This is a genomic window from Pseudoalteromonas sp. DY56-GL22 (assembly GCF_041414715.1).
Lineage (GTDB): Bacteria > Pseudomonadota > Gammaproteobacteria > Enterobacterales > Alteromonadaceae > Pseudoalteromonas > Pseudoalteromonas simplex.
The window spans coordinates 57,672-115,342 of sequence record NZ_JANHZR010000008.1; the positions used below are offsets into that span (position 1 = coordinate 57,672).

Annotated in this window: 58 protein-coding genes (2 of these 58 cut by a window edge); 20 read left to right on the forward strand and 38 right to left on the reverse strand. The window is 42.2% G+C overall.

All coding sequences use genetic code 11. The features are described 5' to 3' along the window. The 5 genes from NO991_RS16500 to rppH form a co-directional block, all read right to left on the reverse strand. Positions 1-3, reverse strand: the 5' portion of a protein-coding gene (locus tag NO991_RS16500; protein WP_289097925.1) for a thymidylate synthase. 570 nt of this gene lie to the left of the window's left edge; the window shows 3 of its 573 coding nt (coding positions 1-3); it begins with the start codon at positions 1-3; its stop codon lies beyond the left edge, outside the window. 13 nt (positions 4-16) lie between these two features. Next, on the reverse strand, positions 17-820 hold the full coding sequence (gene lgt / locus NO991_RS16505) for a prolipoprotein diacylglyceryl transferase (protein WP_138618689.1): 804 nt from the start codon (positions 818-820) through the stop codon (positions 17-19). Positions 821-834: 14 nt separating this feature from the next. Beyond that, entirely contained in the window at positions 835-1,644 is an 810-nt protein-coding gene (locus NO991_RS16510) for a sulfite exporter TauE/SafE family protein (RefSeq protein ID WP_300357117.1), read from the reverse strand. A 338-nt stretch (positions 1,645-1,982) separates the two neighbouring features. Then, a complete protein-coding gene (gene ptsP / locus NO991_RS16515; protein WP_138600284.1) occupies positions 1,983-4,259 on the reverse strand; it encodes a phosphoenolpyruvate--protein phosphotransferase in 2,277 nt (758 codons plus the stop codon). Positions 4,260-4,292: 33 nt separating this feature from the next. Next, the gene (gene rppH / locus NO991_RS16520; RefSeq protein ID WP_054554350.1) at positions 4,293-4,811 is read right to left on the reverse strand and encodes an RNA pyrophosphohydrolase; all 519 of its coding nucleotides are present in this window, start codon (positions 4,809-4,811) and stop codon (positions 4,293-4,295) included. Between the two features lie 540 nt (positions 4,812-5,351). Between rppH and mutH the strand changes: the two genes are divergently transcribed. After that, on the forward strand, positions 5,352-6,023 hold the full coding sequence (gene mutH / locus NO991_RS16525) for a DNA mismatch repair endonuclease MutH (protein WP_063707194.1): 672 nt from the start codon (positions 5,352-5,354) through the stop codon (positions 6,021-6,023). Positions 6,024-6,073: 50 nt separating this feature from the next. Here the strand turns inward: mutH and eno are convergent, their stop codons facing one another. The 5 genes from eno to rlmD form a co-directional block, all read right to left on the reverse strand. Then, positions 6,074-7,372: a phosphopyruvate hydratase gene (eno, locus tag NO991_RS16530; protein WP_062566760.1), complete on the reverse strand. Its 1,299-nt coding sequence runs from the start codon at positions 7,370-7,372 to the stop codon at positions 6,074-6,076. 100 nt (positions 7,373-7,472) lie between these two features. Then, positions 7,473-9,107 carry a CTP synthase gene (locus NO991_RS16535; protein WP_054554346.1) on the reverse strand — a complete coding sequence of 545 codons (1,635 nt, stop codon included), beginning with the start codon at positions 9,105-9,107 and terminating at the stop codon, positions 7,473-7,475. A gap of 157 nt (positions 9,108-9,264) precedes the next feature. Continuing rightward, positions 9,265-10,065 carry a nucleoside triphosphate pyrophosphohydrolase gene (gene mazG / locus NO991_RS16540; protein WP_371352214.1) on the reverse strand — a complete coding sequence of 267 codons (801 nt, stop codon included), beginning with the start codon at positions 10,063-10,065 and terminating at the stop codon, positions 9,265-9,267. Beyond that, a complete protein-coding gene (relA, locus tag NO991_RS16545) occupies positions 10,065-12,224 on the reverse strand; it encodes a GTP diphosphokinase (protein WP_054554344.1) in 2,160 nt (719 codons plus the stop codon). Before relA ends, mazG begins: the two co-directional genes overlap by 1 nt. 7 nt (positions 12,225-12,231) lie before the next feature. Next, positions 12,232-13,557, reverse strand: a complete 1,326-nt coding sequence (gene rlmD / locus NO991_RS16550) for a 23S rRNA (uracil(1939)-C(5))-methyltransferase RlmD (RefSeq protein ID WP_235377486.1) — start codon at positions 13,555-13,557, stop codon at positions 12,232-12,234. 80 nt (positions 13,558-13,637) lie between these two features. Between rlmD and barA the strand changes: the two genes are divergently transcribed. Next, a complete protein-coding gene (barA, locus tag NO991_RS16555) occupies positions 13,638-16,406 on the forward strand; it encodes a two-component sensor histidine kinase BarA (protein WP_371352227.1) in 2,769 nt (922 codons plus the stop codon). A gap of 28 nt (positions 16,407-16,434) precedes the next feature. After that, positions 16,435-16,761 (forward strand): hypothetical protein, encoded by a 327-nt coding sequence (locus tag NO991_RS16560; RefSeq protein ID WP_166341790.1) that lies wholly within the window; start codon positions 16,435-16,437, stop codon positions 16,759-16,761. A 70-nt stretch (positions 16,762-16,831) separates the two neighbouring features. Here NO991_RS16560 and pdxJ read toward each other — a convergent pair whose 3' ends face one another. The 10 genes from pdxJ to rpoE all read right to left on the reverse strand — a co-directional run bounded on the left by pdxJ (position 16,832) and on the right by rpoE (position 25,353). Continuing rightward, positions 16,832-17,563, reverse strand: a complete 732-nt coding sequence (gene pdxJ / locus NO991_RS16565; RefSeq protein ID WP_300357099.1) for a pyridoxine 5'-phosphate synthase — start codon at positions 17,561-17,563, stop codon at positions 16,832-16,834. A 43-nt stretch (positions 17,564-17,606) separates the two neighbouring features. Further along, positions 17,607-18,293 carry a DNA repair protein RecO gene (gene recO / locus NO991_RS16570; RefSeq protein WP_138600276.1) on the reverse strand — a complete coding sequence of 229 codons (687 nt, stop codon included), beginning with the start codon at positions 18,291-18,293 and terminating at the stop codon, positions 17,607-17,609. A gap of 17 nt (positions 18,294-18,310) precedes the next feature. Continuing rightward, positions 18,311-19,243 carry a GTPase Era gene (era, locus tag NO991_RS16575; protein ID WP_054554338.1) on the reverse strand — a complete coding sequence of 311 codons (933 nt, stop codon included), beginning with the start codon at positions 19,241-19,243 and terminating at the stop codon, positions 18,311-18,313. Further along, positions 19,233-19,910, reverse strand: coding sequence for a ribonuclease III (rnc, locus tag NO991_RS16580; RefSeq protein WP_054554337.1), 678 nt, complete (start codon positions 19,908-19,910; stop codon positions 19,233-19,235). The genes era and rnc overlap by 11 nt, the downstream gene beginning before the upstream one ends. A gap of 2 nt (positions 19,911-19,912) precedes the next feature. Further along, entirely contained in the window at positions 19,913-20,848 is a 936-nt protein-coding gene (gene lepB / locus NO991_RS16585) for a signal peptidase I (protein ID WP_054554336.1), read from the reverse strand. Between the two features lie 26 nt (positions 20,849-20,874). Then, complete coding sequence (gene lepA / locus NO991_RS16590) at positions 20,875-22,662, reverse strand: translation elongation factor 4 (RefSeq protein ID WP_054554335.1); 1,788 nt, start codon at positions 22,660-22,662, stop codon at positions 20,875-20,877. A gap of 70 nt (positions 22,663-22,732) precedes the next feature. Next, the gene (locus NO991_RS16595) at positions 22,733-23,182 is read right to left on the reverse strand and encodes a SoxR reducing system RseC family protein (RefSeq protein ID WP_054554334.1); all 450 of its coding nucleotides are present in this window, start codon (positions 23,180-23,182) and stop codon (positions 22,733-22,735) included. A 3-nt stretch (positions 23,183-23,185) separates the two neighbouring features. Then, the gene (locus NO991_RS16600) at positions 23,186-24,139 is read right to left on the reverse strand and encodes a MucB/RseB C-terminal domain-containing protein (RefSeq protein WP_054554333.1); all 954 of its coding nucleotides are present in this window, start codon (positions 24,137-24,139) and stop codon (positions 23,186-23,188) included. 4 nt (positions 24,140-24,143) lie between these two features. Continuing rightward, positions 24,144-24,770 (reverse strand): sigma-E factor negative regulatory protein, encoded by a 627-nt coding sequence (locus NO991_RS16605; protein WP_138600274.1) that lies wholly within the window; start codon positions 24,768-24,770, stop codon positions 24,144-24,146. 1 nt (position 24,771) lies between these two features. Next, entirely contained in the window at positions 24,772-25,353 is a 582-nt protein-coding gene (gene rpoE, locus NO991_RS16610) for an RNA polymerase sigma factor RpoE (RefSeq protein ID WP_036969086.1), read from the reverse strand. A gap of 393 nt (positions 25,354-25,746) precedes the next feature. Between rpoE and nadB the strand changes: the two genes are divergently transcribed. Next, the gene (gene nadB, locus NO991_RS16615; RefSeq protein ID WP_054554331.1) at positions 25,747-27,369 is read left to right on the forward strand and encodes an L-aspartate oxidase; all 1,623 of its coding nucleotides are present in this window, start codon (positions 25,747-25,749) and stop codon (positions 27,367-27,369) included. On the opposite strand, the gene NO991_RS16620 is transcribed toward nadB, so the two are convergent. Together NO991_RS16620 and NO991_RS16625 are read right to left on the reverse strand one after the other, a co-directional pair. Then, positions 27,344-27,751, reverse strand: coding sequence for a protein YgfX (locus NO991_RS16620; RefSeq protein WP_138600272.1), 408 nt, complete (start codon positions 27,749-27,751; stop codon positions 27,344-27,346). The genes nadB and NO991_RS16620 overlap by 26 nt on opposite strands. After that, on the reverse strand, positions 27,744-27,995 hold the full coding sequence (locus NO991_RS16625) for a succinate dehydrogenase assembly factor 2 (protein ID WP_054562257.1): 252 nt from the start codon (positions 27,993-27,995) through the stop codon (positions 27,744-27,746). The genes NO991_RS16620 and NO991_RS16625 overlap by 8 nt, the downstream gene beginning before the upstream one ends. 120 nt (positions 27,996-28,115) lie before the next feature. Between NO991_RS16625 and ygfZ the strand changes: the two genes are divergently transcribed. Then, positions 28,116-29,027: a tRNA-modifying protein YgfZ gene (gene ygfZ, locus NO991_RS16630; protein WP_371352215.1), complete on the forward strand. Its 912-nt coding sequence runs from the start codon at positions 28,116-28,118 to the stop codon at positions 29,025-29,027. Positions 29,028-29,039: 12 nt separating this feature from the next. Beyond that, complete coding sequence (locus NO991_RS16635) at positions 29,040-29,525, forward strand: peptidylprolyl isomerase (protein ID WP_054554327.1); 486 nt, start codon at positions 29,040-29,042, stop codon at positions 29,523-29,525. 36 nt (positions 29,526-29,561) lie between these two features. Here NO991_RS16635 and NO991_RS16640 read toward each other — a convergent pair whose 3' ends face one another. The 5 genes from NO991_RS16640 to NO991_RS16660 all read right to left on the reverse strand — a co-directional run bounded on the left by NO991_RS16640 (position 29,562) and on the right by NO991_RS16660 (position 35,671). Further along, positions 29,562-30,038: a hypothetical protein gene (locus tag NO991_RS16640; RefSeq protein WP_138600268.1), complete on the reverse strand. Its 477-nt coding sequence runs from the start codon at positions 30,036-30,038 to the stop codon at positions 29,562-29,564. A 14-nt stretch (positions 30,039-30,052) separates the two neighbouring features. Then, positions 30,053-30,847 (reverse strand): YdiY family protein, encoded by a 795-nt coding sequence (locus NO991_RS16645; RefSeq protein ID WP_370316364.1) that lies wholly within the window; start codon positions 30,845-30,847, stop codon positions 30,053-30,055. Between the two features lie 59 nt (positions 30,848-30,906). After that, positions 30,907-31,227: an HI1450 family dsDNA-mimic protein gene (locus NO991_RS16650; protein ID WP_054554325.1), complete on the reverse strand. Its 321-nt coding sequence runs from the start codon at positions 31,225-31,227 to the stop codon at positions 30,907-30,909. 118 nt (positions 31,228-31,345) lie between these two features. Then, the gene (locus NO991_RS16655) at positions 31,346-34,459 is read right to left on the reverse strand and encodes an efflux RND transporter permease subunit (RefSeq protein ID WP_300542715.1); all 3,114 of its coding nucleotides are present in this window, start codon (positions 34,457-34,459) and stop codon (positions 31,346-31,348) included. A gap of 9 nt (positions 34,460-34,468) precedes the next feature. Then, positions 34,469-35,671, reverse strand: coding sequence for an efflux RND transporter periplasmic adaptor subunit (locus NO991_RS16660; protein WP_228482648.1), 1,203 nt, complete (start codon positions 35,669-35,671; stop codon positions 34,469-34,471). Between the two features lie 258 nt (positions 35,672-35,929). Between NO991_RS16660 and NO991_RS16665 the strand changes: the two genes are divergently transcribed. The 7 genes from NO991_RS16665 (at position 35,930) to NO991_RS16695 (ending at position 42,101) form a co-directional block, all read left to right on the forward strand. Then, complete coding sequence (locus NO991_RS16665) at positions 35,930-36,721, forward strand: crotonase/enoyl-CoA hydratase family protein (protein WP_138600264.1); 792 nt, start codon at positions 35,930-35,932, stop codon at positions 36,719-36,721. Positions 36,722-36,790: 69 nt separating this feature from the next. Then, entirely contained in the window at positions 36,791-37,144 is a 354-nt protein-coding gene (locus NO991_RS16670; RefSeq protein WP_138600262.1) for a CidA/LrgA family protein, read from the forward strand. After that, a complete protein-coding gene (locus tag NO991_RS16675; protein ID WP_054554321.1) occupies positions 37,134-37,844 on the forward strand; it encodes an LrgB family protein in 711 nt (236 codons plus the stop codon). Before NO991_RS16670 ends, NO991_RS16675 begins: the two co-directional genes overlap by 11 nt. Positions 37,845-37,877: 33 nt before the next feature. Next, complete coding sequence (locus tag NO991_RS16680) at positions 37,878-38,717, forward strand: mechanosensitive ion channel family protein (protein WP_054554320.1); 840 nt, start codon at positions 37,878-37,880, stop codon at positions 38,715-38,717. 100 nt (positions 38,718-38,817) lie between these two features. Then, on the forward strand, positions 38,818-39,969 hold the full coding sequence (locus tag NO991_RS16685) for a PepSY domain-containing protein (protein ID WP_138600260.1): 1,152 nt from the start codon (positions 38,818-38,820) through the stop codon (positions 39,967-39,969). Further along, positions 39,969-40,439, forward strand: coding sequence for a hypothetical protein (locus NO991_RS16690; protein ID WP_300360261.1), 471 nt, complete (start codon positions 39,969-39,971; stop codon positions 40,437-40,439). The genes NO991_RS16685 and NO991_RS16690 overlap by 1 nt, the downstream gene beginning before the upstream one ends. A 249-nt stretch (positions 40,440-40,688) precedes the next feature. Continuing rightward, positions 40,689-42,101, forward strand: coding sequence for a family 43 glycosylhydrolase (locus tag NO991_RS16695; RefSeq protein WP_300360259.1), 1,413 nt, complete (start codon positions 40,689-40,691; stop codon positions 42,099-42,101). 32 nt (positions 42,102-42,133) lie between these two features. On the opposite strand, the gene NO991_RS16700 is transcribed toward NO991_RS16695, so the two are convergent. Both NO991_RS16700 and NO991_RS16705 read right to left on the reverse strand, forming a co-directional pair. After that, positions 42,134-42,883, reverse strand: a complete 750-nt coding sequence (locus NO991_RS16700; RefSeq protein ID WP_054554316.1) for an RIO1 family regulatory kinase/ATPase — start codon at positions 42,881-42,883, stop codon at positions 42,134-42,136. 86 nt (positions 42,884-42,969) lie between these two features. Then, the gene (locus NO991_RS16705; RefSeq protein ID WP_054554315.1) at positions 42,970-43,434 is read right to left on the reverse strand and encodes a MarR family winged helix-turn-helix transcriptional regulator; all 465 of its coding nucleotides are present in this window, start codon (positions 43,432-43,434) and stop codon (positions 42,970-42,972) included. A 127-nt stretch (positions 43,435-43,561) separates the two neighbouring features. Here NO991_RS16705 and NO991_RS16710 point away from each other — a divergent pair, with 127 nt between their 5' ends. The 3 genes from NO991_RS16710 to NO991_RS16720 are packed head-to-tail and all read left to right on the forward strand — an operon-like array spanning position 43,562 to position 45,916. Continuing rightward, on the forward strand, positions 43,562-44,713 hold the full coding sequence (locus NO991_RS16710; RefSeq protein WP_138600254.1) for a hypothetical protein: 1,152 nt from the start codon (positions 43,562-43,564) through the stop codon (positions 44,711-44,713). 48 nt (positions 44,714-44,761) lie between these two features. Further along, complete coding sequence (locus tag NO991_RS16715; protein WP_138600252.1) at positions 44,762-45,652, forward strand: dienelactone hydrolase family protein; 891 nt, start codon at positions 44,762-44,764, stop codon at positions 45,650-45,652. 48 nt (positions 45,653-45,700) lie between these two features. Next, entirely contained in the window at positions 45,701-45,916 is a 216-nt protein-coding gene (locus NO991_RS16720) for a hypothetical protein (RefSeq protein ID WP_054554312.1), read from the forward strand. A 78-nt stretch (positions 45,917-45,994) separates the two neighbouring features. Here NO991_RS16720 and NO991_RS16725 read toward each other — a convergent pair whose 3' ends face one another. The 7 genes from NO991_RS16725 to NO991_RS16755 all read right to left on the reverse strand — a co-directional run bounded on the left by NO991_RS16725 (position 45,995) and on the right by NO991_RS16755 (position 53,817). Beyond that, positions 45,995-46,702 carry a TorF family putative porin gene (locus tag NO991_RS16725; RefSeq protein WP_138600250.1) on the reverse strand — a complete coding sequence of 236 codons (708 nt, stop codon included), beginning with the start codon at positions 46,700-46,702 and terminating at the stop codon, positions 45,995-45,997. 11 nt (positions 46,703-46,713) lie between these two features. After that, positions 46,714-47,931 carry a choline transporter gene (locus tag NO991_RS16730; RefSeq protein WP_054554310.1) on the reverse strand — a complete coding sequence of 406 codons (1,218 nt, stop codon included), beginning with the start codon at positions 47,929-47,931 and terminating at the stop codon, positions 46,714-46,716. Between the two features lie 129 nt (positions 47,932-48,060). Further along, a complete protein-coding gene (gene betA / locus NO991_RS16735; RefSeq protein WP_300360250.1) occupies positions 48,061-49,731 on the reverse strand; it encodes a choline dehydrogenase in 1,671 nt (556 codons plus the stop codon). After that, the gene (gene betB, locus NO991_RS16740; protein ID WP_166341810.1) at positions 49,731-51,194 is read right to left on the reverse strand and encodes a betaine-aldehyde dehydrogenase; all 1,464 of its coding nucleotides are present in this window, start codon (positions 51,192-51,194) and stop codon (positions 49,731-49,733) included. Before betB ends, betA begins: the two co-directional genes overlap by 1 nt. Position 51,195: 1 nt before the next feature. Continuing rightward, the gene (gene betI, locus NO991_RS16745; protein WP_054554307.1) at positions 51,196-51,786 is read right to left on the reverse strand and encodes a transcriptional regulator BetI; all 591 of its coding nucleotides are present in this window, start codon (positions 51,784-51,786) and stop codon (positions 51,196-51,198) included. Positions 51,787-52,079: 293 nt separating this feature from the next. Beyond that, a complete protein-coding gene (locus NO991_RS16750; protein WP_054554306.1) occupies positions 52,080-52,547 on the reverse strand; it encodes a nuclear transport factor 2 family protein in 468 nt (155 codons plus the stop codon). A gap of 88 nt (positions 52,548-52,635) precedes the next feature. Further along, positions 52,636-53,817: an MFS transporter gene (locus NO991_RS16755; protein WP_054554305.1), complete on the reverse strand. Its 1,182-nt coding sequence runs from the start codon at positions 53,815-53,817 to the stop codon at positions 52,636-52,638. Positions 53,818-53,926: 109 nt separating this feature from the next. On the opposite strand from NO991_RS16755, the gene NO991_RS16760 reads away from it, so the two are divergent. Both NO991_RS16760 and NO991_RS16765 read left to right on the forward strand, forming a co-directional pair. Further along, complete coding sequence (locus NO991_RS16760) at positions 53,927-54,814, forward strand: LysR substrate-binding domain-containing protein (protein WP_166341814.1); 888 nt, start codon at positions 53,927-53,929, stop codon at positions 54,812-54,814. Positions 54,815-54,914: 100 nt separating this feature from the next. Beyond that, positions 54,915-56,006 (forward strand): alkene reductase, encoded by a 1,092-nt coding sequence (locus tag NO991_RS16765; protein ID WP_300360243.1) that lies wholly within the window; start codon positions 54,915-54,917, stop codon positions 56,004-56,006. Positions 56,007-56,010: 4 nt separating this feature from the next. Here the strand turns inward: NO991_RS16765 and NO991_RS16770 are convergent, their stop codons facing one another. Then, complete coding sequence (locus NO991_RS16770) at positions 56,011-56,448, reverse strand: acyltransferase (protein ID WP_300360241.1); 438 nt, start codon at positions 56,446-56,448, stop codon at positions 56,011-56,013. A 238-nt stretch (positions 56,449-56,686) separates the two neighbouring features. Here NO991_RS16770 and NO991_RS16775 point away from each other — a divergent pair, with 238 nt between their 5' ends. Both NO991_RS16775 and NO991_RS16780 read left to right on the forward strand, forming a co-directional pair. After that, a complete protein-coding gene (locus NO991_RS16775; protein ID WP_235372634.1) occupies positions 56,687-57,061 on the forward strand; it encodes a type II toxin-antitoxin system RelE/ParE family toxin in 375 nt (124 codons plus the stop codon). Beyond that, positions 57,054-57,356 carry a DNA-binding transcriptional regulator gene (locus NO991_RS16780; RefSeq protein WP_138600233.1) on the forward strand — a complete coding sequence of 101 codons (303 nt, stop codon included), beginning with the start codon at positions 57,054-57,056 and terminating at the stop codon, positions 57,354-57,356. The genes NO991_RS16775 and NO991_RS16780 overlap by 8 nt, the downstream gene beginning before the upstream one ends. 38 nt (positions 57,357-57,394) lie before the next feature. Here NO991_RS16780 and hrpB read toward each other — a convergent pair whose 3' ends face one another. Further along, on the reverse strand, positions 57,395-57,671 hold the 3' portion of the coding sequence (gene hrpB, locus NO991_RS16785) for an ATP-dependent helicase HrpB (protein ID WP_371352217.1). It continues 2,144 nt past the right edge of the window; only the last 277 of its 2,421 coding nucleotides appear in the window; the start codon falls outside the window, past its right edge; the stop codon is at positions 57,395-57,397.

A 57,671-nucleotide genomic window follows, 5' to 3' on the forward strand; every position in this document is an offset into this window, starting at 1 on the left:
CATTGAATTGCTCTTGTTATGCTTTGCTTGCCACGCTTTGCTGCGGCTTTTTATAAGCCCATATTAACAAACCAAGGCCACCAATTACCATCGGCAATGACAGTATTTGACCCATAGAGATAACGCCTGCAAATAAACCTAAATGAGCATCTGGTTCACGGAAGTATTCAACAATAAATCTAAACGCACCATAGCCAAGTAAGAACACCCCAGCAACACTTCCCGCTGGACGAGGCTTTTTGATAAACCACTGTAAGATTAAGAACAGTACTAGGCCTTCTAAAAAGGCTTCGTATAATTGGGATGGGTGACGAGGCTCTGGGCCACCTGTAGGAAAAACAAATGCCCAAGGTACATCTGTCACTCGGCCCCATAGTTCGCCATTAATAAAGTTACCAATACGTCCGGCTAATAAACCAAGCGGTACGAGTGGCACCACAAAGTCACCTACCTCAAACAATGATTTTTTACGGGTCCAAGCAAAGATTGCAATGGCTGTAATGACACCCAGGGTGCCACCATGGAACGACATACCACCTTGGTCAATTCTGAATAAATACAGTGGGTTTTCGATAAAGTAGCTGAACTGATAAAACAATACATAACCAATACGGCCACCGAGTATAACCCCGAGCATGCCGTAAAATAATAAGTCACTGACTTGTTCTTTTGTCCAACCTGAGTTTGGTTTTGCTGCTTGGCGATTAGCAAGCCACATCGCCAAAGCAAAACCAATTAAATACATTAAACCGTACCAACGTACGCTGAGCGGGCCTACCGAAAAAATAACCGGATCGATATCTGGAAATTGAAGAGCCATAAAAATTAAAACCTTTAACTAAACACCATTTTAAGCGCAATTATGACAAGTAATAGCGCGAATACTTTTTTTATTGTTGCCACAGGCAAGTAATGCGTGGCTTTGGCACCTATAGGCGCAATGAGCGACGAGGTAACCACAATCCCGACTAACGCAGGTAAATACACAAATCCGGCAAATCCATCACTGAAAGATGTTAATTGCCAGCCGGCAGATACGTAACCCGCCGAGCCAAACAGCGCAATGACAATACCACAAGCAGCAGCACAACCAATGGCCTTTTTAATATCAACGGAAAAATAATGCAGTAGCGGCACAATAAGCGCCCCACCACCAATACCTATTAGTCCTGAAAGTGCCCCCATTATGGCACATAAAAAGCCAAGAATAGGCCCTGATGGAAGCGGCTTTTCACTGGCGGCTTTTTTACGTGTCGATAACACCATTCTAAGTGCGATAAACACCACGCTACCGGCAAAAACAAAGCGCAGCAGTTGCTCAGGAATAAAGCTTGCTGCAAAGCCACTGATCAATGCGCCTAGGCCAACGCCAGTCATAACCCAAGGAGCAATTTCCCATGGCACGTTAGCATTACGATGATGAGCAAAGGCTGAAGACGTCGAGGTAAAAATAATGGATGCTAACGAGGTTGCTATCGCGATAACTAATACATGGCTTGGGTCGGCAACATTGAACGACACTAATAGCGCACTAAGTACCGGCACGATAATCAGACCGCCACCAATACCTAATAATCCTGCTAAAAATCCAACCACGCTGCCCAAAATTGCGCAGTACACCATTAAAAGTATTACGTCATGCATAGCACACTCATATATTCAATTTGTTATATACATATACTAAACTAATATATATACCCAAACCACCTCAAGATGCGAGTTTCAGTTGGAATTAAAAGCGATTTAGGCAAGGCATTGATTGCAAGTAATAGTGGTTCTATTGTTAAAATCAATAACGCAGTATAAATCGCTTTTAAACCAACCCCTTGGGCGCTTCACAGGCACTTACTCTCATCGTTGTTACTTCTTAAAAGGGACTGCCATTGTTGCAAAGTAACGCCTTGATATTGAGCACCTGTGAAACGCTGAATTCTACATCTTGAGGTGGCTTGGGTATAGGAGCTTCACAGCACAATTTTCCCTCATGCTTGACCTTGGCTTGGGGTGTAAAATAGCTCACCGAGTTGATGTTCAATCATAAAGTTACGCGTTAACCTAAGTACATGTTTTGCAGTGGGTTGTAATAAGCATTCTGCAAGTAACTTTTCCATATCACTGACATTTAATCGCCTAAGCACAAACTTAATTTTACTAATCGAAGCAAAGTTCATACTCAAGCTTCGATAACCCATTGCAATAAGCAGTAATGCGCCTTCTGGATCGCCGCCTAACTCACCACACAAGCTAAATGGCAGCTCATGTTGCTGACACTCCTGTGCTATTTTTAACAACACTCTAAGAACACTTGGGTGATAAGGATTAAATAGCTCAGCAACGCGGGCATTAGAGCGGTCAACTGCCAGCATATACTGGGTTAAATCGTTGCTACCTACAGAGCAAAAATCGACTTTTTGCGACCACTCTTCAAGCATAAATACACTCGAAGGTACTTCTAACATCACCCCGATTTCAGGGCGCTCAATGGCTTGTTCGGGGTATTGCTCACTTAACTCAAAATAGGCTTGTTCGAGCAGCTTTAAAGATTCATCGACTTCTTCTGAGCCACTGATCATCGGCAGCATAATTTTTAAATTCCCCAAACCAATGTTGGCTTTTAACATCGCCTTGAGTTGATCTAAAAATAGCTCGGGGTGATCTAAGGTCACACGAATACCACGCCAACCTAAAAATGGGTTTTCTTCGGTTATATTGAAGTAATCTAAAACTTTATCACCACCAATATCGAGTGTACGCATCACCACAGGATTAGGGTGGTAACTCGTTAGCACTTCGCGATACCAGTTTTCTTGTTCTGACTGTGAAGGAAATTGGCCTTTTTGCATAAACCAGGCTTCGGTGCGATAAAGACCTACCCCATCGCAAAATGGCTTATTGTCATGCTCGGTATTTAATTCAAGACCCGCGTTTAGTAACAAGCTAATGTGTTCGCCATCTTTAGTGACGGCATCTAGGTTTTGCTCTGCAACAAAACGGTCGTTCAATAAGGCTTCTTGATATTTAAGCTGGCTGTATTCCTCTTGCAGCATTTGTGAAGGAGAAATATATAAACGCCCTGCATAGGCGTCTAATATCATTTGCTTGCTTTCAAACTGCAATAACGGCACATCTTCAATGCCCCAAATTGCTGGGATCCCCATAGCACGAGTTAAAATTGAAGCATGGCTATTTGCTGCACCATTAACACTTACAACCCCAGCAAGGTGTCCTTTAGGTACTTCAGCAAGCATCGCAGGAGTTAATGTACCAGCAATTAAAATAGTGTCTTTAGGGTAAGGTTTTGCCGCATGCTCAGTATTAACTAAATGATGCAAGACCCGTAAACCAATATCTTTAACATCAACAGCACGCTCTTTAATATAAGGGTCTTGCATGGCATTGAATTGAGTCACCAATTTCTCAATAACAATTTTCAGAGCACTTTTGGCGTTCCATCCTTGTTTTAATTGCGCTTCAACATTTTGACCAAGGCTTTTGGCATCGAGTAACTGCTGATAAACATCAAATACAGCAAGTGCCTCTTGTGGAATGGAGTCACTCAGTGTCATAGATAAGGTATTAAACTCGTTACGCGTTGCAGCAACCGCTTGTGTAAATAGCTTGCGCTGGGTGCTCACATCGTCGTCTTTTTGCAGTTCTATAGAGCTAAAGTCAAGTTTAGGGATCACTACAAAGGCTTCGCCTATGGCAATACCCGGCGCACTTGATACCCCTTTTAATACTGAGGTTTGGTGTGAAAACTCATCGACGCGTAATATTTCTTTTATTTCTGCATGCGCTAACTGAGAAGCTAGCTGGGCCGAGAGCGTAATTAAGAATGACTCTTCGTCAGGGCTAAAAACACGGGCTAGTTTTTGTTGAACAACAATAACGCCTAAAACCTTTTTCTGATGCACGACTGGCACTGATAAAAACGCGTTGTAGCCTTCTTCATTAACTTCAGGTGAGAGTTTAAAACGAGGGTGAGATTTAGCAAAAGCTATATTAATGGGCTCTTCACGCTGAGCAACAAGGCCAACGAGACCTTCGGTAAAACCTATACGGAACTTACCCACGGCATCTGGGTTGAGGCCTTGGGTGGCCATCAATACAAAGTTATCTTGGCTATAGTCGGCAAAATAAATCGAGCAGCACTGTGTTTGCATGGCATCTTTTACCATTTGCACAAAACACCCCAGCGCACTGTTTAAGTCCGCCTGTTGCGACACTGCCTCAGCAATTGATCTGAGCGTGGCTAACATGATGCTGCTCCTTTGATTTAAATAAGGTTGCCCTTATCGTTTATGTCGCCAATGATCTTTGTGTTGCTCTCGTTTATTAAACGGCATTGCAAACGGAGCAAACTCTTTCATTACTCGACGATATACATCGCGCTTAAACGAAACAACTTGCCTAACCGGATACCAATAACTCACCCATCGCCAATCATCAAACTCGGGGTGATGAGTTTTAAGTAAATTTACATCTTCATCTTTACAACGAAGTTTCAGTAAAAACCATTTTTGTTTTTGCCCAATGCACACAGGACTTGAGTCTCTGCGAATTAAACGCTTGGGTAATTTATAGCGTAACCAATGTTTAGAACTTGCGACGATCTCAACATCTTCAGGAAGCAAGCCCACTTCTTCGTGTAATTCTCTGTACATGGTTTGCTCAGCAGTTTCGCCGTCATCCACACCACCTTGGGGAAATTGCCAAGAGTGTTGACCATAGCGACGAGCCCAAAATACTTGTCCCTGATTATTGCAAATTACAATTCCGACATTGGCACGAAAACCTTCGGCATCAATCACCTTAGTGCCTCATTTGTAAGTCGATTTTTATTGATTGTTCCACATAACCTGCGATACAGCAAACACTTTACACCTAAGCCTAAATTAGATTGAAAAATTATTTTTTAACAAACATGTTTAATCAAGGTGTTACGAAGTAATTATCATAAAAATGTGCCGTTTGATTAAAATAACCATTTACAACCGTATTTTCATCACCTTACCCACAGCTTGTGCATAACTTTTGTAAATCATGCCTAAATTGCAAACAAATCCACAATCCACAGTTTAAATATCCACTTTCTCCACAGAAACTGTGGATAAACATGTTTATATATCTGTATTTATACAAACAACTGATTAATTAATGAAATAGAAACACTGTACAAAAACAGAAAAATAGATAAATATCAATTAGTTAGATTATGACACCTCAAAATAAAACTGATTATTTTTAGCCCACACTTAACGTGCGCAAAAAACACCCAAACACAAAGATATCCACTAAGGCGCGCATTTGCTATCATGAACCGGATAAATAGACAATCAAATAAACGCCTTATGCGACCTATAAAACCAGCCTCAGTAAACGAATTAATGCAACGTGTTGATGCTATAGCCGGCCTCACCTTAGGGCAATTAGCTGAGCAATATCAATTTAAAACCCCTGACGATTTACTACGTGAAAAAGGCTGGACCGGGCAACTTATTGAATATGTACTTGGCGCAACGGCAGGTTCAAAACCAACACCTGATTTTGAAGAGTTAGGTATTGAGCTAAAAACCTTACCTATTTCATTTAAAGGCAAACCTCTCGAAACAACCTTTGTTTCGGTAACGCCGCTATTAAATGTGACAGGAATGACTTGGCAGCAAAGCACGGTTCGTAAAAAGTTGAATCATGTTTTATGGCTACCGATTTTAGGCGAACGTGAGATACTGCCTTTTCACCGTACCATAGGCAGTGGCTTTTTATGGCAGCCAAGTGCAGAGCAAGATGCCCTTTTACAACGTGATTGGGAAGAACAAATGGAGCTAATCGCCCTTGGTCGCGTAGATGAAATTTCGGGTCATTTAGGCGATGTAATGCAAATAAGGCCAAAAGCTGCCAATAGCAAAGCGCTGACTGATGCAATTGGCCCGAATGGCCAGATAGTACAAACCTTACCTCGCGGCTTTTATCTAAAAACCAGCTTTACCGGCGAGATCCTAAAACAACAATTTCAGCTATAAAAAAACCTCCCGAAGGAGGTTTTTAAGGTCTTGATGAGCTAAAAGCCAGATTACTGACCTTTAACCTCTTTAAGACCATTGTAAGGTGCTTTCTCACCTAATACTTCTTCAATGCGAAGTAATTGGTTGTACTTAGCAATACGGTCAGAACGGCTTAATGAACCCGTTTTGATTTGACCCGCTGCAGTACCTACTGCTAAATCAGCAATTGTTGCATCTTCAGTTTCACCTGAACGGTGTGAGATAACAGCTGTGAAGCCAGCGTCTTTAGCCATTTTGATAGCAGCAAGCGTTTCAGTTAATGAACCGATTTGGTTGAACTTGATTAGGATTGAGTTAGCAATACCGTTATCAATACCACGCTTTAAGATCTTTGTGTTAGTTACGAAAAGATCATCACCTACTAATTGTACTTTGTCGCCAATTAGTTGTGTTTGGTGTGCGAAACCATCCCAATCAGACTCATCTAAGCCGTCTTCAATCGAAACAATTGGGTATTGCTCTGTAAGGCCTTTAAGGAAGTGGTTGAATTCTTCAGAAGTGAATTTTTTACCTTCGCCTTTAAGGTCGTAGATATTTGCTTCTTTGTCGTAGAACTCAGATGCCGCACAGTCTAGAGCTAGAGTGATATCTTTACCAAGCTCATAACCTGCATTTGCAACAGCGACCTTGATTGCAGCAAGTGCCGCTTCGTTTGATTCAAGGTTAGGAGCAAAACCACCTTCATCACCTACTGATGTAGAGTGACCTTCAGCTTTAAGTACTTTTGCTAGGCTGTGGAAAACTTCAGCGCCCATGCGTAACGCTTCACGGAAGTTTGTAGCGCCAACTGGCTGGATCATGAACTCTTGAATATCAACAGAGTTATCAGCGTGCTCACCACCGTTGATGATGTTCATCATAGGTAATGGCATTGAGTAAACACCTGGTGTGCCGTTTAAGTCTGCAATGTGCTCATAAAGCTCAACGCCTTTAGAGTTAGCAGCCGCTTTAGCTGTTGCTAAAGACACAGCTAAGATAGCATTTGCACCTAGTTTTTCTTTGTTTTCAGTACCATCTAAGTCAAGCATTACTTGGTCAACCGCTTTTTGATCCACTGCGTTTTGACCTTTAAGCGCTTCAGCGATTTCGTTATTGATATAGCCTACTGCTTTTAAAACACCTTTACCTAGGTAACGTGCTTTATCACCATCACGTAATTCAAGCGCTTCGCGAGTACCTGTTGATGCACCAGAAGGTGCTGCAGCACGGCCCCATGAACCATCAGCTAAATGTACATCAGCTTCAACAGTTGGGTTACCACGCGAGTCCATGATTTCGCGACCAATCACTTTTACGATTTCTGACATCTTGATTCCTCTTTTCCCGAAAATGGTGAGTTAGTGCCAGCTTTATTGTTGCTGGCTTTTTAAAACAAATAAGCCGTGCATATAGCACGGCCTATTTAAATTACGATGACGCTTTTTGGTGAGTGTGTGCAGCTGCAACAAACCCTTCAAACAGCGGGTGACCATCACGTGGCGTTGACGTAAATTCCGGATGGAATTGCGCGGCAATAAACCAAGGGTGATCTTTATTCTCGATGATTTCGACTAGTTTCTTATCTTCAGATAAACCAGTGAAACTTAAGCCAGCTTTTTCAAGCTGCTCTACAAAGTGGTTATTCACTTCATAACGGTGACGGTGACGTTCAACTATTTCGTCACTTCCGTATACTTCGCTTACTTTTGAACCTGGTGTTAAGTGACACTTCTGTGCACCTAAACGCATAGTGCCACCAAGGTCAGATTGCTCATCACGGATTTCAACGTTACCGTCAGCATCTTGCCACTCTGTGATTAAACCAACAACTGGGTGCGCAGAGTTTGCGTTAAACTCAGTTGAGTTTGCATCTTCAAGGCCTGCAACGTTACGCGCATATTCAATAAGCGCTACTTGCATACCTAAACAAATGCCTAAGTAAGGAACTTTGTTTTCACGTGCATATTTAGCCGCTAAGATCTTACCTTCAACACCACGGCCGCCGAAGCCACCTGGTACTAAGATAGCATCAAGGTGAGACAGTAACTCAGTACCTTTGCTTTCTAAGTCTTGTGAATCAACATATTCGATGTTCACAGTTAAACGGTTTTTCAGACCCGCATGCTTTAATGCTTCGTTTACTGATTTATATGCATCTGGTAGTTCTATGTACTTACCAACCATACCAATTGTCACTTCACCTGTCGGGTTAGACTCTTGATATAACACTTGTTCCCATTCAGATAAATCTGCTTCTGGGCACTCAAGGTAGAAACGACGACATACGAAGTTATCTAATTCTTGTGACTTAAGTAACGCAGGGATCTTATAGATGCTTTCTACGTCTGGTAATGAAATAACGGCTTTCTCTTCAACGTTAGTGAAAAGTGCAATCTTCGCGCGCTCGTTATTTGGTAATTTACGATCAGAACGACAGATCAAGATATCAGGTTGGATACCAATCGAACGTAATTCTTTTACTGAATGTTGTGTTGGCTTAGTTTTAACTTCACCTGCAGGGCCTAAGAATGGCACTAGCGTTAGGTGGATAAACAATGCGCGCTCACGGCCAATTTCAGTGCCAAGCTGACGAATTGCTTCTAAGAATGGTTGTGACTCGATGTCACCAACTGTACCGCCAATTTCAACGATTGCTACATCGCGACCTTCAGCACCGTCGTATACACGTTGCTTAATGTCGTTTGTGATGTGTGGAATAACCTGAATTGTTGCACCAAGGTACTCACCACGACGCTCACGTCGTAATACATCTTCATAAACACGACCTTGTGTGAAGTTGTTGCGGCTAGTCATCTTGGTACGGATGAAACGCTCATAGTGACCTAAGTCAAGGTCAGTCTCTGCACCGTCTTCAGTTACAAATACTTCACCGTGCTGAATTGGGCTCATAGTGCCTGGGTCAACGTTAATGTAAGGATCCAGCTTTAAAATAGTCACGTTAAGACCACGTGCTTCTAAAATAGCGGCTAATGACGCTGCTGCAATACCCTTACCCAACGAAGAAACAACCCCGCCAGTTACGAAGATAAATTTTGTACTCATGCGAACCCTAGAATATCAGGAATTAAAAGGAATAATATAGAATCAAGACGGGGCGATATTGTAGCAAAGGGACTGCTATCAATCCAGATAAAATTAGCAAATAAGTGAACAAAAAACGAGCTTGGTTACGCTGTACCCAAGCCGTATCATAACTTACTTAGTTTGCCTGCTTTTTAATGGCTTCCCATGCGTTGTCCATTTCTTCGAGGCTAGCCGTCTCTAAACTTTGACCACGTTCACCTAAGTAAGCAGCCACTTTTTCAAAGCGTGACGCGAACTTAGCATTGGCACTTCGTAATAATTGCTCAGGGTCACGTTTAATATGACGGGCTACATTTACCGTTGCAAAAAGTAAATCACCCAACTCCTCTGCACTATGATCAGAGTTAGGATCATGAGCCAGTGCTTCTTTAACTTCGTCTACTTCTTCAGCAACTTTATCGAGTGCCCCATGATAACTTGGCCAATCAAACCCTAGGCTTGCTACACGCTGTTGAATCTTCTTCGCTTTTGATAAGCCCGGCATCGCATCAGGAATATCTTGCCATAAACTCATTTGTGGAGAGGCGGTTTTTTCTGCTCGCTCTCGTGCTTTAATAGCTTGCCACTGCGCTGAAAGCTCAGCGTCCGACAGCTCACTTTGCTTTGCAAAGATATGGGGATGACGACGAACTAATTTATCATTAAGCGTATTAGCCACATCGGCAAAATCAAATAAGCCCTGCTCTTTAGCAAGTTGAGCATAAAAGATGACTTGAAAAAGTAAATCGCCAAGCTCACTTTTAAGCTCAGTGAATTCACCTTTTTCAATGCAGTCTGCTACTTCATAAGCTTCTTCAAGGGTATGCGGCACAATCGATTTAAAGTCTTGTTTTAAATCCCACGGGCACCCAGATTCTGGGTCCCGAAGTTTGGCCATAATTGCAAGCGATTGCTCAATTGCCTGTTTATCACTCATTACGAATGACCACGCTTTGCATCATGCACACCTTCGATTTGGTGTAGCTTAGACAATAAGCGGTTGGTGCTTGATAAGTCATGTACTTCAACCTGCATTGAAAACAGCGCAAGTTGCTTATCTTCAATTGTGTTGACGTTCATGTTCAGCACATTCACTTTTTCGTTTGCAAGCACTGAGCTGATATCTCGAATAAGACCTGAGCGGTCAGTGGCTTCAACTTTAATCGTTAATGAGTAAGAGCCATTAATGTCGTCTGACCAACTTACTGATATCACCCGCTCAGGATGCTTCTGGCGAAGTTTCTCAAACGAATCACAATCCTCTCGGTGAACTGCAATCCCTCGGCCTTGCGTAATGTAGCCGATGATTTCATCACCCGGCACGGGCCGGCAGCATTTAGCAACATGGCTCATTAAGCTACCTACCCCATCAACAACAATACCGTTCTTATCGCCAGTGACACTTTTTGGTTTTTTAAACTTAATTTGTGGTTCGTCATGCTCACGGTCACTAATAAAGTTTAATAACTGGTTTAAGCGAACATCCCCAGCACCTACCGCAACCATAAGGTCGTCAAGGCCTTTAAGGTTAAAACGCTCAATTGCTGGCGCTAGATCTTTGGTCGATAAATCCAGCTTTTGCAGCTCAGTTTCAAGAATTTCTTTACCGGCACTTAAGTTTTTATCGCGATCAAGCTGCTTAAACCAATGATGGATTTTAGAACGAGCTCGTGATGACTTAATATAACCAAGCGATGGGTTTAACCAATCACGGCTTGGATTAGGCTGCTTTTGAGTTAAAATTTCAACCTGATCACCGGTACTTAATTGATGAGTAAAGGGTACGATTTTGCCGAACACTTTTGCACCAATACAGCGATGCCCTACGTTTGAGTGAATGTAATAAGCAAAATCAAGTGGTGTTGCACCCAGCGGTAAATCGAAAATATCACCCTTAGGCGTAAACACATAAACGCGGTCTTCTACTACTTGGTTTTTAAGCTCTTCCGCAAGATCACTCCCATCAACAACTTCTTCTTGCCATTGCAGTAACTTACGTAACCAGCTAATTTTTTGCTCGTAGCCTGAACCACGCCCTGGCAATGCACCTTCTTTGTACATCCAATGCGCAGCAACACCTAGCTCAGCATCTTGGTGCATTTCGCTCGTACGAATTTGAATTTCAACGGTTTTACCTTCAGGGCCAAATACCACGGTATGGATTGACTGATAACCGTTTTGTTTAGGTGTTGCGATGTAATCATCAAATTCTTTATTTAAATGGCGCCAGTTAGTATGAACGATACCTAACGCCGCGTAACAATCTTGCAGGCGCTCTACCACTATGCGCATAGCGCGAATGTCAAAAAGCTGGTCGAACTCATAGTTCTTCTGTGCCATTTTTTTGTAGATGCTGTAGATATGCTTAGGGCGACCATACACCTCACCTTCAATACCCGCCTCAGCCAAGCGTGCTTTAACTAAAGCAACCATGTTCTCCATGTAAGCTTCACGGGCAAGGCGCTTATCATCTAGCTGTTTAGCGATATTTTTATAGGTATCTGGATGCAGATAACGGAACGACAGGTCTTCAAGTTCCCACTTAAGCTGGCCAATCCCTAAACGGTTAGCAAGGGGGGCAAAAATGTCGCGAGTTTCTTTAGCGGCAATAACGCGCTCTTCTTCACTGGCGTCTTTAACATCACGCAAGTGGCACACTTGCTCTGCCAGTTTAATCACTACAGCCCGCACATCTTCAACCATGGCTAATAACATGCGGCGGATATTATCAATTTGTACAGTGCCTTTCCCTTGGTGGGCTAAGGTACTGATGGTCGCCATTTGGCTTACGCCTGTTAGTAATAATGCAACGTGGTTACCCAGCTTTTCAGTGACTGTCTCTATCGAGATTTTTTCAGCTAAAAAATAAGGCGTTAAAAAAGCAGTAGCAAGGGAATCTGCGTCTAAATTTAGCTCAGCTAAAATCTCCACCATTTCAATGGCTGTGTTTTCACGTTTTGCATCATCGCAATGCAGGCACAGTTGGTGAGCCTGTTCTAATAAGGTATGTTTGTCTTCTGTTAGCGCTAACAGCTCGATACGGCTGGCAAAATCACTCGGCTTAGTTAGCTGATGTGACTGTCTAGTGGCTACCATGTGCGCTTTACCTCCTGTGAAATAACGCCATCGTTTCAATATGCCCGGTATGCGGGAACATATTCATAAGCCCAATTTTTTCAATGCTAAAGCCTGCTTGTAAAATAATTGCACTGTCACGGGCTAAAGTAACAGGATCACAAGAGACGTATAAAATCGTTTTAAACTGAGTAAGTGGTAACTGCTCTAAAATAGCCATTGCACCAGTACGTGATGGATCAAGTACTAGCACGTCAAGTTCGGCACTAAACCAAGCAGCTGATTGCAGTGATTTTGTTAAATCAAAACAATAAAAATCGGTATTCGACAATGAGTTAGTTTGCGCATTTTGTTTTGCTAATGCAACCGCAGAATCGACCCCTTCAACACCAATAACATATTTAGCATACTTTGCAATCAATAATGAAAAGTTACCAATGCCACAAAACAAATCCAATACCTGCTCATGACCTTGTAAATCAAGCCACTGTTTTGCTTGATGCAGCATAGCTTGGTTTACTTGCGGGTTAACTTGAATAAAGTTTTCAAGGCCAAACTCAAAGCGTAAATCATAAGCCGGTATCTGGTAGTACGGCATTGGATGGTCACTGTGATCAATTTCGCCACTGTGTGACTGCCACACAACACGCCAGCTATATTCATCACACGCTGCGACTACAATAGCTTTTAACTCTGCGTTAATGGCTTTGGTATGCCTAATAACCACAAAGGCCGCGTTATCAGCTTCACATAATTGTAAGTGACTAATGCTACTCAGACCTGAATGGCTGTTGATAAGAACATCAAAAACTGAAAAAACGTCTTTAAAAGTGCCGCTCAGCACATCACAGTTTTCTATGCTTACTAATTGTTTAGAACCTTGAGCCCGATACCCTACTCGCATTTTTTTTGCGGCTTTGTCGTGCATTACGGCAATGCGCGCAGAGCGACGATAATGGCGCTCTTCACTAAGCAGAGGTGCTTGCCAATTTAAGTTATCAGCTTTGGCAAACTTGCTAAACAGCTGACTCACCGCCGCTTGCTTCTCAACCAATTGCTGCTCTGCATCAAGGTGCTGTAGCTGACAACCACCACAAACCTGATAATGCTGGCAAAAAGGAGTAACCCTATGCGCTGAGGCTGATAGCACTTTTTTACAATCAGCACTGGCAAAGCGTGCCTTATCTTCAATCAATAATGCCTTTACTTCTTCACCCGGCAAAGCACCATTAACAAAACAGACTTTATTTCCCTGCTTAGCAACGCCCCGTCCTTGGTGATCCATAGCAGTGACATTCAGGGTTAGCATTTTTTGCGAAACGGATTTCTTTTTGGCTTTGAAAATCTGTGCCATTGGGCAACACCTTAATTATTGATAAAGCGGGAGTAAGTATATACTCTTAAACAACGATAATAATGATAACAACATTCTTTATGACTAAATTTGGCTTACGTGACTCAGTCTTAACCCTTACACTTATACCGACTGTGATCATAGGCTTGTTGCTGGGCGGTTATTTTACAATAAATCGTTACATTGAGCTCGATGAAATTTTGTATCAACAGGGCGTGACTATTATTGAGCCCCTCGCCATTGCTGTTGAGCAACCGCTATTAAAGCGTGATAAAGCCTTATTAACTCGCTTAGTTAGTCATACGCACAACAAACACTCCCCTGCTATCCAATCAATTGCTATTTTTGATGAAAACAATGAGTTAGTGATTTTTAGTAAATACCAAAGTGAGTTCAAAGAAATTGTTAGCAGCAATGCAAACAACATGGATGGCATCCAAGTACAAAATTCTGAGCACTATTTAACATTCTCCACTGCCATAATTAATCATAGCCGCCAAGACACGATTTGGAATCATCACAGCTATCAAGCATCACTTGGTACTGTGGTGATCATGCTTAACAAACAACAAGCCATTATTGGCCAGCAACGAGCATTATTGGTCAGTGGCGTAGTGATATTACTCGCGCTCATACTTGCTATCGTATTAGCGTTTAGACTAACTCGCATGTTTATTCAGCCTCTTAATAAGTTAGTACTAGCTACCGACAAGCTTATTGAAGGTAAAGTAGACACTGGACTTGATCAAAAAATGTTTGGTGAGTTTGAGTTATTACGCACAGGTTTAAATACCATTGCAGAAACTATGGTCGTGCAACGTGATGAGATGCAAAAGCACATTGACCAAGCAACCTCTGATTACCGCGAAACACTCGAACAATACGAAACCCAAAATATTCAGTTAAGTATTGCTAAAAAAGACGCGCAAGACGCGAACCGAGTAAAATCAGACTTTTTAGCTAAAATGAGTCACGAATTACGCACACCTTTGAATGGTGTAATTGGTTTTACACGCCAGCTTTATAAGACTCCGCTGAATAAGCATCAAAAAGATTATCTTGATACCATTGAGCTGTCGGCAAATAGTTTACTTACCATTATCAGCGATATTTTAGACTTTTCGAAATTAGAAGCCGGAGCCATGGAGCTTGAGTCAATGCAATTCCAGCTCCGTGACAATATTAATGAAGTTATGACCTTGTTGGCACCAAGTGCTCACGAAAAACAACTTGAACTATCGATATTTATCCACCCACAAGTACCCGACAACTTAACTGGCGACCCGACCCGCTTTAAACAAATTTTAATCAACCTGTTAAGTAATGCCATTAAGTTTACTGAAAAAGGCTCAATCAAAGTTGATGTTGGCTATCGCTTATTAGATGAAGAACGCGCCTCTATTTTAGTGTCTGTCACCGACACTGGTGTAGGCATCCCAATGGATAAACAAGATGCGTTATTTACCCCATTTGGCCAGGCTGACTCTAGTATCACCCGTAAATTTGGTGGCACAGGTCTTGGGCTAATCATCACTAAGCATATTGTTGAAGCGATGAATGGCCGCATCACCCTAAACTCAGCACCTGGTAATGGTACCTGCTTTACGTTCAATGCCGTATTCAGAACGCCAAGTAACTCAATTACCAGTGACTTACCGACTCAATCATTAATTAATAAACGTATTCTTTACCTTGAACCTCACGAGCATACACACCAAGCGACTCTGTCATTGCTCAATGAGTGGCAAGCACGAGTAACTGCCTGCTTAGATGAAGAAAGTTTCTTAGCTGAGATTAACAAAGACTTCAGTTACGATATTTGTATTATCGGTCATACAGCTGCAATTGATGATATGCAACAGCTCAAGAGTTATGTAAAAGCCGTTCGCCCTGTCACTGACTATCTTTACCTTATGCTCAATACAGTTTCGCATAATATGCGCGAAGCCTTTATTGGCAGCGGAGCAGATGCGTGCTTAAGCAAACCACTTAACCACCGTAAATTATGCGAAGTGCTTGCTGCACCTTATCGCCTTGATCACCCTGTACATAACATTGAACAAGGCGATGAAAAACTATTACCGCTAAAAGTACTGGTTGTAGACGATAACGATGCCAACCTTAAACTTATTTGCACCTTGCTTGATGAACAAATAGAACTGATAGATACCGCACACAACGGTTCACAAGCTTACAGCTTAAGTAAAAGCCACAAATATGACTTAATCTTCATGGACATCCAAATGCCAATTATGGATGGTATTACCGCATGTAAACTTATTCGCGAGTCATCTCTTAATGAAGATACCCCTATCATTGCTGTAACCGCTCACGCCCTAGCGGGTGAAAAAGAACAGCTACTTAAGGATGGTTTTAAAGGCTATTTAACCAAACCTATTGATGAAGATATGCTAAAGCAGATAATTAGCGATCATAGTCCACAATCACCGATTAACCGCGAACGCAACAAAGTTCCGGCAATTAATTCAGAGCCTCCATTTGAAAGTGCCCGCTTAGATTGGCAGTTAGCACTACAACGTGCTGGCGGTAAAGAAGAGCTAGCACTAGAAATGCTCAATATGTTATTACTCAGCGTGCCGGAAACCTTGCGTCTGCTCAATGAAGCTTTAGAAAAAGAAGATTGTGAACATGTGCTTAGCATTGTGCACAAGTTCCATGGCGCATGTTGTTACACTGGTGTGCCAAAACTTAAATCCCTCGCCGAAACACTCGAGACAGCACTAAAAGGTGATTGCGATTTAAATTACATTGAGCCTGAATTGTTTGAGCTTGTTGATGAGCTAAATAATTTGTTGAGCGATGCTGGAATGCTTGAGCAGCAACGTTAAAAGTTATGAAGGATATCAAGGAAGATTAATGTTTTTTATTTTATTTTTGTTTTTTACATCATTATCGTTCTTTTGGTTCATACTCAGTTCTAAAAAGCTGTGTGTGATAGCAAACGAATACGTAAAAACTAATTACACTGAACAGTGGCAAGCATACGAGAATAAAGCCCGCTTAATGAAAGTAAAACCTGACTCAATGGTTATTCATTCAATCAAGAAAGGTGAATTGTCGGCCGAAGATGATGATGTTTTGAAAAGCTTTAAGAAAAAGCATCAATATTTAGTGGTCCTACTCTGCCTTTCCCCTTGGCTATCTTCATTGCTTGCACAATTTATTGTTTATCTAAGTAAATAAAAAACGCGGTGGATATCACATCCACCGCGCTCAGTATTCAAATTTGCTGGCTCTTATTAAAGGCGTCAGCTTAAAGTCTTGCTTCAATCATTAAACGTTTCATATCGCTGACTGCTTTTTCTAAACCATCAATCGCTGCACGGGCAATAATCGCATGACCAATGTTTAACTCATAAATTTCTGGCATTGCCGCAATAGGTTTTACATTGTGATAATGAAGGCCATGACCGGCATTAACGATTAAACCTAGGCTATCGGCATATTGTACGCCGCTACGAATACGCTCAAGCTCAGTGTGAAGCTCTTCGTCATTTTCAGCATCAGCATAAGCACCGGTGTGAATTTCAACGTATGGAGCATTACACGCTTTTGCAGCGTCAAGTTGTGCGTTGTAGGCATCTATGAATAACGAGACCTTAATTCCTGCTGCTGTTAGCTTTTCTGTTGCTGCTTTTACTTTTTCAAAATTACCCACAATATCAAGACCACCCTCTGTGGTGAGCTCTTCACGCTTTTCAGGCACTAAACAAACATAAGCAGGTTTCACTTCAAGGGCGATGTCGATCATTTCATCGGTCACTGCAATTTCAAGATTCATACGTGTTTGAATCGTTTTTGCCATCACATATACGTCGCGGTCTTGAATATGACGACGGTCTTCACGCAAATGAATGGTGATACCATCTGCACCAGCATGCTCTGCAACAGCTGCAGCATGCGCAGGATCTGGGTAACTCGTGCCACGCGCTTGGCGTAAAGTGGCAATGTGATCAACGTTTACACCAAGAAGAATATCTTTCATTTTTTTACCTGTTTAAAACAACGATTCAAGGCTGAACATCAGCCTACTTAATAAATAACTCACGGCTTTTTAATGGCTTTTTGCCAAGTAAAGGCTTGAGTAAGTATCGACTTAATTGCTTTGCCATATATAACACATCAGGGGCGCTAAAGTCATGAGCTGCTATGGCATTTAATTGCTTTCCTGAAAAACCACTATGGGGGTCGTCATGCAGTAAAAAACCGTATTCAGCAAAGTACTGGTAATTTGCTGCATCGATAATTTCATCACCTTCGGCATCAACACTAAAATCAACGCCATAACCAAGCATTTCAAGTAACTGAAACTCATAAGAGCGAAGCACCGCTTGCAGGTTTTTAGTGGTTGATAATTCACCTAGATGCTGTTTATAAAGATGATAAACACTTTCCATCGGCTCATTGATAGGTACGATACGATTGGTTAATTCGTTCATATAGAAGCCGCAATAAAGCTCGGTACCCTGCAACATAGTTTGCCGGCCATGGGGTTCAAAACGATTAATGTATTTTAAATCAGACTTGCCGTTATATTGTACGAGCAAAGATTGGAAAGGTTGTAATTGTGCTTTATGTTTAGTGGCCTGGCGACCACTAACACGGGCCAGCATTCTCAGCTGACCTACGCCTTCTACCAGCATATCGAGCATGACTTGCGAGTCGCTAAATGGACGTCGGTGCAGCAAGTATGCTGTGTAGAATTCGCTATCCATGGCGTGTAAGACTTTACTTAGTCTTCACCATAGCCAAGGCTACGTAGCGCACGCTCATCGTCGGCCCAGCCAGACTTCACTTTTACCCAAAGTTCTAAAAACACTTTGTTATCAAGCATATCTTCAAGGTCTTTACGAGCTTCACGGCCAATAACTTTCAGCTTTTCGCCTTTATTGCCGATCACCATACGCTTTTGCGTTTCACGCTCAACGAGGATCAAACCATTAATTTGCCAAACACCGTTTTCTTGCCATTTAAACTGTTCAATCTCTACAGTGACTGAATATGGTAACTCATCACCCATAAAGCGCATCAGCTTTTCACGGATCACTTCAGCTGCCATAAAGCGCATTGAACGGTCTGTTACGTAGTCTTCAGGGAAGTAAAACTCACAAAGCGGTAAACGCTTTTTCACTTCATCTTTGATTAAATCAATATTTTTACCCTGCTTCGCAGAGACCGGCATAATAGCCACAAAATCAAATTTACCACCTAAAAACTGCATGTGCGGTAGCACTAAATCACGGTCTTTAACTTGGTCAATTTTATTCATAACTAATAACACTGGGCGACCGCTCTGACGAACTTTATTTAGTACCATCTCATCGTCTTCGTTCCAGTGTGTGCCTTCAACCACAAAGATGATCAGTTCGACATCGCCAATTGAGCTTGATGCAGCACGGTTCATTAAACGGTTAATAGCGCGTTTTTCTTCTACGTGTAAGCCTGGTGTATCCACATAAACAGCTTGGTATTTACCTTCGGTATGAATACCCATGATACGGTGTCGTGTGGTTTGTGGCTTACGCGAGGTAATAGACACCTTTTGCTCAACAATATAGTTAAGTAAGGTTGATTTACCTACATTTGGGCGGCCAACAATGGCAACCATACCGCAGTGCGTGTCTAGCTCTGCAGGTTCTTTGCTAATTAAATCATCAAGATTCATTTTTAAGTATCTTTAAGGCTTTTTCAGCGGCTTTTTGCTCAGCTTTACGACGTGAGCTACCTACTGAGATAATGCTATCCATCCCTTCAACAATACATTCAACCGTGAATGTTTGATTGTGCGCTTGGCCTTTTGTATCAATTACAGTGTAGCCAGGTAACGATAATTTGCGCGCTTGTAAGTATTCTTGAAGTAATGTTTTCGGATCTTTTTGATTTAAGCCCGGCGAAATTGCATCAAGACGCGACTCGTACCAGCTTAAAATTAACTCACCACATTGCTCAATGTTTGAGTCTAAGAACACCGCACCAATAATCGCCTCAACGGCATCAGCAAGGGTTGATTCACGGCGAAAACCACCGCTTTTAAGCTCGCCTGGACCTAAGCGTAAGTAATCGCCTAAGCCAAACTCTAGGCCAAATTCAGCCAACGTTTGACCACGAACTAGGGTCGAACGCATGCGGCTTAAATCACCTTCGCGTGCTTTTGGAAATTTAGTGTAAAGCGCATTCGCAATCACAAAGCTCAAAATCGAATCGCCCAAAAACTCTAAGCGCTCGTTATGTTGGCCTTTATGACTGCGGTGCGTCATTGCCTGCTCAAGCAAAGCTTGATCAGTAAATGTATAACCTATTTTGTTGTATAACTCTGTTACGTTTTTTTTCATCGTTACTGAATATTACCTAGGCGTTCAAAACGAACACCAGTTGGAACCCAGCCTGGTAAAAAGTCATCTGGGCCATTCTCAAATTCAAAACTCATCCATATAAAGACGGCTTTACCTACCAAGTTTTCTTTAGGTACAAAGCCCCAAAAGCGACTGTCTTGGCTATTATCACGGTTATCACCCATCATGAAATAATGATCGGCAGGAACAACCCACTCATCAGAGCGTGTACCTGGTTGTTGATAATAACGGCCTTTCATTTCAGGAGCTTGCGGGTTAATTAAAATATTATGATTCAATGTGCTTAGGTTTTCTTCTAAGCGCACTAAATTCATCGAACCCTGCTTGAACTCGTCACTATTGAGGATTTCCATATCAATTTTGTTGTATTCATTACACAGCAAATCACCTTGCTGCGTTTCACCTTCGGCACATTTTGGCTGAATATAAAGGTGCTTATTGCGATAAACAATTTTATCGCCCGGTAAACCAATCGTACGTTTAATGTAATCTACACGCTCGTCTAATGGGTATTTAAATACCACAATATCACCACGTTCAGGTTCATCAACATCAACTAACTGGCTACGCCAAATTGGGTCTTTGATGCCATATGAGTACTTCTGTACCAAAATGAAGTCACCCACTAATAGGGTTGGCATCATTGAGCCAGATGGAATTTGAAACGGTTCAAAAATGAAAGAGCGAAAAATCGTGATCGCTGCAATCATCGGAAAAATTGACTTAGCCGTTTCAGTGATACTTGGCTCAGGCGCAATTAATGCGGCGGTTTCTTCGTCTAGTTCACCACCTGCTGCATTTTGAGCAAGGGCAATGCGTTGCTGACGCTTTGGCGCATACATAAAGTGGTCAATTAACCAAATTAATCCTGAGCCTAGCGTTAACAACACTAAGAAAATAGAAAAGTAACCCGCCATGCATTAATTCCTTTATTTACTTCTAATTATTTACCAACTTTAAGGATAGCTAAGAATGCATCTTGAGGTACTTCAACGTTACCTAGTTGCTTCATTCGCTTTTTACCTTCTTTTTGTTTTTGTAGCAGTTTCTTCTTACGGCTCACGTCACCACCGTAACATTTTGCGATTACGTTTTTACGTAATTGCTTAACTGTTGTACGGGCAATAACATGCTGACCAATCGCTGCTTGAATCGCAATATCAAACTGCTGACGTGGAATTAAGTCTTTCAGTGCTTCAGCTAACTGACGACCACGTGATTGTGCAATATCACGGTGAACAATAATAGCTAACGCATCAACACGCTCACCATTAATTAATACGTCAACACGTACCATGTCTGAAGCTTGGAAATGCTTGAAGTTATAATCAAGCGATGCAAAACCACGGCTTGTTGATTTTAACTTATCAAAGAAGTCCATGACTACTTCAGCCATCGGTAATTCGTACGTCACCGCAACTTGCTTACCATGGTAGCTCATTTTAGTTTGCATACCACGCTTTTCAACACAAAGCGTAATTACGTTACCTAAAAACTCTTGCGGAACTAATATGTTAGCTTCAACAATTGGCTCACGGATTTCAAGAATATTATTCACTGGCGGTAAGTCAGACGGGTTATCTATCTGTTTAGTTCCGTCTTTAGTCTCTACTTCGTAGATTACTGTTGGCGCAGTGGTAATAAGATCAATGTCGTATTCACGCTCAAGACGCTCTTGAATGATTTCCATGTGTAGCATGCCTAAGAAGCCACAACGGAAACCAAAGCCTAGTGCTGTTGAGTTTTCTGGCTCGAAGAATAACGACGCATCGTTCAAGCTTAATTTATCAAGCGCATCACGGAATGACTCATAGTCATCTGATGAAATTGGGAACATACCTGCATAAACCTGCGGTTTAATGCGTTGGAAGCCCGGTAAACGCTCTGGCGCAGAGTTACGTTGTAAAGTGATGGTATCACCTACAGGTGCACCATGGATTTCTTTAATACCCGCAATAACAAAGCCTACTTCACCGGTTTTTAGGATACCCGTGTTGGTTTGTTTTGGTGTGAAAATACCCACTTTATCTGCGATATGAACTTGATCATTCGACATGATCTTAATTTTATCGCCCGAGCGTAATTCACCATGTTTGATACGTACTAGTGATACAACGCCTTGGTATGGGTCAAACCATGAATCAATAATAAGCGCTTGTAGTGGCTTGTCTTTGTCACCTTCTGGCGGCGGAATATCTTTAACAATAATTTCGAGTACTTCTTCAATACCAATACCCGTTTTAGCACTACATTGCACTGCATCTAGGGCATCGATACCAATGATGTCTTCAATTTCTTCTGCTACACGAAGTGGATCGGCTTGTGGTAAGTCGATTTTATTTAGAACTGGAATAACTTCTAAGTCCATTTCGATTGCTGTGTAGCAGTTAGCTAAAGTTTGAGCTTCTACACCTTGACCCGCATCAACAACTAAAAGTGCACCTTCACAGGCTGCAAGTGAACGTGATACTTCGTATGTGAAGTCAACGTGTCCTGGCGTGTCGATAAAGTTTAACTGGTATGTTTCGCCGTCTTTAGCTTTATAATTTAGCGTTACACTTTGCGCTTTGATGGTAATACCACGCTCACGCTCTATGTCCATTGAGTCTAACACCTGCTGCTGCATTTCACGGTCTGTTAAACCACCACAAACTTGGATAAGACGGTCAGAGAGAGTCGATTTACCATGGTCAATATGGGCGATGATCGAAAAATTACGGATATGCTTCATAAACTGGATTCTAAACTTCTATATAAAATGGACTAAGTGTATAAAGCGACAATTTTACATTTAATTGGCTTTAATCACCATCTATTTGAGTGAAAGGAATAGTAATTGGGTGAATTTTTATTACTTTAATATCATGCTTCAGGCTCTTAACCCTTGATTTTGCTATCGCATAGCCCGTCAAACCACCAATCACGGCGGCTAAAATTTGCCAGCCTTCGGCAAGCGAAAAAGCCGAAAATGCGATTAAAGCAAACCCTAAACTAAACAAAAGGGGTAGCATGTAAACAGCCATAGCGTGTTTAACTAAGTGGCTATCATCGAGTGCTAAAGTTACTTTTTGCCCTACTTGGAGCTCTTTTTCGAAGGTATAAGGAAAGGTTTTTTTAGCTGTTCCAAACAGCTTTGCAAAAACTTGCGAACCACAACGACCATTACAGCCGGCACAGGCTTGCTTTTGTTCTGCTTCTAAATTCGCTGTCGTGCCTTTAACTGACACGACAGTGAGTGTTTGTTCAATCATGATTTAAAGAGGTCGCGCTACCGACTCAGCTATAGCTTTGGCTGTCATAGCTGGGATATTACCAACAACCGATACATCAAAGCTACCACCATTGTGCACATACACAGTCGTTGCACCTGAGGTTAAAGCGCCGCTTGCACGCTTTCCAGGTAACGGTCTTTGAATAAAAACAGACACTTCAACAAACCCATCTGAATATAAATAATAGTCAGCAAGTTCATTATTTAAATCAAGTTTATGGCGATCTGACTTTAATAACTTAAAGCCATCAGGGAGCCAACCAATTTTCCAATCATTCGCTGCGCCGTCACCATCGCTGGCTAAATCGTTAGTCGCAAGGACTGCTGGAAAGTCACGATTTTGCATTTCAACTAACATAGGTGCTGGCTGCTCTGTTACGCTGATATGAGTTAACTGTAACTGCTCAAGCATTTCACCTTTGTGATTCACATAGGCAGATTTAAGTAACAACGATGACTCAGTATCTAGCCAAATCCAGTAGTTATATTTGTATTCATCTTTTGATTCGATACGTACTAACTGTGCTGAGCGCCCTGCAATACGGCCTTTTCCGCCAAGCACAAAATCATAGTGAGCGCTTAGTCGATTAATATCTTTAAAAAGTACTTCAGGAATTGGCCCGGCGATAGAGTCTGTTTTCACTGAATAAGGCTCAGAATGAGGCTCAAAATAGGTCACTTGATCGTCAACGCGCACCATTTCTAGGCCAGCGCCGTTGAGCAAACTTAAATGCTCAAGCTCAATATCGCCTTGTTTTGCATGTAACCAGCGATAGGGTTCCATGGCTTGGCCTTTTACAACCACAAATGATGCGTCAAAGTTGCGAGTATGAACGGCCATAGCCATATCATTTAATAAAGTCTTGGCGGGATTTTCGTCGCTGGCAATGGCTGGAGCCGTTAATACCAGCGACAAAATAAAAGTAAAAACTTTCATTTAATTAGTTTTTTTCCTCGTCTGCATTTTCTGCAGTTTGCGATTTTTCTAGCGAATATGCAACACGTGCTTGACGTTGGTGCTCAAGCACTAATGCACCAATACGCTGTTGTTGTAACTCACGTAAACCTTGCTCTGCATTTTCTAATGCAGGTTGCTCAGATGAGTAACTAACAGGAGAGGCCATACCGGTTAATGGTACAGTTTGTAATGTTGGGATGTCATTTTGTGGCACTTCACTGTTTTGTGGCAAAGTTTGTACGCCCACAATAGCAAACATGGCAACACTAGCAGCAATGGCCACTTGGGCAAATGGACGACGCCAATTAAATGCTACTACGTTATCAGTGCCTGTTGCCGCCACGATTTCTTCGCTTTTTGGTGCCGTTGTTTTATTCGCGAAATCTGCGTAAACAGGTTCTTGCTCTAGTGATTCAGCCACTGCATCTGCAATGTCAAAATTAAAAGCGTTGTTATTTGCCTCAGCACGCATTACATCACCAATCATTGCGTAACGACCAAATGTAGACACATCGTCGTTTGTGATCGCTTGATCAGTTAACTGCTGCTCGCCGTCAAGTAACGCGGACAACTGCTCATTATCCAACTTGTTAACGTCTGCTTTTGTCATACTAAGACTCACCTATTAATGGATTCAATTTATTATCAATCGCCTCACGGGCACGGAAAATACGTGAACGCACCGTTCCCACAGGGCAATCCATAACCACGGCTATTTCTTCATAGCTCATACCTTCAATTTCACGAAGGGTAATCGCGGTTTTTAGATCTTCAGGCAAACTATCAATCGTATTAAAAATTACAGCACGTACTTCGTCACTTAATAACAGGTTTTCTGGCGATGCGTTTGAACGCATTGCATCTGCACTGTCATAAAATTCTGCTTCTTCGGCATCAACATCGTTAGCTGGGGGTTTGCGCCCCTGCGCAACTAAGTAATTTTTAGCACAATTTACGGCGATACGGTACAACCAAGTATAAAAGGCGCTATCACCTCTAAAGTTAGGTAAAGCACGGTAGGCTTTAATAAAAGCTTCCTGTGCGACATCAGCAACATCACCTTGGTTCGATACATAACGTGAAATCAAACCTGCAATTTTATTCTGATATTTTCTAACTAATAGGTTGAAGGCGTTTTTATCTCCTTGCTGGACCCTTTTAACTAGCGCTAAATCCAAATCCTGCTCGCTCATTCGAGCCGGTACTCCTCTGTTTGATTCTTGCTTGCTATTCATATACTCGCCATTGTTTACACAAACTCTGACTGCACCATGAATATAAAAGTTCAGTTTAAAATGATTTTTTTATAAAATAGCACGCAAATAAATTGAGTCATACCAATCTTATTACACGACAACCTCAATAATTGCTTAAGAATCAACGGTTATCTAAATTAAACTCACAATTTAAAACAGCTAACAATAAACTGTTTATGTGACGATAAAACTAATAAGATTGGTATAACGTTTTAAAATGACTAATAGTGTTAAAGCAAATATGGTACATATACGTATACCACATAAAAATTTATTTGCTCAAACTTTTAGCACTACTAGCCGAGCATTGTAACCGCAAAGACCACAGACATGAACCAAAATAAACATCACATTACTGATGTCGCTATCATTGGCAGCGGCGCCGCTGGCCTTTCTCTTGCTTTATCGCTTGCAAATCACTGTAAGGTGACGGTACTTAGTAAAGGCGCATTAACAGAAGGTTCTACCTTATATGCTCAAGGTGGTATTGCAGCAGTATTTGATAAAAAGAATGACAGCATTGAATCTCATGTTGAAGATACTCTCGATGCAGGCGGCGGATTATGTGACCGTGATGCGGTTCACTACACAGCAAGCAATGCTAAAAAATGTTTAAAGTGGCTGATTGAGCAAGGCGTACCTTTTGATATGGAGTTCGATTCAAAAGGTAAAGAACGTTTTCATTTAACTCGCGAAGGTGGTCACAGTCATCGCCGTATTTTACATGCCGCCGATGCCACTGGCCGAGCAGTGCAAACAACCTTAATTAGCCAAGTACAAGCCCACCCTAACATCACCTTGTTAGAAAATTACAATGCCATTGATTTAATCACAGATAAAAGCTTAGCCAAAAAAGGCAAGCATGTTCACGGCTTGTATGTTTGGAACTGTGTTGATAAAAAAGTTGAAACTATCGCTGCCAAGTTCGTATCACTGGCAACAGGTGGCGCAAGTAAAGTGTACCTATATACTTCTAACCCAGATGTATCAAGTGGTGATGGTATCGCAATGGCATGGCGTGCGGGGTGCCGTGTAGCCAATATGGAATTTAACCAATTCCACCCAACAAGTTTGTATCACCCAGAGCTGCAAAACTTTTTGATCACAGAAGCTATGCGCGGTGAAGGAGCGTATTTAAAACGCCCTGATGGTACTCGCTTTATGAAAGACTTTGATGAGCGCGAAGAACTTGCCCCTCGCGATATTGTTGCTCGTGCCATCGATTTTGAAATGAAACGCCTTGGTGCGAATTGTGTGTACCTTGATATTAGCCACAAAGATAAAGATTTTATCATTGAGCACTTCCCAACTATCTACGCAAAATGCTTAAGTGTTGGCCTCGACATTACCAAAGAAGCCATTCCTGTCGTGCCTGCTGCACACTATACCTGCGGCGGTGTTATGACCGACTTTAATGGCCGCACAGATTTAGATAACTTATATGCGGTTGGCGAAGTAGCTTACACAGGCTTACACGGTGCTAATCGTATGGCGAGCAACTCTCTACTTGAGTGCATTGTATTTGCCCATGCAGCCGCGAAAGATATTCTGAGCAAAATCGATGCAAGCCCTGCCCTTGAAGCCTTACCATTATGGGATGAAAGTCGCGTAACAAACTCAGACGAAGAAATCGTTATTACTCACAACTGGCATGAGCTAAGGTTATTTATGTGGGATTACGTGGGTATTGTACGCTCAACAAAACGCTTAGAGCGAGCGCTTCACCGCGTTGAATTACTGCAGCAAGAAATTCACGACTATTACGCAAACTTTAGGGTTACAAATAACTTATTAGAACTTCGAAACCTAGTGCAGGTTGCAGAGCTTATTATTCGCAGCGCCCTTGAGCGTAAAGAAAGTCGTGGTCTTCATTACACGATTGATTACCCAGAGCAAAACGAAAATCCAACACCGACAATTTTAACGCCTAAGTCGGTTGCTGCACTGCAATAATCGCGCGCTTTAAACGCGAGAAACTTTCTTCATCAACACTGGCTGAGCTGATAATCAGCCAGTGTGATTGATAAAACCCAGCTAACCTCAGCACCACAAAATTAGCAAACACATAACTTTTAGCCGTTATTTGGCCTTGTACTTTCAGTTTGTCGTTTACAAATCTAAGCTCTGCTTGCTCTAAAATTATAAAACCCTTTTCAGGTTGTGCTTGTTGGACTTTTTTAAAACTAAGAATGGCTAAGAAAAAGCACGCAAAACAAGCCAACAGCTGAGCGATAACATGCTGATAAGCAAAACATAAAATAATGGCTGTTAAGCAAAAAAAGACCACAAAGGGTTTGTGGTCGGGGGTGTTATTTGTAACGGTAAACCTATACACGAACTCGGTCTAAAATTAACGCAACCATGCCGTTTAGCTCTGGGTCTTTACACTCTTCATGACCCATAAACCATGCGAATAAATCAGGATCATCGCACTCAAGTAAGCGTTGAAAAACAGCTTGCTGTTCTTTTGATAGTGAGTCAAACGCTTCTTCAACGAATGGCATAAATAAAACATCTAGTTCTAACATACCGCGACGGCATGCCCAACGAATACGTTCTTTACTGTGAATTTCAGTCATTTTAAACCTCGTACTTATTTGTCTGCAGTTTACCAAATTGCAATCGAATAAACAGCTATTTAAATTGCTACCCTAACTAAGTTATCATTAGCGCTCATTCATATCGTAAAGAAGGTTTTTATGTCGACTGTTTACGCATGTCCTTTATCTTATTCACTTATCAGCCTAACTGGCAAAGATAAGTTGTCTTACCTTCACGGACAAATTACGCAAGATATCAACAAATTAACTGATGATAACTTCCTTTGGGCTGGCCACTGTAATGCAAAAGGCAAGCTTTGGGGTGTATTTAGGTTGTTTTCACACCTTGATAGCTATTACCTTGCAGGGTCAAAACCTGAGGTAGAGCAATCGCTAGTCGAGTTAAAAAAATATGCGGTATTTTCGCAAGTAGAAATTCAGCAATCTGAAAAACCGCTAATTGGCTTACTAGGTGATGACCTAACAGCGACTCTAGAAACCTTAGCAATTAATTTTGACGACGAGCACAACGCTGTCGATTTTGCTGGCGGTAAAGCGTTAAAGCTTGCAGATAACCGCGTATTGCTTATGGTCAACGACGAGTTTAGCTTACCTGATAACGTCACAGCTCTTGATGATGACGCGTTATGGCAACAGGCAGCTATTGCCGCAGGCGAGCCATCATTAAACAGCGACGCTATTGGCGAATATGTACCGCAAATGGTTAACTTACAAGCGCTTGGTGGTATCAGTTTCAGAAAAGGTTGCTACACAGGGCAAGAAACCGTCGCCCGTATGAAATACCTAGGCAAAAATAAACGTGCTATGTATATAGTTTCGGGCAAAGCTGAAGGCTTGCTTGATGAGCTAGAACTTGAAACCCAACTGGGCGAAAACTGGCGCCGAGCAGGCAAGCTTATTAGCCAAAGTTATAATCAACAAACGCAAACCTTAATGGGCCTTGTTGTGCTTCCGAACGATAATGAAGCAGGCCAAATTTTGCGAGCTAAACACCTCCCTCAGGTAGAGTTATCTATTCAAGCTCTGCCTTACTCTCTCGAAGATGAATAAATAGGAATGACTATGATCGTAGCAGCAAACAAAGTGGTAAAAATGCATTATTCAGTATTGGATAATAACAAAAACACCATCGACAACTCTTTCGATGGCGAGCCACTGGTGTTTATCGTTGGCACGGGTTTCTTAATTCCAGGCCTCGAAAATGCGCTATTAGGTAAAGAAGCGGGCGACACATTCAGCGTAACTGTTGAGCCAGAGCAAGGCTATGGTGAGCGTCACGATGACCTTATGCAAGCAGTACCAAAATCAATGTTTGAAGGTATGGAAATTGAAGTAGGTATGCAGTTCCGCGCTACGACTGACGCTGGCGACCAATCAGTGATGATCATCGAAATTCAAGACGAAGACGTTATTGTAGATGGTAACCACCCACTTTCAGGTATTACCCTTCATTTTGATGTTGAAGTACTTGAAGTACGCGATGCAACTGAAGAAGAATTAGCACATGGTCATGTGCACGGTGAAGGTGGTTGTGGTCACAGCCACTAAACCATTACTATAAAAAAAGCGCCACTGGCGCTTTTCTTATATCTGTTCGACTACTTCTTCTGTATCCACAGAAGCGTCTGTCACAGGTTCAGCAATATGTTCTCTAAGCGCAGCCAGTAAACCTTCTTGGTCATTGGTTCCTAAGCGATAGTGCGTGCCGTCTTTCATTGCCAATTCAACAGCACTAAACCCAGATACACTGTAAACCCAGCCATCATGGGTGATACGCAGACCAATACCATGTCGAAAAGAGTTACTCACAGCCCGAACAGATTCAATCTCATCAAAAGTCACGGTTTTTCCAAATACACCCGGACCGAATGCCCAGCTTACTGTTTTATCGCTCACCTTGATGGTTAAGCCATGAAACAAAAAAGCCACCAGCACTAAGATAGCGCTAAACACCATAAGAGGAATATCTGCACCAATTAAATTCCAAGCTAAGGCGATGAAGGCGCCAATCCAGCCTAAGATAACAAAAATAAAAATAGCGTACTGTTTATGTTGATACATTCTGAAGTATTCTCTTAAAAGCTATAAACAAAGGTTGCACTCAGCTCAGAATCGTACTTGAGCTTATCTTCCTCTGGTTTTGAGTTATAGCGATACATGTAGGTAAATTTGAGTGACACATCACCCATAATTTTGCTGATCAGGGATGTTTCTGATTTTAAACGCGAGTTTAACCCTGACAATGATTGTTCATAACTGACATCTTGATTAAAGCGAGTGCGAGCAGAAACCGTACGCTCCCACTGCAGCGCTAGACGAAGCAGATAACCGGTTTTTGTTTCATCTTCTTCTGTTGCAGTCTCTTGATCAGCCACCGAGCGGTATAAACCTGGGCCCACATCGATATCGACTTTATTCTTGCTGCCTTGGTAAATGCGGTTACCGTAACCCGTCGCTATGGTGCTCTTAAACTCAAGACCACTAAACTTATCTCGCTCGTAGTCACCGTAAATGAAAAATGACTCATTTTTCACATTTAGTTTATAGTTACCTTGGCCCGATACAAAAATACGGTCAGCAGAGACTTCTTCATCACCAGTTTCTTCATTACGGTCGCGTTTGTATAAAGTATCGAGCTTAAATTGGTTACGCCACTTTTCGAAATCTTGGTATAGGTTACCTTTAAGTTTGAAGCTGGTTGAGTTGGTATTACCGCGGCTTACCATAAAACCAAACTCCATATCTCCGTACAGCAACTCGCCTTTATGAATTTTATGGATTTCTTCTTCTGATAATTGCCCGTACTCATGAAAGTCTTCAAACGGATCAACAGCAAAAGCCTGCCAACTGCAAACTAGCAGGGCGGGCAAAATAATTCGTTTTATTGAATTAAAACAACTAAAAGTAGAGTCAAACATCGGCTGGAGAGTTATTCGCTATCTTTCCAAAGAATGTGGCAAAACGGTGCATCTTTGTCTCGGCTAATTAAAATTTTCGCAAACAAGATATCTTGATTGTCGAATTCAAGTCCTACTAAGACTTGCACAAATAGCTCAGGTTCAATTTCTAGTGCAACAAAATCTTGCCACTGCTCGTCAGGCTCACCTTCTTCAATAAAGCCAAGCTCTTCTCTGTGCTCGTTAAAATCAGCAATATCTTGCTCGCTTAAATTATCAGGCGCTAATTCTAAAAATATATCATAAGCCTGATGAGTTACTTCTTCTTCACTGTATAAGCGTGGACCAGCCATTCCTTAAACCTCTGCACATGTGTATCGCTTTGAATCTGGCTATGATAACAAACCTCTTTTGAGTTTTACCAAAAAAAAAGCCAGGTTGCCCTGACTTTTTTGTAATTAATAACAGATTTTATTCCGCACTTGCTGTGCCTTTTATCTTTTCGCGCATTGATTGCACGAGCGTATAAAATAGCGGAACAAGTAAGGTGCCAAAAATGGTTGCAGCTAACATCCCGAATAACACGGTAATACCGAGCGATATTCGACTGCCAGCCCCTGCGCCACTTGCAAACACCAGCGGTAATACGCCAAGTACAAACGACAATGCCGTCATCAATACAGCCCTAAAGCGTAATCTTGCCGCATTAAGAGCCGCTTCAAAAATACCTTTACCTGCCGCACGCTCTTCCATAGCAAATTCAACAATCAAAATAGCTGTTTTGGTGGATAGGCCAATCAGTAGCACTAAACCAACCTGCGCATAGATGTTGTTTTCCATACCAATCACATACAGCGCAAGCATGGCACCAAATAACGCCAACGGTACCGCTGCAATGACCGAAAACGGAATTGTCCAGCTTTCGTATTGCGCAACCAAGAATAGATACACAAATACCACCGCTAAGCCAAATAAGATTGGCGCCATATTACCCGCTTCAATCTCTTGTTTAGACTGCCCAGCCCACTCATACACATAGCCTGTAGGTAATTGCTCAGCTAGCTCTTGCATTGCTTTAATGGCATCACCACTGGCATAACCCGCTGCAGGTTGTCCGCTAATGCTTGCACTGCGATATAAGTTAAAGTGCGTTAAGCTTGTAGGGCCTAAAATTGGCTCGAGCTTAGCCAATGTAGTGAGCGGCACCATTGCTCCCTCATCATTACGTACATAGTAGTACTGTAAGTCTGCTGGGTTTTGACGAAAACGGCTTTCCGCCTGCATGATAACGCGGTAAGTACGGCTAAATTGGTTAAAGTCATTTATGTATAACGAGCCAAGTTGCGCCTGCAAGGTTAAGAAAATATCGCTAAGCGCCACCCCTTGAGCTTTTGCCTTATTACGGTCAATTTCAAGGAAATACTGTGGCACATTTGCTCTAAATGTACTGTAAACATTTGACAGCTCTGGACGCTGGTTCGCTTCATAAATTAAGCCATTTAACACTTGTGCAAGTTCAGCAGGCTCGCGTCCTTCACTGTCTTGTAACCTAAACTCAAAGCCTGCGCTTGTGCCAAGTCCAGGTATTGAAGGCGGATTAAAGGCCATGATTTGCGCATCTGGCATCGCCCAGAACTGCCCCATCAGGCGCGTTAGTACTGCACGTAAGCCAAGCTCTGGGCTGGTACGCTCTTCCCAATCCTTGAGTACCACAATACCAAGCGCATTATTAGAACCCGCACCACCGAGTAATGAAAAGCCAGAAACCGCAATAAAGTCAGTTGCCGCTGGTTCATTTTTTACAATCTCGCCCAGCTTATGCATTACATCTTGGGTACGACCGCTAGCTGCCGCATCTGGTAATTGCACATCAACAAAAAGAAAGCCTTGATCTTCTGCTGGTACAAAGCCTGTAGGCACTGTTTTTACTAGCCAACCTGCAGCTGCAAAAATAACCACCGCAAACAATGCCATTCTCGCGGTACGTTTGAGGATAAAGTTAATAACTTTACTGTAGCCATTGGTCGAACGAGTAATGATATTTTCGAATGGGGCTAACCATTTAATCGGCTTCATGGCTTTTTCATTTAACAATAAAGCACACAATGCAGGGCTTAATGTCAGTGCGTTTAAAGAAGAAATGAGTACCGCAAATGAAATCGTCACCGAGAATTGTTTATAAAGCTCCCCGGTTATTCCCGGCATAAAGCCTACTGGCACAAACACCGCAAGCAATACTAAGGTCGTTGCCACGATTGGCCCCGATACCTGCTCCATCGCTTTGGTAACCGCTTCTTTAATTGGTAGCTTTTCTTCTTTAAGTATTCGTTCAACGTTTTCAATAACGATAATGGCATCATCGACCACGATACCTATTGCAAGCACTAAACCGAATAAAGTGATTAAGTTGATGGAGTAATCCATCATCATCATAAACGCGAAAGTCCCCACCAAGGATACCGGAATAGCCACCGTTGGAATGAGCGTAGCGCGCCAATTTTGTAAGAATAAAAATACCACTAAAATAACCAAGCCAACCGCTTGGACAAGGGTGACGACCACTTCATCAATCGAGCGATTGATGAACTCTGTGGTGTCATAAGGAATTGAGTACTCAACACCATCAGGTAGCTGTTTAGCCAGCTCAGCCATACGGGCTTTTACATCAGCAGCTACTTGCGTCGCATTCGCTTCTGTTAGCTGATAAATAACGATGAATGCAGTGTCTTGCTGGTTTAATTTTGCTGTTGTGCTGTAGCTTGCTGCACCTAATTCAATACGGGCAATATCATTTAAGCGCACAAAGTTACCATCTTTGCTCGAGCGGATAATGGTTTGGCCAAACTCTTCAGGGGTTTTTAAACGCCCTTTTGCCTGAATCGAATATTCAAATTGCTGGCTCGGTGCAGAGGGTGCAGCACCGAGTTTACCTGCTGCTACGATGGTATTTTGCTCTTGCAGCGCTGCTTGAACTTCTGACACAGTTAAACCCAGTGAAGCCATTCGATCTGGGCGTAACCATAAACGCATTGAATAGGTTTGTTCCCCCATTACTTCAGCAGAGGCAACCCCATTAATACGGCCAAGTGGCTCGGTTAAGTAGTTGGTTGCATAGTTGCTTAAGAAAATAGCGTCGATATTTTCTTGATTCGAGTACAAGTTGATACCGAGAAGCATCGAACTCGACTTTTTCTTAACCGACACGCCTTGGCGTTTAACCTCTTCAGGTAACCCAGCTTCTGCAAGTGCCACACGGTTTTGTACGTTAACTTGGGCTATATCTGTGTCTGTGCCGACTTTAAAATACACAGTGATACTTGCCGTGCCATTGTTAGACGATGTTGATTCGATATACATCATATCTTCAACACCATTAACCTGCTCTTCTATGGGCCGGATCACCGACTCTTCGACAATTTGCGCACTTGCACCTGGGTAACTAGCACTAATTTGTACTTGCGGAGGGGTTATTTGCGGGTACATATTCACTGGCAGCAAAGCCATTGAAATTAAACCCGCAATGGTAATAACAATCGAAATTACCAAGGCAAATTTTGGGCGAGATATAAAGGTTTTACTGATCATATCTCACTCCTAAGAGTTAGCTTTGCTAGAAATAGTGCCGGTTGTTTCATCGACATTTTTTTCAACAGCTTTCACTTCAGCGCCTTGGCGTACCTTTTGTAAACCTTCAATAATGACTTTTTCACCCGCCTCTAAACCAGACTCAACCACCCACATTGCATTAATACGACGACCCAGCTTAACAATCCGCATAGCCACTTTATTTTCGTCATCAACAACGAGTACAAACTTTCCTTGCTGGTTTTCTTGCACTGCAACTTGAGGAATGAGTGCCAAGTCTTGTTTATTCGTACTTTCAACGATTAAAGTGACGAATAGACCCGGCATAACGATGCCATCAGGGTTATCAAAAGCGGCTCTTAGCTCAACCGTGCCTGTATTGCGGTTAATTTTGGTATCTGCAAAATCAAGTTCGCCTTTATCAGCAAAAGTTGAGTTGTTTGGTAAACGCAAAGTTAAGTCGATAGGCACATCACGAGGGTCTTTATCTGAAGGTGCTTGATTATTTTGGCGATAAGAGATGTAGTCAGCTTCTTCAACCTGAAAACTTACATAAATTGGGTCAACATCGGTCAGCTCTGCAAGCTCATTGGATGATGGCCCAACAATATTACCCACATCATAGTTCACTTTACCGATGCGCCCTGCAAACGGTGCGCGTATCTCAGTATAGCTTAAATTAAGTTTTGCTTTTTCAAGCTCAGCTTCCGCGGCTTTTACAGCTGCTGTAGCCTGTTCAAAATTTGTGGTGAGTTTATCGAGGTCTGATTGTGAAATAAAACCTTGCGCAGCCACATCTTTACCACGTTTTAAATCTCTTTCAGCGGCGCCCGCTGCGGCAATTTTACTTTTTAAATCAGCTTCAACTTCTGCAACAGTTGAGCGATACTCAGATGGGTCAATACGTAATAAAAGCTGATCTTTCTCAACCGATGAGCCTTCATTAAAGTGGCGTTCAATGAGTTCCCCCTCAACTCGGGCTCTAATCGCAACCTCTTGGAATGCTTCAGTACGCGCGACAAACTCTCGGTAATTACCAACTTCCTGTGTGACGACATTAAATACTGATACGGCCGGTGGCGGCGTAGTTTGTTGTTGTGCTTTATCATCTGAACAGCCAACTAATGTAGTTGTTAATGCGACAGAAATTGCAGCAAAAGCCAAGGAACGAGATGATTGTTTAGTTATGCGAGCTGTTTTGCCCATCAGCATATATTTACTCCTAGTAGCGCGACTTAAAACTAAGTCTAGTCGTGTCATGAGATTTTGCGAAAGTATCTAACTAATCACAAAACAAAGCTAGCTGCGAACTAGCACCTTTGTTTTAAAAATATACACCAATTTGTAACTAAATATATGACAAGGTTACCCATTTTTGGAAAATTTAATGATTCCTTGCGACACATCAGCAATTCTTTACTTAGTTGTAATTAACTCGTAAGCTCTAGCAAACAGGTCAGAGGAGTTACCATGATAAAACTAGAAATAAAACAACAAGTCGCATGGGTTAGCCTTGCTCGTCCAGAGAAACAAAATGCGCTGAGTTTTGCCATGTTTGTCGAGCTTTCAAACGTAATCAAAAAAATTAAACGTGATCGCAGCTTACGTGCGGTGGTTATCTCTGGCGAAGGCGAACACTTTTGCTCTGGACTGGATGTTGCTGCGGTGATGAAAAAGCCGAGTAATATCATTAAACTTTTATTCAAATGGTTACCAGGAAACCAAAATCTAGCGCAAAAAGTGGTGCTAGGTTGGCAAGACTTAAGTATTCCGGTGATTGCAAAAGTAACCGGACACTGCTTTGGTGGCGGTATGCAAATCGCACTCGGCGCTGATTATCGCATCGTCGATAAAAACGCTAAATTAGCGATCATGGAAGCCCGGTGGGGCTTGTGCCCTGATATGGGGGCTAACGTGGTGCTTGCTGGTTTAATGAAGCGTGACCAAGCACTTTGGTTGGCAAGTCATGCAGGGCCTGTCTCGGCTGAAGACGCTAAAGAATATGGCTTAGTTACACAACTTACTGATGACGTTGATAAACAAACCAATGCCGTACTAGAAACCCTCATGGCGCGCTCGCCGGATACCCTTGCTGCAATTAAACGAATCACACAGCAAAGCTTTCGCTCACAGCAGCGCAAGATTCTCGCTAAAGAAACCTGGAGTCAAATTCGCTTACTGATGAATCCAAATACTAAAAAAGCGATAGCAAAAGCGAAAGGCGCAGAGGATATCAAGTTTAATAATGCCAAATCATGGTAAGCTAAAGTCGCATAGTACAACTGACAAGGGTATGATGTAATTGTACTTTATTCGCAATTATCCTGACTTATGAAATACCTTATCAGTAGCGTTATTATTCTTACCTGCTTAGCCGTTGCCAAGTTTTTAACGACTTTGCTTGAAAGCTCATTCCCTGCTCCATTACTCGGTATGGTGTTACTGCTCGTGCTACTGTTAACAGGCCTCGTTAAAGAACAGCATTTAAAACCAACAGCCAGCCCTTTACTTAATTACATGCCGTTGTTTTTCATCCCTGCAGGGGTTGGTATTATTGAACATCTGGGTTTAATTTCACAGAACTGGCCTTTATTACTGACTATTTTTATAGTCGTGCCACTGAGTAGTGTTTTAATCATAGGCGCTGTTATCGCCTATTTTAAGGGCCGTGAAAATGACAGTTAGTTTATGGTGGCTCAGCGTCCCGCTTATTATTGTACTTTTCTTAGTACTGCGATTTTTAAACACGAAAACCCAGCACGCCACTGTTAAAGCGCTTAGTAACCCTGTGTGCTGGGCAATTGTGTTAATTGCAGCGTTGTTAGTGGCACTGAAGCTCCCCTATGAGCCTTTTGCCGAGCACAGTAAAGTTCTAAGCTGGTTGCTTGAGCCTGCCATTGTGGCATTGGCTTTACCGCTTTATCAGCAATTTATCCATGTCAAAAAGAACCTGCTGCTAATTCTCATAAGTTGTAGTTTAGGGGTGATCAATGCCACCTTTGTCGCGTCGCTTATTTGTTATTTTTTTGCAGCCCCAGCACAGTTAAGCGCATCTTTAGCAAGTTTATCTGTAACAACCCCCATCACCTTGTTAGTAACAGAGTCGCTAGGCGGCATACCTTCTTTAGCGGCAGCCATGGTGATTTTTATTGGCGTACTTGGGGCAATATTTGGTAATTTGATTTTCTCGCTGATAAATATTCGCAATGCCCAAGCAAAAGGTGTTGCTATTGGTACTGCTTGCCATGCCATTGGCACAGCATCACTGATTAGTGATCAGCCAAAAGCCGGTGCCTTTGCCTCTGTGGCGATGGCATTAAGTGCGCTTCTCAGCGCGATAATAGTGCCGATACTCTATCCTGTTATTCAGCATGTTCTGGTATAGTCAGAATTCGCAGTAACCTTGTTAGGAAAACACATGATTGACTCAGAAATTCAGCAAGTCGAAAAATACTACAATCTGATTATGGAATATTTGGTCACCTACAGTATGCAAATTTTAGGTGCTATCTTAATTCTATTTATTGGCCTATGGATTGCGCAAAAAGTATCGAACATGGTTGCTGGCCTCATGCAGCGTCACAATATCGATATTACCCTCACCAACTTTGTCAGCAATGTCATCAAAGTATTGCTGATCATTATGTTCTTAGTTATTGCCCTTGGCAAAATTGGCATTAGCGTGACCCCATTTGTCGCTGCCATTGGTGCCGCATCTTTAGGTGCTGGTTTAGCAATGCAAGGCATGCTTTCAAACTACGGTGCGGGCCTTGCTATCATTGCAACAAGGCCATTTGTTGTTGGCGATACCATCGAAGTAAAAGGCGTCAGTGGGCAAGTTAAAACCATTGAACTTGGTCACACTATTCTGATTAACGAAGAAAAAGTCGAAATCACCATTCCTAACAAACATATTGTTGGCGAAATTATACATAACTCGTTTAGCTATTCGTTAGTTAAAGGTGAAATAGACATCGCTTATGATGCCAATGCAGACCTTGCAATTGAGCTTATCGAAAAGGTGCTAAACGATCATGAGCTAGTTAGTGATTCTCCTCATGCACAAGTCGGTATCGAGCGCTTTGCTGAGAGCGGTGTTACCTTGAGCTATCGCTTTTGGGTGCCAACCACCAAAATTATTGAGACTAAATTAGCGGTGAACCGCAATGTATTTAAAGTAATTCAAGAGGCGGATATCGAAATACCTTTCCCACAACGAATTGTTACCCTCAACCAAACTAATGATAAAGGCGCTTAAAGCGCCTTTTTTGCAGCTCGTCGACAGAGATTGTGTTTACTCAAAAGATTGTAGTACAATTTAAATGATAACAATTACTATCATCAATTAACGTCGGGCTATTTTTACCATGAGTAAACGTCTTTGGTTCCAACTACATGGTTGGTTTTCGCTCCCAGTATGGGTGCTATTTTGCTTTATTTGCGTCACAGGCACTGTATCTGTGATAAGCCATGAGCTTACTTGGCTGACCAACAGTGAAGCACGTGCAAACAACCCAAATGATTTACCAGCACTTGGTGTTGATCAAGTTATTAATAGCGTTGAAAAAGCCTACCCGACTGCCGATGTAATGAGTGTACTCAATTATGAGCCTTACTTGGTAAATGCGGTTATTTTCACTGATACCGACAAACCTTACGCTGTGGCTTACGTCAATCAATACACTGGCGAAGTACAAGCGGTTAATGAAACGATCTCATTCATTGAATTTATGCGTACCCTGCACGGCTGGCTATTCTTCCCTTGGCAAGAGGGTTACAGCGTAGGTTACTATCTTGTCAGCGCCATGGCTTTTGTTATTTTAGGTGCACTAGTAACAGGCTTAGTGATTTATAAAAACTTTTGGCGAGCATTTAGTCAGCCAAAACTACGTTTTAACCAAGGCAAAAAAACCTTCCTAAAAGATTTACATACCCTAAGTGGCGTTTGGTCAATTTGGTTTATGGCAGTAATGGCACTCACAGGCCTGTGGTATTTAGTGCAAGCCATCATGTGGCATAACGAAATAGACATAGAAGAGCATGCACCGCTCGTGGCGGTTTCAACTTTGCCTGCGAATAAACAAACACCGCCAACCGATTTAAAAGCGGCACTGACTATTACCAAAGAGAAATTCCCAGATTTCAAACCTAGTTATGTGATGCTGCCAGAGCATAACCGCGGCATGTTTAATATCATGGGCAGTGGCGATACTATTTTCTACGATAACTACGCTTACTCAACTTCAATCAATCCTTGGACGGGTGAAATTGCAGCAAGTAAAAGCCCAGAAACCATGTCGGGATTACTCACCCTTTCGCATATCGCCGATCCGCTGCATTACGGTAATATTGGCGGTCTGTGGACAAAGGTTATTTGGTTTATCTTTGGTTTGATTTTAAGTGGTATGTCGATCACTGGTTTTATGATGTACGCCGCAAAATTAGTAAATAACAAACCTGTAAAAGCGCGCCAATCAGCGCCAGTGAATAACGTTCAGGAGGCAAACTAATGGCTCGTTTACAAGCAACTTGGTGGCAACGTAAAAAGTATGTTTTACATGCTGTGGTACTGGCTTTACCTGTATGGTTTATTTATCAGTCATTAAACCCTCAGTTTCCTGCACTTTGGCAAGAGCAACAAGCGGGCGAATTTAAAATCGCCCCGATGCCGCTAAATGAAGATGCCCCGTACTCACACCACAATGAGTATGTGAAGGATTTCTTTATCGCCTTTAATCAAGGTGACATAAGCAATGTTCGACAGGCGTATTTAAATATTGGCCAAGCGCCTTTAGCACTAACGGAGTTTGCTAAAGATGAAGAAGGCATAATGCATGGCACCAATCATGGTCAGCACGCCCACGCAATAGCTCCTAAAACCATATCAGCAGATGATAAACTGTGGATCACCATCCAAACTTGGCAAGGCCAACTGCATACCCTCAAATGGGATATTCCCAGCCAGTTTATTACTCTATAACATTCGAAAGCCACTCACTGAGTGGCTTTTTTGTATCTCAGCTAAACACTAAAGTCCCTTCCAAAACAGTTAAAGGTAAAAATTTTGTTAATTATTTTTACCGTTCATCTTTACAAAGGTAATAATATAATAAAGTATTATAAATAGTTTTCATTTGCACCATTACTCTTAATTAATTGGTGTTGATCAAAACTCATCCAAGGAGCAGAACACACAAGGAAAGCTCAATAACAATGATTTGGAGACACAATGATACTTTCAAAAAAAGCCCTAGCTGCACTCAGCTTGGCAACAACACTCATACTGCCCAATGCTTATGCGATTGATAATGGCGTATACACCATTAAATCAAAGTACAGTGCTAAATTTCTTGAAGTAGCCAGCGCGCAAACCAACGATGGTGCGAATGTTAGTCAGTGGGCTGACACTAATCACGACACCCAGCGCTGGTTAATCACCAACATAGGTGGCAGCAACTATTCGGTTATTAACTTAAATAGTGGTAAAGCCCTAGAGGTGTTTGACTTCTCGACCGCCGATGGCGGAAATGTGGTGCAATATGAGTACGCTAATCTTGCCAGCCAACACTGGCAAATTAATGATGAAGGTAGCGGCTATTACAGCTTCATTAACGATCACAGTGGCAAGGCACTCGACCTTTATGCTTTTAATGGCAACGATGGCGCGAATATTAGCCAGTGGAGCTACAACGGCAGCGATGCACAGCAGTGGCAGCTAACCAAGCTTGCTAATGTTGAATCAACCCCTTGGGATCCATCCACAACCAATGGCGCAGCAGATCACTGGCCACTTACAGGTAATTTAGTCACCCACGATCCAACCCTTGGCTATGAAAATGGCACTTGGTGGGTTTTTCAAACAGGCCCTGGTATCTACGGTAAATATTCAAGTAACGGTGTAGATTGGAATGATGCGCAACCGATTTTCTCAAATGGTTTAAGCTGGTGGAGCAACTATGTGCCAGATCATGATGGAATTGATGTCTGGGCGCCTGAATTAAAAAGCTACAATGGTCGTAGCTGGCTTTATTATTCGATTTCGACCTTTGGTTCACGTGTTAGCGCTATTGGCCTTACCTCAGCAAGTAGTGTGGCAGCCGGTGATTGGCGTGATGATGGTTTAGTCATTAACACGACCAATAGCAATAATTATAACGCCATTGACCCTGATCTTGTGGTGGCAAAAGATGGTGCACCTTGGCTTGCCTTTGGTTCATGGAATTCGGGTATTAAACTAACACGTATTAACCCAATGACCATGAAACCATTTGGTCAAATCTACTCTTTAGCAAGTCGCTCTGGTGGCATCGAAGCGCCTACCATAGTGTATCGCCAAGGCTATTACTATTTGTTTGTTTCAGTTGGCAAATGCTGTGATGGTACGAATAGCACATACCGCATTGCGTATGGTCGCTCTAGTGACATTCGCGGTCCATACCTAGATAAAAATGGCACCGACATGCTAGCTAGCGGCGGTAGCATTCTAGATGCGGGTAACAGCCAATGGGTAGGTCCAGGGGGACAAGACATTTTAAATACCGATGTGATTGTTCGTCATGCCTATGATGCAGGTGACAATGGCACCCCTAAATTGCTCATCAGCACCCTGAATTGGGATGCAAACGGTTGGCCTAAATACTAGTTCTCCCCACTAAGCGCGTGCAAGCGCGCTTTTTACAATCTATCTAATATACTGCGAACAAATTCAGAATTAAGAATCTGAGTAACTGCTCCGCTACACCACAAATAGGCACGTTGAATCGGATAACCTTTAAAAATCCAACGCTTACGCACATGATTAAAGTCATGCAAATAATCCGCCTTTGCTTGCGGTAACGAGTCTTTGGCTAACTTCTGCCACGCCTTATAAACCCCACTCATATCGGCACCACGCATAAAACGCTGTAACCAGCGCGGAAAGCGTGCAAAGCGAATCGCTGACTGAAAATCAATAATATAAGGCTTGCCATCTTTTGAACAAATCACATTTCCCAAATTACGTAAATCCAGATGCACCACCCCGCGGCGATGCATTTTTGCTACCAAACGCTCAAACTCTTTAAAGAAATCACCCGGTAAATGCTGCTGTTGCAAGGCAAGCTGGCGAAGTGGCGTGCCTTCAATAAAATCATAAGCGATGGCAATTGATGACAAACGACAAAAGTTATCGACCACTCCGTCTACGTCTTGCAGGCGTGCCAGCCCCTTGTACTCTTGATTGATAAATAGCGGCGCGATGGTTTTTCTCACCCACCACGGGCTGTGCTGAAAGTCTTTAATAATTAGATCAAATTGCGCGTCTTTATAACGATAAACAATGGCATTGGCAAAGCGGCCTGTGTGAACAACCGACAAACCTTCTGGGCTAAATTGATGAGCTGGAAATTGAGCGTGAAGCTGCGCAAGCAAAGATGATTCAAACATAACAACCCGGACTTGTTAAAATTAAATGCCTAGGCAACTATATTATCAAAATGCATCTACAGCGACAATGTACCACTTAGAGAAATTTATGCTTTTAAATTATGAATTGCTCTAAACAGTAAGCTTGCGAGTTGCTTTTGCTCATCATCAGAGAAGCCTGTGAGTGCTTTGCGATAGATATCATTTACAGTGGGTAAAATTTCCGGGTAGAGCTGTTGGCCTTTTTCTGTGAGGCATAAAAGAGTTGAACGGCGATCTTCAACTGACTGCTTCTTAGCAACTAAGCCCTTGTCTTCTAAACGAGAAAGTAATCGACTCATGGCACCACGGTCATACACCATGTGCTCACAAAGCTCAGCCAAGGTATTTACTTTACCGCGTGCAAGTAGCACAACCACGATGTACTGAGCCGAGGTTAGCTCTTTATCCTCTAACGCATTATCAAGATGAGTCACCAGATTTGAACGTAAATAAGAGACTAAGCGACCTAAGTCTTGCACGGGATCTAAATCTTCAATACAGCACTGGCCAATTGATGCAGGTTCTTTCATATTTCCTCTAAAGCGATGAATAGCAATTCATAGACAGTTAATCGGCAAAATAATTCAATCCTATTAGATTGCTTCAACGGCTATGAATAGTGTAGCGTGAAGAAGCGTATTAACTGTCGGGGGCGTTATGCTAACTAAACAACATATTATCAAGTATTTATCTCTTACAATACTGCTACTTCTTTGTTGGCTAGAGCATTATAACCATTTCATTATGCGCTTTATCGACAGCGCCCTTGTACAATCAACCCTAGTGTATGCTTCATCTCGTACAGTTAATGCTGCTATATCGCTATTGCAATCAGCCGAAGTGGGCATTGGTATTGCCAGTATTCAACCTGCACAACTACTCGACCCAGTAAATGACCTAGCTGAATACATGTCGGATGCTATGCGCCTTGCAATAGGCTCGTTATTTTTACAGCGCATTTTATACACCATTTCTTCTGGGGTTATTTTTAGTGGTATTTTTACTGTTTCGGTCGTCGCTTACTTTATTTGTGAATGGCGTAACTATTTACCTAACTTACGTCATAAGATTATGGCGAGCCTGATTTTAATTCGCTTTTTAGTGCCTGCGGTGGTGCTGACAACAGGCCTCGTCAGCCAGATATTCTTAGATGAGCAAATTAACCAGCAAAGTGAGCTGGTGAGCGAGAAAGTCGAGACAGTGAATAGCAGTGCAAATAATACCTCGGCCATATCTGCCAAGCTAAAGGCCGAGGTCGATAGTGAAAAACAAACCATCTTCGACAAGCTCTCGCTATTAAATGAGCAGCAGATTAAGAACCACCAGCAAGCGACAGAACTCAAAGTTAAGCTAACAGAGGTCGATAACCAAATAGAAGCGATTCAAGCAACTCGCAGCTTGTCTGAGCGACTGACCTTTACTGAGCTTGAACAAGCCAAGCCATTACTTGATAAAAAGCAGCAATTAACAGCGCAGTTTAATGCGGTACTGAACCAACAAAGACAGCTAAACCTAGATAAAGACGCCTTAAACGAACAACTAGAAAACTTAAATGCATCACTCAATCAAGACCAATCGTCGCAGGTGAGTAAAATTATCGATACCGTTAGCTCTGGCATTAGCAACATGGTGGCAGCCGTCGAAGACTTATTTATCGACTTTTTGAATATCTTGTCTCTACTGATTTTAAAGCTGTTATTAATGCCGCTAATTTTTTTATACCTATTTAACAAAGCCTTTAAGGCCATTTGGCAGCGCCGCTTTATGGATGTGGTAATACAAACAAAGCAACTGGCTGTTAATCGCTGATATTTCAGCTAAAGTTATAAACCTAACTCGTTTTTAAAGGATATAAGTATGACTGAGCAACGCCACAATCACATTCCCCAAGAAGCTTTCGATTGGTACGATGAATACGCCCATGGCTTGATGGACCGCCGTACCTTTATGAAAAAGCTAGGTGGCTTAGTCGCCCTTGGTTATTCAATGGCAATGCTAAGTAGCGCTTTACTGCCAAACTACGCATTAGCTGAGCAAGTGTCCTTTAATGACCCTGATATCAAAGCCAGCTATAAAACCTTTGACTCGTTTAAAGGTCACGGCGAAGGTAAAGGTTATTTAGTCGAACCTGCTAATTTAACGGGTAAGCACCCATTAGTGTTAGTGATCCACGAAAACAGAGGCTTAAACCCTTATATTAAAGATGTTGCTCGCCGCCTTGCCAAAGCTGGGTTTATTGCCTTTGCGCCCGATGCATTACACCCTCTTGGTGGCTATCCTGGTAATGACGATGAAGGCCGCGCCATACAGCGCTCTATGGATAAAGAAAAAATCCAACAAGACTTTATTGCCGCAGCTGAATACATAAAAAGACACCCAAATAGTAATGGCAAACTCGGTGCGGTAGGCTTTTGCTTTGGTGGTTATATGGTTAACTACCTAGCAGCCGTTGATAGCAAACTAATCAATGCGGGCGTGCCCTATTATGGCACTCCAGCCGTTAAAGAACTCAGACAAAATATCAAAGCCCCGCTACTTGTACACTTAGCTGAATTTGATAAACGCGTTAATGCAACGTGGCCAGAATACGAGAGCGACTTAAAAGCACATCAAGTGCCTTACACTATGCATATGTATGAACAGGCAAATCATGGTTTTCATAACGACTCTACCTCTCGTTATGATGAAAAACAGGCGGAGCTGTCATGGCAACGCACATTGGCGTTTTTCAATGAGCAATTGATTTAAACAGAGCAATTTCATACACTCTCGAAAAAATTTTAGGCTAGAAAAGAGATGGAATCGCAAGTTAGTTATCGCTTTGACTCACAGCAAACCGCCAATCGGTTTTTAAACAAGCTTAAGCATTGGTCAGTGGCTAAGGTCACTGCGAGTCTTTGCCAAGGTGGTTATGGCGTGAAAATACGTTACGAAGTCGATAATAGTGGCTTTGATTACACCCTTGCAGAGCTTGATGATTTAGCGATGCAACACGAAGGCGAAGAGATTTAATCCCCATATTCTAAGCATAAAAAAACGGCTAACCTTGGTTAGCCGTTTCATTTTTAAAGCCGTACTATAAAACGCTACTTATAAATCAAAGCTACGTGAAATAGACGCGACAATACGCTCGTCTGCGGTATCCCAGTCTAGGCTGGTATTTTCGCCAGCAAGCTCAAAATCAAAACCTGCAAAGCTTGTTTGATAGGCTAAACGATAATGGTTGTATGACTTGTCATTACCATCCCAAGCAAACTTATTGCCATCTAATGAGTTAGATACATCAAAACTGGCACGAATTGCATGATTTGGGGCAATTTCAAAGGTATGCGCAAGCATAGAAATTACATGTCCAGCATCGGTACCGAAGTAATCCCAAGCGTACCAAAAGTTAAGTTCTGTGAAACCCAGACTATTGGTGTAACCAAACTTTGCATAAGTCTCAAAATAATTACCGTCGCTTGAGTAATCTTCACCATGGTAAGAGTAATAAGCAATACCATAATCAACACTAAGGGCATCGTTTATCTCAACATAATTACCAAAATAAGCATCCCACTCAATGTCAGTACCTTCACCAAAATCTACATTTGAAGCCCAAGTACCTACATACATGCCTGAATCGGCAAAGGCGTAATCTAAACTACCTTGAATTGCAGGATCATTCTGAGTCTGGCTTACACCATTGAAGGTGTAATCTGATGCCAATGTAACCGTAGTCGATAAGTCAGCCATCGCTGATGTCGATAGTAATGCCAATGGCAACGCTGCTGCTAATACTGTTTGTCTTGTTGTCATGTTGGTTTCCCCTAGCTAACTGTTTCTATTTTTGTGTAATCTAATTTATTGTCTTTTGGTGAGCCTTCGATATTTTTCACTGTTTTTAACTTGCTGTAGCCAATAAACGCAGCACAGCCGAAAAATAATGCAATAACGAGCGCACCAACCCATTGGATCTGTAAAAAGTCGAACTTAAACAGCAGGGTTAACAATGAAAGCGCCACCACATTTAAGGCAATATAATTAAATTTACCTAAACGTTTCACCGTTAAGTTTAGGTTATCTGTGTATAAACGGATCAAAGAATCAAGAGAGTTGATCACAAACACCACACCAACAAACACCATAGCGATGTTTTTCAGGCCTGCTGTTGCAATACCCGCTTCATGGTATTGATACAAAACACTAAACCAGATAGCGATTGGAATAGACGGGAAAATCAACATAGCTGCCAGTACTTGGTAAGTTTTTAAACCACCCACAAAGCGCGAAGTAAATTGACCAATCATGATGCTCCAAGCAAACCACCAAAACAGGTAGAAGGCATGGTAATCATTTAGTGGTAATACAAACTCATTAATGTTGCCAAAGTAGCTGCCAATTAACGCAAGATTATCAACAAATGCTGATGTTTGTGCATCAGAACCCACAAAGGCACCGAACCACATAAATGCGATTAAAGCTATAAACAACCAAGTAGTAGAAATACTTAAAAAGCGTACATACTTAATGTCTGTGCTCGAATACACAGCAAAACAAATCGCTGCAAACACCATTAAGTAGAATGTCGGAATAATTGACTCACCATCACCAAGCGACGGCAAATACCAAGGTAAATTCGACAGCAGTAAAAATGCAGTAAATGCGCATGTACCAATAATAACGATGTTATTAATTAGTTTTACCCAAGCAATTTCAAAGAATTTTACTTTGGGTTCTATTACACAGAAATAAAAGCACGTAAGGAAATAAAATCCCCAGATCAAGAAGCCCCAAAAACCAAACTCGATGGCTAATGGATTGGCAAACGCATACTCTGGGCTTGCTTTTATGTCTGCATAACCTGCAAACTCTGTCAGTGGAAACATAATCAAGCCAACATCTAGGCCCGATGTAAATAAAATTGCAATGAACGTAAACGTTCTAACCGGTGTGACGCCAACACACCTTACCGTACCCCATTTAAATAAAATAACCGCAATTGCTAACAGGGTAAAAATGATGCCAGCACTAAGCCAAAAGGTCATAGTTACCCCCCCAAAATAAGTAATAATACTTCATTGTTTCTCCAGTTTTATTCCTCGCATTAACGCATCACAAACAACTCGTGATGCGCGCCACTGCAAGCCCCACAGCCGAAACTGCGGGTGGCCTTATTAGATCTCCGAACTACGCTGCGTTGATTGCCATTGTTTTTCCATAGCAACATCTGCAGTTGATGCCGATAACACAGGCTTACCTAAGATGTGGTCCGCCGCTTTTTCTGCCACCATAATGGTTGGCGCATTTAAATTACCGTTTGGAACGGTTGGGAAAATAGATGAATCTACAACCCGTAAACCTTCGATACCGTGTACTTGAGTTTGCGAGTTAACCACGGCCATCTCGTCTTCACCCATCTTGCACGAACATGACGGATGGTAAGCACTCTCAACCGCTTGACGAACAAACGCATCGATTTCTTCATCGCTTTGAACATCTTTACCGGGTTGAATTTCACCATCGCGATACTCATCAAACGCACCTTGTTCGATAATCTCGCGAGTTAGACGTACACAAGCTCTAAAGCCTTCAATGTCATCTTGATGCTGTAAGTAGTTAAATTGGATCTTAGGTGCAACCTGTGGATCCGCCGACTTAATCGTTACTGCACCACGGCTTTTTGGTTTGTTATGCCCAACATGAACTTGGAAACCATGACCATCAAAGGCACTTTTACCGTCATAACGAATTGCAGCTGGTAAAAAGTGATACTGAATATCTGGCCATTCAACACCCGGTTTTGAACGAATAAATGCACATGATTCAAAATGGTTCGTCGCCCCTAAACCTGAGCGATTTAATAACCAACGAGCACCAATTAGCCCTTTTGAAACAAGGCCTAATTTGCCGTTTAAAGTAATTGGTTGCTTACACTTATATTGGAAGTAAAACTCCAAGTGGTCTTGTAAGTTTTGGCCAACACCTGGTAAGTGGTGTTTAACCTCAACACCCGCTTCGCTCAGGATATCTTTATCACCAATACCTGATAATTGCAGAATATGCGGTGAACCAATTGGGCCCGCACTTAAAATAACGTCTTTTGCTGCAAATGCCTGCTGCTTAGAGCCAGACACTGAAAACTCAACACCAACGGCTTTTTTGCCTTCGAGCAATACTTTTTCAGCTAAAGCACCGGTGATTAGCGTTAGGTTTTTACGTGACTTAACTGGGTCTAAATACTCACGGCTAGCAGAGCTTCTTACGCCATCTTTAACTGTCATATGCATTGGCCCAAAACCTTCTTGCTGGGCTGCATTGTAGTCATCAGTTTGCGCATAACCTGCTTGTTGGCCCGCTTTGATAAAGGCTTTATAAAGCGGGTTAGCCATTTCATTACCGTTATTAACCCCTAATGGGCCGTTATCGCCACGGTAACTGTTACCACCTAAGTAGAATGATTCAGCACGTTTAAAGTACGGTAAGCATGCTTGGTAATCCCAGCCCTTAGCGCCGTGTTGCTGCCATTCATCAAAATCTTTGGCATGACCACGTACATACACCATGCCGTTAATCGATGATGAGCCACCTAACACCTTACCTCGTGGGCAGTGCATTTGACGGTTATCTAAATACGGCTCTGGCTCGGTATGAAATTGCCAAGCATATTTATCGGTATTCATTGGGATTGATAGCGCGGTAGGCATCTTTATAAAAATGCTTTTATCACTACCGCCCGTTTCAAGTAATAACACCTTATTAGAAGGGTCTGCTGATAGTCGGTTTGCCAACACGCAGCCTGCTGAGCCAGCACCGACTATGATGTAATCATAGTTCTGTGTACTCATTAAAATGGACTCTCTATATTGCTCATACCCACATAAATCGATTTAGTTTGGGTATAGTGATCTAAGGTTTCGATACCGTTTTCACGGCCGATTCCTGATTGCTTATAACCACCTACTGGCATTTCTGCAGGTGAATTACCATAGCTGTTTATCCAACAAATACCGGCTTGTAATTGATGGATCACGCGGTGTGCACGCTGAATATCTTTAGTGAACACGCCTGCGGCTAAGCCAAGGTGGGTATCGTTTGCACGCTGAATAACGTCATCTTCATCATCAAACACCAACACGCTCATTACCGGGCCAAAGATCTCTTCTTTAACTATGGTCATGTCGTCTTTACAGTCGACAAAAACGGTCGGTTCAACAAAGTAACCGTTTGGTGCAGATGCAGGTGACAGAGCCTTACCACCGGTTAGCAAGGTTGCGCCTTCTTGAATACCTTTATCGATATAGCCAAGTACAAGCTCTTGGTGTTTTTTAGAGATAAGCGCCCCTAAATTCACCTCCGGATCCATTGGGTCGCCAGCAATAATATTTTGCTCAGTGCGTGTTTTCAGCTCATCAATAAACTGCTGATAAACATTTTTATGCACATAAATGCGCGTACAGTTAGTGCAAATTTCGCCTTGCGTATAAAAATTACCTAACATTGCCGCACTAACAGCTTGTGATACATCGGCATCATCAAATACTAATAACGGTGACTTACCACCAAGCTCCATGGTCACATCTTTAAGTGAACCAGCAGCGCTTGCCATTACTTTTTTGCCTGTGCCTACTTCACCAGTGAAAGACACTTTTTCAATATTTGGGTTTGCTGTTAACCATTGCCCTACTTCAGCAGCGCCTTGCACAACGTTGAATACGCCAGCAGGTACACCCGCTTCGATGAAAATCTCTGCAAGTTTAATTGCACCAAGTGGTGTTTCTTCAGAAGGTTTGAAAATAACCGAATTACCCGCAGCCAGTGCTGGGCCTGATTTCCAACACGCAATTTGCAGTGGATAGTTCCATGCACCAATACCTGCACAAATACCTAAAGGCTCTTTACGTGTGTAGTAAAAGTCATTGCCAACCATTTGTTGCTGACCCACTTGTGCAGGCGCAAGACCAGCAAAATATTCGATAACATCGGCGCCTGTTTCAACATCGACACACTCGGCTTCTTGCCAAGGCTTCCCCGTATCAAGTACTTCTACTTTTGCCAGTTCATCGTTACGTTCGCGTAAGATTGCCACGGCTTTTAATAAAATACGGCTACGCTCAATTGGCGTCATTGCAGACCATGCTGCAAACCCTTGTTTTGCGCTTTCGATTGCCGCGTTTTGAATAAACTCATCAGCGATTTCAACGTGATAAATCACTTCATCCGTTGCAGGGTTCTTAACCGCAAAGGTATCGCCAGTTTGATTCTTTAAAAAATGGCCATTAATAAAATTTTCGTAAACAGGTGTGGTCATTTTAGGCTCCATACTGTTTTATCAGTGAACGAATGTAGTCTTTAGCTAATTGCTCACAATGTTCGAATTGATCTTGGTCTGACTTACTTAATACAGCTCTTAGCCATAAACCATCGATCATGGCTGCACTTAACTCAGCGGCTAAGTTGGCATCACTATCGCTCATTAACTGTTTGAATGAGCTTAATAAGTTACTAAATAAACGTTTACTATTTACGTTTTGTAAGCGATGCAACTGGGCGTCGTGCATTGAATGCGCCCAAAAGCTCAACCAAGTTTTGGTGTTATTGCTTTGCTGCTGAATGCGCGAAAAGTTTGCTTCAACGATAAACATTAATCGTTGCTCAGGGCTGGTCTGCGGCGTTACTTGGTTCATCAGAGCTTGCTTTAAGCTGGTCAATAAATAACGCACAGTAGCTTCAATTAAGCCCTGCTTACCACCAAAATAATGACTGATAATGCCAGACGATAAGCCCGCCTTTTTACTAATGCTATTTATGGTGGTGCCTTGCAAACCAAGCTCTGCAACCGACTCTATTGTGGCGTCAATTAACTGCTGACGACGAACAGGTTCCATTCCAACTTTCGGCATAATTTTTTATTGATTGAACGTTCAATTAAAATAAAGGTTAAGGTAATGAGCATGGCAATTCAAGGTTGACAAATTGTAAACAACCGCAAAGCTACACTCGTAAGTTAAGCTAACCCACTGTTCTTACGTTTATTATCCGAAATATAAAAAAGTTTTAAATTTATTCAAAATAAAGCCTAAAAAGTATGAATTTAGGCTGAAATACGGAAAAAAGAGAAAATTTATTGCAGGCGTATTTTTAATAAAAAAGCGCTTATAAAAGCGCTCATATTAGGCTAAAAGTTAAGCGAGGCTCATTCGTGGTATTTACGAATAACCGCTATCTTGCCATCTTCGATTTCGAGCACATCCATAATGGTTTGCGTGTATTCAATTTCTTGCTGGTTTTGCGGGTGTATACCTTTAGCATGATGGGTATAACGCAAGGCAATGGCAGAATCATTAAAAATAAAGGTATCGAGTAAGTTTGCTTGGTATTCAGTGTGTGCCCCAAGATAAAAAGTCATGCCTTTACGCATCATCGCTTTGCCATCTGGCTCTCTTGAATCATCTGTTTGATAAGGTAAATGTTGATTTGCTACATCATCAGTTAATAAAGCTAAAAAAGCTTCTAGCTCTTTGTTGGTAGCATTAGGTGCTTGTGTTGCAACCATGGTATTAAAGTACTGCTGTGCTAATGCTGTGAGCTCTGGGTTAGCTTGCTTTGCTTGGCTAGTAAATGTGCTTAACAGGCAAATAGCTAGAAAATAAAGGTGCTTCATCGTTATTCCTTGTGGTTTTAGTTATTGACTAATAATCAAACTACGCACCTAAAATAACGACAAAGCCCCGAACTATCAATATATTAGTTTAAGCTGTTTGTGGCCTTGGGGTCTCGCGTTTATCTAAATAACCGCTGTATCGTGTTGCAATTAACGCCGCTAGACTAATGATAGCACCAATCCAAGCAGTGTCTTGCAATGAGTAGTTTTCAACGACAACACCACCTAACACTGAGCCCAGCGCAATACCGATATTAAACGCTGCAATGTTTAACCCTGAGGCAACATCGACAGCATTCGGTGTGAACTTTTCGGCAAGTTTAACCACATAGACTTGCAGCCCAGGCACATTACCAAACGCAAATGCCCCCCATACAAGTATGGTCAGTACCGCAGCGACTTTAGATTGCATGGTAAAGGTCAGCACTAACAGCACAATACTCAAAGCACTAAAGATAATGGTCAGCGCACTAATCGGGCCTTTTTTATCAGCTAACTTACCGCCGTAGATATTGCCAACAGCAACCGATACCCCATATACCAGCATAATTAAGCTAATGGTGGCTGATGCAAATCCAGTTTGCTGCTCTAAAATTGGCGCTAAATAGGTAAAGGCAGTAAATGTGCCGCCATAACCAAGTATGGTCATCAAGTACACCAGTAAAAGCCTAGGTTGCACCATTACTTTTAGCTGCTCACTCAAAGTAGCTGGTTTACTTTGCTTTAAGTTGCTCGGAATTAAAAACGCGCTACCGATCAGTGCAATTAATCCCAGTAAAGACACCACTAAAAAGGTCGCTCGCCAGCCAAAGTGCTGACCAATCCACGTTCCTAATGGCACACCGGTTACTAATGCAACCGTTAAACCGGTAAACATAATCGCAATGGCACTAGCTTCTTTATCTTTACTGACAAGCCCAGTAGCGATGGTTGAACCAATTGAGAAAAACACCCCATGGGCAAGGCCTGTTAGAATCCTTGCGGTGATCAAGCTACCATAACTAGGTGCTTGCCAAGCCAGTAAATTACCGATTACAAATAGGCTCATTAAGCTAAGTAATACATGTTTTCGATTCCAGCGTCCGGTAAGCGCAGTTAATACTGGCGCCCCCACCGCAACCCCTAATGCGTACAAGCTAACAAGTAGCCCGGCACTCGGTAACGAAACCGCTAAATCATCAGCGATGGTTGGCACTAAGCCGACAATCACAAACTCAGTGGTGCCTATGGCAAACGCACTGAGAGTTAATGCAAGTAATGCTATTGGCATCACATATCCTCTATTAATTTTGAAAGTGCAGCTATTGTGGCTAAAATTAAATTTGCAAAAAATAGCAGTAGTGACAAAATACTTTTGTCAAAAATGAAAAGGTAAAACCATGAGCGTGATCTCCAACACCCAAGATTTAGAAGCATTTATTAGCGTGGTTGATACCGGCGGCTTCTCAAGTGCAGCCAATGCCTTAGATGAGCAAGTAGCAAAAATATCACGGGCGGTAACTCGGCTTGAAAAATCATTAAACGTTACCTTATTCAACCGCACCACAAGACGTATTGAGCTGACCGAAGAAGGTCAGTTATTTTTAGGCTATGCTAGAGAAGCACTCAGTCAGCTAGCACAAGGCGAAGAGGCCTTAAAGCTTCTACACTGCGCCCCTTCAGGAAAATTAAGAGTCGATGCCGCAAGTCCTTTTGTGTTTCACCAATTAGCACCACATTTAAAAGCCTTTAACCAAGCTTATCCTGACATAAAACTTGAGATCACCAGCCACGACAACATTATCGATTTGCTTGAGCATAAAACCGATATTGCTATTCGTATTGGCGAACTTGCTGACTCAAACTTGCATGCGCGCACTTTGGGAGTTAGTAAGTTACAGCTCGTTGCCAGCCCTGATTATTTAAAAGCGGCACCGCCATTAAATGAGCTAACCGATTTAGCCTCGCACCAGCTTATTGGTTTTACCGATGCGCCGCATTTAAATCACTGGCCGCTGACCACGCCTTTAGATCTTAAATTTTCAATCAGTGCATCAAGTGGTGAAACTGTGCGCCAGCTTTGTATTCAAGGTCATGGCATTTCCTTGTTGTCGGAATTTATGATCAACGAAGATTTAAAAGCAGGCCGTTTAGTTAAAGTGCTCGAAGGCGAAGTACTGAGCCCTAATCGTCGCGAAAAAGTGCATGCGGTGTATTATCAAAACAGCGGTGTGTCATCACGAGTATTAGCGTTTTTAGACTTTATAGCACCCAGGTTAACGCTGTAGTTTTTTTGCACTTTTAACAAAAGTGTTTTGTGATTACCGGCATTAATTTCATAAATAATTTTCGTTATGCTGAAAGCATATTCGCTTTCAAGGAGCCGTAATGAACAAATTATTCGATACTATACAACTTGCCGGTCATACTTTAAAAAACCGTATTGTCATGCCACCGATGACTCGCTCTCGCTCATCACAACCAGGTGATATCGCCAATGAATTAATGGCCGACTACTATGCACAACGTGCCAGTGCTGGCTTAATTATTAGCGAAGGTACACAAATATCAGCCCTAGGTAAGGGTTATGCTTGGACACCGGGTATTTACACTGCCGAGCAAATTGCCGGCTGGAAAAAAGTAACCGACAAAGTTCATCAAGCTGGTGGCATTATGTTCGCTCAGCTTTGGCATGTTGGCCGCGTATCTCACCCAAGTAACACAGGTGGCGAGCAACCAATTGCGCCATCTGCGATTGCAGCTAAAGACGTAAAAGTTTTTATTGATGAAGATGACAAACCCGACTTTGTTGCCACTGCACAGCCACGCGCAATGAGCCATGACGACATCAAACAGGTTATAAGCGAATATCGCCAAGCTGCCCGTAATGCAGTTGATGCAGGGTTTGATGGTATTGAACTTCACGCTGCCAATGGTTACTTAATTAATCAATTTATTGATTCAGAGTCGAACCAACGCACTGATGAATACGGCGGCAGTTTAGAAAACCGCTTACGCTTTTTACAACAAGTGACACAAGCGGTATGTGATGAAATTGGCGCTGAGCGAGTTGGCGTACGCCTTGCTCCACTCACAACCCTCAATGGGACGGTCGATGATAACCCGTTTGAAACCTATATTGGCGCAGCAAAAGTACTCAATGACCTTAACGTTGCTTACCTGCACATTGCCGAAGCTGATTGGGATGATGCACCTTTAATGGAGCAAAGTTTTAAGCAAGCGCTACGTGAAAACTATGCTGGATTAATGATTTATGCGGGCAAATACACTGGCGATAAAGCAGAGCAAGCATTAGCCGCAGGCTGGGCTGATTTAATTGGTTTTGGTCGCCCGTTTGTTGCCAACCCAGATCTGCCAGCGCGCATTGAACAAGGCATTGAACTGGCTCAGCATGATCCAGATACCCTATTTGGAGGCGTTGCTAAAGGCTACACTGACTACCCTTTAGCAACGCAGTAACGCACTAAAAAAAGTGGCTCGTCAACCAATAGCTCAATACAATAAAGCTGATGTTGGCGAGCGCTCTTAACCACCAAGGAGCAGAGCTAAACTGGAGTTGGCTGTACTTGCTTACTAATACCAAAGCGCCCATCACAGTAAACCAAGGAGTAAAAAAGAATAGTGGCTTTAACTTCACTAAACTCACCGCTAAATCGTGCAACGCACCACTGACGGCAAAAGTAACAACAAGGGCACACCAAACCGGCATAATGTCATTGCAAGGCTTCATGACATACCGAGATAAGTAATAGCTCCACACCGGATTCCAATATCGCCAAAATAAATAAAACGAGCTAGCACCCAGCGAGCGTGTCAGCATATTGCGCAGCGAATCTTTATGCCCTAGGGGCACACCTGTGCGTTTTTTAACGTATTGAGCAAGGGAAATAGCTGCAGACACTGGCTTTCTCTTTTTACTAATGACTCAATTAGACTACTAAACAGCCAATAAAAGAGAAACCAAAACAGGGTTAGAAATTGTAACGGTTTATTTTATTCGTATTGGTTTTGCGCAGATAGATAGCTGGTAATCACCCATTACCTCTGCTATCAACATTAGAGGGACACCAATGAAAACCTCATTATCATTGATTGGCTACTGAGTGAAACATTGAAAGTGTACCCTAATGGAGTATACTATGATTTATAAAACAAAGGATTTTGTTTCGCGCACGAAAAAAGAAAGTTTGTCTGATATTGATTTAATAAACGCTTGCATAGAGATGTCAGCAGGCCTTTTCGATGCAGACCTAGGTGGTAATGTTTATAAAAAGCGCGTAGCCATGGGCAGTAAAGGAAAAAGAGCTGATTACAGAACTATCGTCGGAGCTGTAATTGGTGATAAATATTTCTTTCTCTATGCGTTTGCTAAAAACGCTAGAGCTAATATAAATGCTAAAGAAAAGTTAGCATTAAAAGAGTTAGCAAAAGAGTTTATTCGATTTTCCCAAAGTGAACTTGAACAACTAGTCGATGATGGCGAACTTTTAATTGTAGGTGATGATCATGAGTGACATATTAAAGTCAGTTCACAAAACAGTGAGTGGATTAAAAAAGTCAGGAGTTATAGACAAAACGACGATGCGTAAATTTGACGCATTATGCCTTACAAGTGTTCATGAATTTACCCCCGAACAAGTTCGTAATTTAAGACTGAAATACAATCTCTCACAACCGGTTTTTGCTCAATACTTAAATGTCAGTGACAAGTTAGTTAAAAAATGGGAGCAAGGTGATAGCTCACCAAGAGGAGCAGCATTGAAAATGCTCACTCTGGCAGAGCAAAAAGGGTTAGAAGTAATCGCTTAAGCCTAATCCAAAGCGCTGTAAAACTCACTTCATTAAAATCACATCTTACTTTTTACTTTATTAGTCGCTTGGCTGGTGGCGGGGTTGTCTGGCCAAAAATGTTTTGGGTAACGCCCTTTCATTTCTTTTTGCACATCGCGGTAACTTGTTTGCCAAAAGTTAGCTAAGTCTTGAGTTAACTGCAGCGGCCGCCTCGCTGGTGATAATAGCTCCATTAATAATGGCAGTTTACCTTGGGCCAGCAAAGGCGTGCTGGTCATGCCATACACTTCTTGCATGCGTACACTTAGCTTCGCAGGGCCATCTAGCTGATAG

Coding starts and splice junctions, on each gene's coding strand:
- lgt (WP_138618689.1), bottom strand. CDS start 820: ATGGCTCTTCAATTTCCAGATATCGATCCGGTTATTTTTTCGGTAGGC.
- NO991_RS16510 (WP_300357117.1), bottom strand. CDS start 1,644: ATGCATGACGTAATACTTTTAATGGTGTACTGCGCAATTTTGGGCAGC.
- ptsP (WP_138600284.1), bottom strand. CDS start 4,259: ATGTTAGCCACGCTCAGATCAATTGCTGAGGCAGTGTCGCAACAGGCG.
- mutH (WP_063707194.1), top strand. CDS start 5,352: ATGCGACCTATAAAACCAGCCTCAGTAAACGAATTAATGCAACGTGTT.
- eno (WP_062566760.1), bottom strand. CDS start 7,372: ATGTCAGAAATCGTAAAAGTGATTGGTCGCGAAATCATGGACTCGCGT.
- NO991_RS16535 (WP_054554346.1), bottom strand. CDS start 9,107: ATGAGTACAAAATTTATCTTCGTAACTGGCGGGGTTGTTTCTTCGTTG.
- mazG (WP_371352214.1), bottom strand. CDS start 10,065: ATGAGTGATAAACAGGCAATTGAGCAATCGCTTGCAATTATGGCCAAA.
- relA (WP_054554344.1), bottom strand. CDS start 12,224: ATGGTAGCCACTAGACAGTCACATCAGCTAACTAAGCCGAGTGATTTT.
- rlmD (WP_235377486.1), bottom strand. CDS start 13,557: ATGGCACAGATTTTCAAAGCCAAAAAGAAATCCGTTTCGCAAAAAATG.
- barA (WP_371352227.1), top strand. CDS start 13,638: ATGACTAAATTTGGCTTACGTGACTCAGTCTTAACCCTTACACTTATA.
- NO991_RS16560 (WP_166341790.1), top strand. CDS start 16,435: ATGTTTTTTATTTTATTTTTGTTTTTTACATCATTATCGTTCTTTTGG.
- pdxJ (WP_300357099.1), bottom strand. CDS start 17,563: ATGAAAGATATTCTTCTTGGTGTAAACGTTGATCACATTGCCACTTTA.
- recO (WP_138600276.1), bottom strand. CDS start 18,293: ATGGATAGCGAATTCTACACAGCATACTTGCTGCACCGACGTCCATTT.
- era (WP_054554338.1), bottom strand. CDS start 19,243: ATGAATCTTGATGATTTAATTAGCAAAGAACCTGCAGAGCTAGACACG.
- rnc (WP_054554337.1), bottom strand. CDS start 19,910: ATGAAAAAAAACGTAACAGAGTTATACAACAAAATAGGTTATACATTT.
- lepB (WP_054554336.1), bottom strand. CDS start 20,848: ATGGCGGGTTACTTTTCTATTTTCTTAGTGTTGTTAACGCTAGGCTCA.
- lepA (WP_054554335.1), bottom strand. CDS start 22,662: ATGAAGCATATCCGTAATTTTTCGATCATCGCCCATATTGACCATGGT.
- NO991_RS16595 (WP_054554334.1), bottom strand. CDS start 23,182: ATGATTGAACAAACACTCACTGTCGTGTCAGTTAAAGGCACGACAGCG.
- NO991_RS16600 (WP_054554333.1), bottom strand. CDS start 24,139: ATGAAAGTTTTTACTTTTATTTTGTCGCTGGTATTAACGGCTCCAGCC.
- NO991_RS16605 (WP_138600274.1), bottom strand. CDS start 24,770: ATGACAAAAGCAGACGTTAACAAGTTGGATAATGAGCAGTTGTCCGCG.
- rpoE (WP_036969086.1), bottom strand. CDS start 25,353: ATGAGCGAGCAGGATTTGGATTTAGCGCTAGTTAAAAGGGTCCAGCAA.
- nadB (WP_054554331.1), top strand. CDS start 25,747: ATGAACCAAAATAAACATCACATTACTGATGTCGCTATCATTGGCAGC.
- NO991_RS16625 (WP_054562257.1), bottom strand. CDS start 27,995: ATGACTGAAATTCACAGTAAAGAACGTATTCGTTGGGCATGCCGTCGC.
- ygfZ (WP_371352215.1), top strand. CDS start 28,116: ATGTCGACTGTTTACGCATGTCCTTTATCTTATTCACTTATCAGCCTA.
- NO991_RS16635 (WP_054554327.1), top strand. CDS start 29,040: ATGATCGTAGCAGCAAACAAAGTGGTAAAAATGCATTATTCAGTATTG.
- NO991_RS16640 (WP_138600268.1), bottom strand. CDS start 30,038: ATGTATCAACATAAACAGTACGCTATTTTTATTTTTGTTATCTTAGGC.
- NO991_RS16650 (WP_054554325.1), bottom strand. CDS start 31,227: ATGGCTGGTCCACGCTTATACAGTGAAGAAGAAGTAACTCATCAGGCT.
- NO991_RS16655 (WP_300542715.1), bottom strand. CDS start 34,459: ATGATCAGTAAAACCTTTATATCTCGCCCAAAATTTGCCTTGGTAATT.
- NO991_RS16660 (WP_228482648.1), bottom strand. CDS start 35,671: ATGCTGATGGGCAAAACAGCTCGCATAACTAAACAATCATCTCGTTCC.
- NO991_RS16665 (WP_138600264.1), top strand. CDS start 35,930: ATGATAAAACTAGAAATAAAACAACAAGTCGCATGGGTTAGCCTTGCT.
- NO991_RS16670 (WP_138600262.1), top strand. CDS start 36,791: ATGAAATACCTTATCAGTAGCGTTATTATTCTTACCTGCTTAGCCGTT.
- NO991_RS16675 (WP_054554321.1), top strand. CDS start 37,134: ATGACAGTTAGTTTATGGTGGCTCAGCGTCCCGCTTATTATTGTACTT.
- NO991_RS16680 (WP_054554320.1), top strand. CDS start 37,878: ATGATTGACTCAGAAATTCAGCAAGTCGAAAAATACTACAATCTGATT.
- NO991_RS16690 (WP_300360261.1), top strand. CDS start 39,969: ATGGCTCGTTTACAAGCAACTTGGTGGCAACGTAAAAAGTATGTTTTA.
- NO991_RS16695 (WP_300360259.1), top strand. CDS start 40,689: ATGATACTTTCAAAAAAAGCCCTAGCTGCACTCAGCTTGGCAACAACA.
- NO991_RS16700 (WP_054554316.1), bottom strand. CDS start 42,883: ATGTTTGAATCATCTTTGCTTGCGCAGCTTCACGCTCAATTTCCAGCT.
- NO991_RS16705 (WP_054554315.1), bottom strand. CDS start 43,434: ATGAAAGAACCTGCATCAATTGGCCAGTGCTGTATTGAAGATTTAGAT.
- NO991_RS16710 (WP_138600254.1), top strand. CDS start 43,562: ATGCTAACTAAACAACATATTATCAAGTATTTATCTCTTACAATACTG.
- NO991_RS16715 (WP_138600252.1), top strand. CDS start 44,762: ATGACTGAGCAACGCCACAATCACATTCCCCAAGAAGCTTTCGATTGG.
- NO991_RS16720 (WP_054554312.1), top strand. CDS start 45,701: ATGGAATCGCAAGTTAGTTATCGCTTTGACTCACAGCAAACCGCCAAT.
- NO991_RS16725 (WP_138600250.1), bottom strand. CDS start 46,702: ATGACAACAAGACAAACAGTATTAGCAGCAGCGTTGCCATTGGCATTA.
- NO991_RS16730 (WP_054554310.1), bottom strand. CDS start 47,931: ATGACCTTTTGGCTTAGTGCTGGCATCATTTTTACCCTGTTAGCAATT.
- betA (WP_300360250.1), bottom strand. CDS start 49,731: ATGAGTACACAGAACTATGATTACATCATAGTCGGTGCTGGCTCAGCA.
- betB (WP_166341810.1), bottom strand. CDS start 51,194: ATGACCACACCTGTTTACGAAAATTTTATTAATGGCCATTTTTTAAAG.
- betI (WP_054554307.1), bottom strand. CDS start 51,786: ATGCCGAAAGTTGGAATGGAACCTGTTCGTCGTCAGCAGTTAATTGAC.
- NO991_RS16750 (WP_054554306.1), bottom strand. CDS start 52,547: ATGAAGCACCTTTATTTTCTAGCTATTTGCCTGTTAAGCACATTTACT.
- NO991_RS16755 (WP_054554305.1), bottom strand. CDS start 53,817: ATGCCAATAGCATTACTTGCATTAACTCTCAGTGCGTTTGCCATAGGC.
- NO991_RS16760 (WP_166341814.1), top strand. CDS start 53,927: ATGAGCGTGATCTCCAACACCCAAGATTTAGAAGCATTTATTAGCGTG.
- NO991_RS16765 (WP_300360243.1), top strand. CDS start 54,915: ATGAACAAATTATTCGATACTATACAACTTGCCGGTCATACTTTAAAA.
- NO991_RS16775 (WP_235372634.1), top strand. CDS start 56,687: ATGATTTATAAAACAAAGGATTTTGTTTCGCGCACGAAAAAAGAAAGT.
- NO991_RS16780 (WP_138600233.1), top strand. CDS start 57,054: ATGAGTGACATATTAAAGTCAGTTCACAAAACAGTGAGTGGATTAAAA.